The organism is Devosia sp. A449 (assembly GCF_054489375.1).
On sequence record NZ_JBTMWU010000011.1, the window covers coordinates 1 to 57671 of the forward strand.

General features: G+C 62.6%; 50 protein-coding genes, 4 tRNA genes and 1 riboswitch (1 of these 55 running past the window's edge). Of the genes, 29 read left to right on the forward strand and 25 right to left on the reverse strand.

What is annotated here, in order from left to right:
- Positions 1-179: 179 nt before the first annotated feature.
- From iolB to ACX3OW_RS20475, 6 genes are all read right to left on the reverse strand, one after another.
- Entirely contained in the window at positions 180-980 is an 801-nt protein-coding gene (iolB, locus tag ACX3OW_RS20450; protein WP_459097641.1) for a 5-deoxy-glucuronate isomerase, read from the reverse strand.
- Entirely contained in the window at positions 925-1176 is a 252-nt protein-coding gene (locus tag ACX3OW_RS20455; protein WP_459097642.1) for a hypothetical protein, read from the reverse strand. Before ACX3OW_RS20455 ends, iolB begins: the two co-directional genes overlap by 56 nt.
- Before the next feature lie 59 nt (positions 1177-1235).
- Positions 1236-2153, reverse strand: coding sequence for a myo-inosose-2 dehydratase (gene iolE / locus ACX3OW_RS20460; protein WP_459097643.1), 918 nt, complete (start codon positions 2151-2153; stop codon positions 1236-1238).
- Positions 2154-2305: 152 nt separating this feature from the next.
- Positions 2306-4153, reverse strand: a complete 1848-nt coding sequence (iolD, locus tag ACX3OW_RS20465) for a 3D-(3,5/4)-trihydroxycyclohexane-1,2-dione acylhydrolase (decyclizing) (RefSeq protein ID WP_459097644.1) — start codon at positions 4151-4153, stop codon at positions 2306-2308.
- Positions 4154-4548: 395 nt separating this feature from the next.
- On the reverse strand, positions 4549-6477 hold the full coding sequence (locus ACX3OW_RS20470) for a bifunctional 5-dehydro-2-deoxygluconokinase/5-dehydro-2-deoxyphosphogluconate aldolase (protein ID WP_459097645.1): 1929 nt from the start codon (positions 6475-6477) through the stop codon (positions 4549-4551).
- A gap of 197 nt (positions 6478-6674) precedes the next feature.
- A complete protein-coding gene (locus ACX3OW_RS20475; RefSeq protein ID WP_459097646.1) occupies positions 6675-7517 on the reverse strand; it encodes a MurR/RpiR family transcriptional regulator in 843 nt (280 codons plus the stop codon).
- Between the two features lie 120 nt (positions 7518-7637).
- On the opposite strand from ACX3OW_RS20475, the gene ACX3OW_RS20480 reads away from it, so the two are divergent.
- Positions 7638-8753 carry a Gfo/Idh/MocA family protein gene (locus ACX3OW_RS20480; protein WP_459097647.1) on the forward strand — a complete coding sequence of 372 codons (1116 nt, stop codon included), beginning with the start codon at positions 7638-7640 and terminating at the stop codon, positions 8751-8753.
- A 48-nt stretch (positions 8754-8801) separates the two neighbouring features.
- On the opposite strand, the gene ACX3OW_RS20485 is transcribed toward ACX3OW_RS20480, so the two are convergent.
- Entirely contained in the window at positions 8802-9779 is a 978-nt protein-coding gene (locus ACX3OW_RS20485; protein WP_459097648.1) for a DMT family transporter, read from the reverse strand.
- 100 nt (positions 9780-9879) lie between these two features.
- Positions 9880-10022: riboswitch (FMN riboswitch) on the reverse strand.
- A 203-nt stretch (positions 10023-10225) separates the two neighbouring features.
- Here ACX3OW_RS20485 and ACX3OW_RS20490 point away from each other — a divergent pair.
- A complete protein-coding gene (locus ACX3OW_RS20490; protein WP_459097649.1) occupies positions 10226-10900 on the forward strand; it encodes a DNA alkylation repair protein in 675 nt (224 codons plus the stop codon).
- Between the two features lie 165 nt (positions 10901-11065).
- On the opposite strand, the gene ACX3OW_RS20495 is transcribed toward ACX3OW_RS20490, so the two are convergent.
- The 5 genes from ACX3OW_RS20495 to ACX3OW_RS20515 form a co-directional block, all read right to left on the reverse strand.
- Positions 11066-13072: an aldo/keto reductase gene (locus ACX3OW_RS20495; RefSeq protein WP_459097650.1), complete on the reverse strand. Its 2007-nt coding sequence runs from the start codon at positions 13070-13072 to the stop codon at positions 11066-11068.
- 86 nt (positions 13073-13158) lie between these two features.
- Positions 13159-14238, reverse strand: a complete 1080-nt coding sequence (locus tag ACX3OW_RS20500) for an ABC transporter ATP-binding protein (protein WP_459097651.1) — start codon at positions 14236-14238, stop codon at positions 13159-13161.
- Between the two features lie 12 nt (positions 14239-14250).
- Entirely contained in the window at positions 14251-15072 is an 822-nt protein-coding gene (locus ACX3OW_RS20505; protein WP_459097737.1) for a carbohydrate ABC transporter permease, read from the reverse strand.
- A gap of 50 nt (positions 15073-15122) precedes the next feature.
- Positions 15123-16016 carry a carbohydrate ABC transporter permease gene (locus tag ACX3OW_RS20510; protein WP_459097652.1) on the reverse strand — a complete coding sequence of 298 codons (894 nt, stop codon included), beginning with the start codon at positions 16014-16016 and terminating at the stop codon, positions 15123-15125.
- Positions 16017-16098: 82 nt separating this feature from the next.
- Positions 16099-17373, reverse strand: a complete 1275-nt coding sequence (locus ACX3OW_RS20515) for an ABC transporter substrate-binding protein (protein ID WP_459097653.1) — start codon at positions 17371-17373, stop codon at positions 16099-16101.
- Between the two features lie 106 nt (positions 17374-17479).
- Between ACX3OW_RS20515 and ACX3OW_RS20520 the strand changes: the two genes are divergently transcribed.
- The 4 genes from ACX3OW_RS20520 (at position 17480) to ACX3OW_RS20535 (ending at position 21234) form a co-directional block, all read left to right on the forward strand.
- Positions 17480-18397: a helix-turn-helix domain-containing protein gene (locus tag ACX3OW_RS20520; protein ID WP_459097654.1), complete on the forward strand. Its 918-nt coding sequence runs from the start codon at positions 17480-17482 to the stop codon at positions 18395-18397.
- A gap of 181 nt (positions 18398-18578) precedes the next feature.
- Positions 18579-19952, forward strand: coding sequence for an FAD/NAD(P)-binding protein (locus tag ACX3OW_RS20525; protein WP_459097655.1), 1374 nt, complete (start codon positions 18579-18581; stop codon positions 19950-19952).
- A 174-nt stretch (positions 19953-20126) separates the two neighbouring features.
- A tRNA-Pro gene (locus ACX3OW_RS20530) sits at positions 20127-20203 on the forward strand.
- Positions 20204-20268: 65 nt separating this feature from the next.
- Complete coding sequence (locus tag ACX3OW_RS20535) at positions 20269-21234, forward strand: phosphotransferase enzyme family protein (RefSeq protein WP_459097656.1); 966 nt, start codon at positions 20269-20271, stop codon at positions 21232-21234.
- Here the strand turns inward: ACX3OW_RS20535 and ACX3OW_RS20540 are convergent.
- The 4 genes from ACX3OW_RS20540 to ACX3OW_RS20555 all read right to left on the reverse strand — a co-directional run bounded on the left by ACX3OW_RS20540 (position 21231) and on the right by ACX3OW_RS20555 (position 25796).
- Complete coding sequence (locus tag ACX3OW_RS20540) at positions 21231-22517, reverse strand: O-antigen ligase family protein (protein WP_459097657.1); 1287 nt, start codon at positions 22515-22517, stop codon at positions 21231-21233. The genes ACX3OW_RS20535 and ACX3OW_RS20540 overlap by 4 nt on opposite strands.
- A complete protein-coding gene (locus ACX3OW_RS20545) occupies positions 22514-24037 on the reverse strand; it encodes an undecaprenyl-phosphate glucose phosphotransferase (protein WP_459097658.1) in 1524 nt (507 codons plus the stop codon). The genes ACX3OW_RS20540 and ACX3OW_RS20545 overlap by 4 nt, the downstream gene beginning before the upstream one ends.
- Before the next feature lie 72 nt (positions 24038-24109).
- Entirely contained in the window at positions 24110-25240 is a 1131-nt protein-coding gene (locus ACX3OW_RS20550) for a glycosyltransferase family 4 protein (RefSeq protein ID WP_459097659.1), read from the reverse strand.
- Between the two features lie 4 nt (positions 25241-25244).
- On the reverse strand, positions 25245-25796 hold the full coding sequence (locus ACX3OW_RS20555) for a polysaccharide biosynthesis/export family protein (RefSeq protein ID WP_459097660.1): 552 nt from the start codon (positions 25794-25796) through the stop codon (positions 25245-25247).
- A gap of 151 nt (positions 25797-25947) precedes the next feature.
- On the opposite strand from ACX3OW_RS20555, the gene ACX3OW_RS20560 reads away from it, so the two are divergent.
- Together ACX3OW_RS20560 and ACX3OW_RS20565 are read left to right on the forward strand one after the other, a co-directional pair.
- Positions 25948-28278 (forward strand): GumC family protein, encoded by a 2331-nt coding sequence (locus ACX3OW_RS20560; RefSeq protein WP_459097661.1) that lies wholly within the window; start codon positions 25948-25950, stop codon positions 28276-28278.
- An 11-nt stretch (positions 28279-28289) separates the two neighbouring features.
- On the forward strand, positions 28290-29330 hold the full coding sequence (locus ACX3OW_RS20565) for a polysaccharide deacetylase family protein (protein ID WP_459097662.1): 1041 nt from the start codon (positions 28290-28292) through the stop codon (positions 29328-29330).
- Here the strand turns inward: ACX3OW_RS20565 and ACX3OW_RS20570 are convergent.
- Complete coding sequence (locus ACX3OW_RS20570) at positions 29327-29530, reverse strand: DUF2842 domain-containing protein (protein ID WP_459097663.1); 204 nt, start codon at positions 29528-29530, stop codon at positions 29327-29329. The two genes, ACX3OW_RS20565 and ACX3OW_RS20570, sit on opposite strands and share 4 nt — an antisense overlap.
- A gap of 78 nt (positions 29531-29608) precedes the next feature.
- Here ACX3OW_RS20570 and ACX3OW_RS20575 point away from each other — a divergent pair, with 78 nt between their 5' ends.
- From ACX3OW_RS20575 to ACX3OW_RS20595, 5 genes are all read left to right on the forward strand, one after another.
- Positions 29609-30688 (forward strand): COX15/CtaA family protein, encoded by a 1080-nt coding sequence (locus tag ACX3OW_RS20575; RefSeq protein ID WP_459097664.1) that lies wholly within the window; start codon positions 29609-29611, stop codon positions 30686-30688.
- A 144-nt stretch (positions 30689-30832) separates the two neighbouring features.
- Positions 30833-31297 carry a 50S ribosomal protein L13 gene (rplM, locus tag ACX3OW_RS20580; RefSeq protein WP_459097665.1) on the forward strand — a complete coding sequence of 155 codons (465 nt, stop codon included), beginning with the start codon at positions 30833-30835 and terminating at the stop codon, positions 31295-31297.
- Between the two features lies 1 nt (position 31298).
- Entirely contained in the window at positions 31299-31781 is a 483-nt protein-coding gene (gene rpsI / locus ACX3OW_RS20585) for a 30S ribosomal protein S9 (protein WP_459097666.1), read from the forward strand.
- 78 nt (positions 31782-31859) lie between these two features.
- Complete coding sequence (locus tag ACX3OW_RS20590; RefSeq protein WP_459097667.1) at positions 31860-32498, forward strand: SdpI family protein; 639 nt, start codon at positions 31860-31862, stop codon at positions 32496-32498.
- 176 nt (positions 32499-32674) lie between these two features.
- Complete coding sequence (locus ACX3OW_RS20595; RefSeq protein WP_459097668.1) at positions 32675-34039, forward strand: dicarboxylate/amino acid:cation symporter; 1365 nt, start codon at positions 32675-32677, stop codon at positions 34037-34039.
- A gap of 76 nt (positions 34040-34115) precedes the next feature.
- On the opposite strand, the gene ACX3OW_RS20600 is transcribed toward ACX3OW_RS20595, so the two are convergent.
- Entirely contained in the window at positions 34116-35441 is a 1326-nt protein-coding gene (locus ACX3OW_RS20600) for a glycosyltransferase (RefSeq protein WP_459097669.1), read from the reverse strand.
- Positions 35442-35860: 419 nt separating this feature from the next.
- On the opposite strand from ACX3OW_RS20600, the gene ACX3OW_RS20605 reads away from it, so the two are divergent.
- From ACX3OW_RS20605 to ACX3OW_RS20625, 5 genes are all read left to right on the forward strand, one after another.
- Positions 35861-37075 (forward strand): LL-diaminopimelate aminotransferase, encoded by a 1215-nt coding sequence (locus ACX3OW_RS20605; RefSeq protein WP_459097670.1) that lies wholly within the window; start codon positions 35861-35863, stop codon positions 37073-37075.
- Between the two features lie 405 nt (positions 37076-37480).
- Complete coding sequence (locus ACX3OW_RS20610; protein WP_459097738.1) at positions 37481-38821, forward strand: homoserine dehydrogenase; 1341 nt, start codon at positions 37481-37483, stop codon at positions 38819-38821.
- 153 nt (positions 38822-38974) lie between these two features.
- A complete protein-coding gene (gene glpX / locus ACX3OW_RS20615; protein ID WP_459097671.1) occupies positions 38975-39961 on the forward strand; it encodes a class II fructose-bisphosphatase in 987 nt (328 codons plus the stop codon).
- Between the two features lie 142 nt (positions 39962-40103).
- Entirely contained in the window at positions 40104-41894 is a 1791-nt protein-coding gene (gene recJ / locus ACX3OW_RS20620; protein WP_459097672.1) for a single-stranded-DNA-specific exonuclease RecJ, read from the forward strand.
- A gap of 167 nt (positions 41895-42061) precedes the next feature.
- Positions 42062-43297, forward strand: a complete 1236-nt coding sequence (locus tag ACX3OW_RS20625; RefSeq protein ID WP_459097673.1) for a class I SAM-dependent methyltransferase — start codon at positions 42062-42064, stop codon at positions 43295-43297.
- Between the two features lie 348 nt (positions 43298-43645).
- Here ACX3OW_RS20625 and ACX3OW_RS20630 read toward each other — a convergent pair.
- The 4 genes from ACX3OW_RS20630 to ACX3OW_RS20645 form a co-directional block, all read right to left on the reverse strand.
- A tRNA-Glu gene (locus ACX3OW_RS20630) sits at positions 43646-43720 on the reverse strand.
- A gap of 53 nt (positions 43721-43773) precedes the next feature.
- A tRNA-Glu gene (locus ACX3OW_RS20635) sits at positions 43774-43848 on the reverse strand.
- 72 nt (positions 43849-43920) lie between these two features.
- Entirely contained in the window at positions 43921-44397 is a 477-nt protein-coding gene (locus ACX3OW_RS20640) for a YcbK family protein (protein WP_459097674.1), read from the reverse strand.
- A 150-nt stretch (positions 44398-44547) separates the two neighbouring features.
- Positions 44548-44964, reverse strand: a complete 417-nt coding sequence (locus tag ACX3OW_RS20645) for a VOC family protein (protein ID WP_459097675.1) — start codon at positions 44962-44964, stop codon at positions 44548-44550.
- Positions 44965-45203: 239 nt separating this feature from the next.
- Between ACX3OW_RS20645 and ACX3OW_RS20650 the strand changes: the two genes are divergently transcribed.
- Positions 45204-45764 (forward strand): cold-shock protein, encoded by a 561-nt coding sequence (locus tag ACX3OW_RS20650; RefSeq protein ID WP_459097676.1) that lies wholly within the window; start codon positions 45204-45206, stop codon positions 45762-45764.
- A gap of 11 nt (positions 45765-45775) precedes the next feature.
- A complete protein-coding gene (locus tag ACX3OW_RS20655) occupies positions 45776-46258 on the forward strand; it encodes a DUF192 domain-containing protein (protein ID WP_459097677.1) in 483 nt (160 codons plus the stop codon).
- Here the strand turns inward: ACX3OW_RS20655 and trhA are convergent, their stop codons facing one another.
- On the reverse strand, positions 46259-46942 hold the full coding sequence (gene trhA / locus ACX3OW_RS20660) for a PAQR family membrane homeostasis protein TrhA (protein ID WP_459097678.1): 684 nt from the start codon (positions 46940-46942) through the stop codon (positions 46259-46261).
- A gap of 190 nt (positions 46943-47132) precedes the next feature.
- Here trhA and ACX3OW_RS20665 point away from each other — a divergent pair, with 190 nt between their 5' ends.
- Positions 47133-47528 (forward strand): ArsR/SmtB family transcription factor, encoded by a 396-nt coding sequence (locus ACX3OW_RS20665; RefSeq protein ID WP_459097679.1) that lies wholly within the window; start codon positions 47133-47135, stop codon positions 47526-47528.
- Between the two features lie 673 nt (positions 47529-48201).
- On the opposite strand, the gene ACX3OW_RS20670 is transcribed toward ACX3OW_RS20665, so the two are convergent.
- Positions 48202-48278: transfer RNA gene (locus tag ACX3OW_RS20670), tRNA-Arg, on the reverse strand.
- Between the two features lie 61 nt (positions 48279-48339).
- The gene (locus ACX3OW_RS20675) at positions 48340-49434 is read right to left on the reverse strand and encodes a LacI family DNA-binding transcriptional regulator (protein ID WP_459097680.1); all 1095 of its coding nucleotides are present in this window, start codon (positions 49432-49434) and stop codon (positions 48340-48342) included.
- 191 nt (positions 49435-49625) lie between these two features.
- Here ACX3OW_RS20675 and ACX3OW_RS20680 point away from each other — a divergent pair, with 191 nt between their 5' ends.
- The 8 genes from ACX3OW_RS20680 to ACX3OW_RS20715 form a co-directional block, all read left to right on the forward strand.
- Entirely contained in the window at positions 49626-50864 is a 1239-nt protein-coding gene (locus tag ACX3OW_RS20680) for an ABC transporter substrate-binding protein (RefSeq protein ID WP_459097681.1), read from the forward strand.
- Positions 50865-51070: 206 nt separating this feature from the next.
- Positions 51071-51940, forward strand: coding sequence for a carbohydrate ABC transporter permease (locus ACX3OW_RS20685; RefSeq protein WP_459097739.1), 870 nt, complete (start codon positions 51071-51073; stop codon positions 51938-51940).
- A complete protein-coding gene (locus ACX3OW_RS20690; protein WP_459097682.1) occupies positions 51940-52866 on the forward strand; it encodes a carbohydrate ABC transporter permease in 927 nt (308 codons plus the stop codon). Before ACX3OW_RS20685 ends, ACX3OW_RS20690 begins: the two co-directional genes overlap by 1 nt.
- Before the next feature lie 4 nt (positions 52867-52870).
- The gene (locus tag ACX3OW_RS20695; protein WP_459097683.1) at positions 52871-53953 is read left to right on the forward strand and encodes an ABC transporter ATP-binding protein; all 1083 of its coding nucleotides are present in this window, start codon (positions 52871-52873) and stop codon (positions 53951-53953) included.
- Positions 53954-54138: 185 nt separating this feature from the next.
- Positions 54139-54888 carry a sugar phosphate isomerase/epimerase family protein gene (locus ACX3OW_RS20700; RefSeq protein ID WP_459097684.1) on the forward strand — a complete coding sequence of 250 codons (750 nt, stop codon included), beginning with the start codon at positions 54139-54141 and terminating at the stop codon, positions 54886-54888.
- 6 nt (positions 54889-54894) lie between these two features.
- Positions 54895-56034, forward strand: coding sequence for a Gfo/Idh/MocA family protein (locus ACX3OW_RS20705; RefSeq protein ID WP_459097685.1), 1140 nt, complete (start codon positions 54895-54897; stop codon positions 56032-56034).
- A 161-nt stretch (positions 56035-56195) separates the two neighbouring features.
- A complete protein-coding gene (locus tag ACX3OW_RS20710; RefSeq protein ID WP_459097686.1) occupies positions 56196-57251 on the forward strand; it encodes a sugar phosphate isomerase/epimerase family protein in 1056 nt (351 codons plus the stop codon).
- Positions 57252-57418: 167 nt separating this feature from the next.
- On the forward strand, positions 57419-57671 hold the 5' portion of the coding sequence (locus ACX3OW_RS20715) for a Gfo/Idh/MocA family protein (RefSeq protein ID WP_459097687.1). Its footprint extends 899 nt past the window's final position; only the first 253 of its 1152 coding nucleotides appear in the window; it begins with the start codon at positions 57419-57421; the stop codon falls past the right edge of the window.

Sequence of the window (57671 nt, forward strand, 5' to 3'; positions counted from 1 at the left end):
GACTGCCCGGCGGCGAGAAGCTGGGCAATCCGGAAGCGGTCGGCGCTGGATAACTGGCGGTAACTGGACATGGCATCACCTGTGTCAGGTGTTGCACTTCGTTTGTGAACTCAGGGGGATCCATCTTGAGATCTCAGGATGGGCCCCGGCTTTCGCCGGGGTGACATCGAGCTGGGGAGCTACTTCAACAGCCACTCATGCTCCGCCGCATTGTGGAATTTCCACACCCGCTTCGGCCCGGCCATGACGTTGAGATAATACAGATCATACCCCGCCGCCGTCACCACCGGATGATAGCCGCGCGGCACCAGCGTCACGTCGCCATCCTCGATCACCAGCGCTTCATCCAGACTCCGGTCATCGGTATAAACCCGCTGCATGGCAAAACCCTGCGGCGGATTGAGCCGGTGGAAATAGGTCTCCTCCAGCTGGCTTTCATGCGGGAGATTGTCCTGATCATGCTTGTGCGGCGGATAGGACGAGGTGTTGCCCTGCGGCGTGATCACCTCCACCACCAGCAGCGAATGCGCCGCGCCATCATCCTCAGGCATGATATTATAGACATGCCGCACATTGGCGCCCTTGCCCCGGCTGATGCGCGGATGCCGCCCCGGCGGGATCACTTGCGCCTTATGCTCGCCACCGCCCGGCGCCGCACACACCGCCAGTTCCAGCGCCGTGGTCGCATCCGCCGCCCACGAACTGCCCTGCGGCACATAGACGGCATAGGGCGCGCCCTCGAACGGCGTCATCCGCTCGCCCAATTCGCCGAAATCCACCCCGTCCACCGCAATCCGCGCCTTGCCGCTGACCAGCACCAGGCACAGCTCGTTGGCCCCGGCCTCGCCGCCGGCCACGTCGCCTGCCGCTAATTTATGCAGCGCAAAGCCGACATGGCCCCATCCGGCCGAAGCCGGGGTGACGTCATGAACGCGGCCCGTCGTCCCCTTCGGGCGGATTCGGAGGTTGGATTGGCTCATCGGACGGCGTCTCCTTGGGAAAGGCATAAAAGAAATTATACAGCGAATAGGCGAGGGCGGCCCCCACCAGCAGCGACCAGAAGCTGTCCTGGTTCCACAGCACTTCCCAGCCCAGCCAGATGATCAAAAATACCACCACAGCCACCCGCCGCCACAGCGGCCGGAACCAGTTCAAATCATTCTGCTTGAGCGCCATTGTGCTTCCTTGGACATAATTTATTGGCCGCATGCTCTAGCACAGGATTGGGCCAAGCCTCACCCCTTGGGAAAGCCCTCGGTCTCCACCGTGTAGCCCGCCGCCGTCATCACCCGCATCAGCTCCTGATGCCCCACCTGCGCCATGCGCAGCGGCGGATTGGCCACCGGGTCCTGCTCGGCCTCGACCACAAACCAGCCTTCATAGCCATAATCGGCAAACTTCTGCACGATGGCGCCAAAATCCAGCGACCCATCGCCCGGCACCGTGAACGCCCCCAGCGCCACCGCATCGAGAAACGACTGCCGGCTGCGATCCAGCTTGTTGATCACGTCCATCCGCACATCCTTGACATGCACATGGCTGATCCGCGCGTGATGATTATCAATGGCGCGCAACACATCGCCACCAGCAAAGGCCAGATGCCCGGCATCCAGCAGCAGCGGAATCCCCGCGCCCGAATAGCGCATAAACGCATCCAGCTCCGGCTCGGTCTCCACCACCGCCGCCATGTGGTGGTGATAGGCCAGCGGCATGCCCTGATCGGCGCACCATTCGCCAAATTCGGTCAGCTTGCGCGCATAGGCCCGCATTTCGTCGTCACCGAGCTTCGGCTTTTGCGCCAGCGGAATCTCGCGCTTGCCCTGAATCGAGCGGCCCACTTCGCCATAGACGATGCAGGGCGCATCAACCGCCTTGAACAGCTCGATCATCGGCTGGATGCGGTGCTGATTGACCGCCAGCTCCTCATCCACCAGCGTGCCCGAAAACCAGCCGCCACACAGCGTCACATCCGCCGCCTTGAGAATAGGCAGCATTACCGCCGGATCATCAGGAAAGCGGCGGCCCTTCTCCATGCCGGTAAACCCGGCCGAGCGCGACTGCCGCAGGCATTCTTCCAGCGACACGTCATCGCTCAATTCCACCAGATCATCGTTCCACCACGCGATGGGCGACATGCCGAGTTTGGCTTTCAAGATTTTGGCTCCAGGTTCCATTCCGCGACCCCCTCCCTAACCCTCCCCTCAAGGGGGAGGGGACGATGGAGCCGCAATCACCGTTCTTGTCGTCTGCTCTCCCTCCCCCTTGAGGGGAGGGCCGGGGAGGGGGTCGTCGTGAGTTTGTTCGACTACCCCGCCCGCTGCCCCTTCAGCGCCTTCACATAAGCCTCGCGCGCTGCATTCACCTGCGGCCGCTCGCTCACTTCCGGCACCGCCACATCCCACCAGGCCCCACCTTTATCGGTGGTCACCAGCGGATCGGTGTCGATCACAATCACCACCGTCCGGTCGACGCTTTCCGTCTCCTGCAACGCCGTTTCCAGCTCGGCAATCGAGCCAACCTTGCGCGACACCGCCCCCATCGACGCCGCATGGGCGGCAAAATCGATTCCCGGCAGAGTGACATGGTGGCTGTCCTTCAACAGATTGTTGAAGTTGGCCCCGCCGGTGGCCATCTGCAGCCGGTTGATGCAGCCATAGCCGGCATTGTCCAGCAACACGATGGTCAGCTTGGCCCCCAGCATGATGGAGCTGGCGATTTCCGAGTTCAGCATCATGTAGCTGCCGTCGCCCACCATCACCACGACATCGGCCTCGGGCCGCGCCAGCTTGACGCCCAGCCCGCCGGCAATCTCATACCCCATGGTCGAAAAACCATATTCCAGATGATAGCTGCCCGGCTTGTCGGCCTTCCACAATTTGTGCAATTCGCCCGGCAGACCGCCAGCAGCACACACCAGCGTCGCGTGTTCCCGCGCCCGCTGCACCGCGCCGATCACCTGCGCGTCCGACGGCAATTCGGCATTGGTCGAGGCCGTGGCCCGGTCGGCGGCAATCAGCCACTCGTCCTTGCCCGCCTTGGCCAGCTCGGTCCATTCCGGGTCGGCCTGCCAGCCGGTGAGGGCGGCATTGAGCGCCTCGAGGCCCGCACGCGCGTCGGCCACCAGCGGCAGCGCCCGGTGCTTATGCGCATCAAACACCTGCACATTGAGCCCGACGATTTTCAGCTCATCATTCTTGAACAGCGCCCACGATCCGGTGGTAAAATCCTGCAGCCGCGTGCCAACCGCGAGCACCACATCGGCCTCTTCAGCCAGGCTATTGGACGCCGACGTACCGGTAACTCCAACCGAACCCATATTGAGGGGATGGTCATGCGGCAGGCTGGATTTGCCGGCCTGGGTTTCCAGAACTGGCACGCCATGGCGCTCGGCAAACCGGCGCAAAGTGTCCGTCGCCTCGGAATAGAGCACGCCGCCACCGGCAATGATCACCGGCTTTTTTGCCCGGATCAGCGCCGAAGCGGCATTGGCGAATTCATCGGCATCGGGCATCACCCGGCGGATATGCCAGATCTTCTCGGCAAAAAAGCTCTCCGGATAGTCATAGGCTTCCGCCTGCACATCCTGGCACAGGCTCAGCGTCACCGGCCCGCATTCGGCGGGGTCGGTCAGCACCTGCATGGCGCGGCGCAGCGCCGGCATGATCTGTTCGGGGCGCGTGATCCGGTCAAAATAGCGGCTGACCGGCTTGAAACAGTCATTGGCCGAAATCGTGCCATCGCCGAAATCTTCCACCTGCTGCAACACCGGATCGGGCAGGCGGTTGGCAAACACGTCCCCCGGCAGCAGCAGCACCGGCAGCCGGTTCACATGCGCCAGCGCCGCCGCGGTCACCATATTCAGCGCACCCGGCCCGATGGAGCTGGTGCAGGCCATGAAGCGGCGGCGAAAACTGGCCTTGGCAAAAGCAATCGCCGCATTGGCCATGCCCTGCTCATTCTGCGCCCGATAGGTCGGCAGCGAGTCCTTGACGCCATACAGCGCCTCGCCGACGCCGGCGACATTGCCATGCCCGAAAATGGCAAACACCCCGCCAAAGATCGGCACCGTCTCGCCGTCGATCACGGTCTTCTGCATGGTCATGAACCGCGCCACGGCCTGCGCCATCGTCAATCGGATCGTGTTCTGGCTCATTTTTTTGGCCTCTCCTGGTCTACCGGCCCCGGTGCCTTCGCCTCCCTCCCCCTTGAGGGGAGGGAATGAGGGAGGGGGTCGGTTGGCTTTGTCCACTTACGTCGACCCCCACCCGACCCACCCCTAAGGGGGAGGGGGCGCAGGAGCCCTAATTTACAGCGCGCGGAACCGAACCATCGGCTCCATCGTCCCCTCGCCCCTTCGGGGAGAGGGCTAGGGTGAGGGGTGCGATGCTTGAGCATCACGCCCGGTGCCGCGTCGCACCCCTCGTCGTCATCACCCTTCATCCCCAACCACGATGTCATCCCGGCCTTGAGCCGGGACCCATCCTGAGATCGGGGGATGGGCCCCGGCTCAAGGCCGGGGTGACACCGCGCGCGTGGCGGGCATCTTGCCTAAGCCGCCCCCAGCCGTTCCCACACATTCACCAGCGCCCCAAACTTGCCCGCCATCTCCTCGACAGCCTGTTCGTCACTGATGCTACCAGCCAACCAGCTCTTTGCCGATTCAGCAAAAATCGTGCGGCCCACGGCAAAACCCTTGACGCTACGCGAACCACGCGCAGCGGCAAAACCAGCCTCCAGCACCGCCTGCGATGCCTCCAGCCCCAGCAGCACCACACCCTGGCAATACGGGTCGCGCGCTTCGATCACCGCATCAATGCCGGCCCACGCGGCCTTGCTCGACTGCGGCTCCAGCTTCCACCAGTCCGGCTTGATATTCTCGTCATAGATCTGGCCCAGCGCCCGCGCCACGGTGTCGTCACCCAGCACGCCATGTTTGCTGGCAATGATCTCGATCAGCAGATCGCGCCCCACCTTGCGGGCGGCGTCATAGGCAACGCGCAGCTTCTCGATCTGCACCTGCCGCAACTCGGTCGGGTCGTCCGGATGATAGAAGCACAACACCTTGATGCAGTGATCCACCGGCCAATCCACCAGCCGCGAGCCCAGATCCTGCGAGAACTCAAACTGCAGCGGGCGCGAGCCCGGCAGCTCGATCGGCTTCGCGATCCAGAAATTACCCACGGCGCCCGCATCATACAGCGCGTCCCGGCCATATTTGTCATCGAGCAACATGCCAAAGCCGTCGCGGCCATTGGCCACCTTGGCCGCCGCGCGCACCGCCAGCGCCTTGAACGCCGGAATCCGCCCCAGCAGGGCCGCATCGCCATTGGCCAGGTCCTCGAGCTGGCTGCGATGGTCGATGGCCAGCGCCATCAGGCTCGGAATCTCGCGCCGACGATTGGTCGCCCAATGGATATGGTTGAGTTCCGGGTCCTTGCGCAGCGCCCGCTCGCTGCTGCCCTTGTCGAGAAAATGGTTCAGCTCGATCCAGCTCGGATATTCCGGTGCGCAGAGCAGGCGGCTCACCGCGAAGGCGCCGCAGGCATTGGCCCAGGTCGCGCTGGTGGCATGCGGCTCATCCCGCAGCCAACCGCGCAGAAAGCCGCTCATGAAGGCGTCGCCGGCCCCCAGCACGTTATACACCTCGATGGGAAAGCCCTTGCCGACAATGCCGTCTTCGAGATTATCGGGGATGGCGCCGTCATAGACGATGCAGCCCATAGGCCCGCGCTTCAGGACGATCGTGCCGGAGGACAGGCTACGGATCGCCCTGAGCGCGGTTAGCAGGTCGGCAGCGCCGGAAGCGATCAGGATCTCTTCCTCGGTGCCGACGATCAGGTCGCAGTCGGCCAGCACCGACTGATAGGTTTTTGAAACTGTGTCCGACGCCACATAGCGCTCGAACCCGGCATCATGCCCGGCCAGCCCCCACAGATTGGGGCGGTAATCGATATCGAACACCACCCGGCCGCCATGCGCCTTGGCCAGCCGGATGGCCTTCTTCTGCGCTGCTTCGCTATTGGGGCGCGAAAAATGCGTGCCGGTGACGACGATGGCGTGGCTCGACGCGATCAGTGTTTCATCGATATCGTCCTCCGAAAGCGCCATGTCGGCGCAATCGGTGCGATAGAAAATCATCGGCGACACGCCCTCGGCCTCGACCGACAGCAACACCAGCGCCGTCAACCGATCGGGGTCGGTCGCCACGCCCACCGTCTCGACCCCCTCGCGGATCAATTGCTCGCGGATGAACCGCCCCATCTGCTCATGGCCGACGCGGGTGATCAGCGCCGATTTCAGTCCCAGCCGAGCGGTGCCGACGGCGATATTGGTGGGGCAACCGCCAACCGATTTGGCAAAGCTGCCGACATCCTCAAGTCGGGTTCCGATCTGCTGGCCATAGAGATCCACCGAGGCGCGGCCGATGGTGATGACGTCGAGTTTTTTGGTCCCGTCATCGGGGTGCGCGTTGCTCACGGCAATCCTCCCATGTGGCCTATGGCCGGTCTGCAATCATGCAGCAAACTGCAAGAAAACTGTCAGCATGCTGACAGCGAACTGCCGGCATGCTGGCAGATTTCCTCCAGCATGCTGGTGATTGTTATGAAACATGGGTTCCGGCAATTCGTCAATATGGAACATTCATTCCACAGGCGGAATTTCCGGTTTGTGGCTCAGCCGCGTCGGCGCTTTTCGGCGATGGAGACGGTGAGGGCCATGGCAAAGGCCATGCTGGCCGACAATGAGCGGAATCCGGCGTGATCGGCCTCGACCACCTCGAACCATTCCTTGGAGCACTCGGCCAGTGGCGAAAACGCCGAATCGGTGAGCGACACCACAGGGATACCGCGCGAGGCCAGCATCCGCGCCTGCGCCGCGCTTTCCGAGGCATAGGGCGAAAAACTGACGGCAAACGCGGCGTCGGCGGGCGTCGCCATGGCCAGCAGATCGTCGTCAATGCCGGCCGAGGTGCCCACCAACTGGCACTTCACCCGCAGCTTGCCAAAGGCATAGGCCATATAGCTGCTGATCGGGTAGGAGCGGCGCTTGGCGATCAGATAGATGGTTTCGGCATTGGCCAGCAGCGTCACCGCCCGCTCGAAGGCTTCCGGCTCGACCGCCGAGGTCAGCGTATCGATCGAACGATGCGCCGCCGTGGTGAAGCCATTGAAAATAGTAGTGCTTTCGGCCAGCGCCGCGCCATTCTGCTCCAGCGCCCGCAGCCGGTCTTCATAGGATGAGGTGCGCTCGCGCAGCCGGGCGCGGAACAGCAATTGCAGCCCAGAAAAGCCGTCAAAGCCGAAATGCTGGGCGAATCGCACCAGCGTCGAGGGCTGCACATCGGCCGAAATGGCGATGCTGGCCGCGGTGCCGAAGGCGATTTCGTCGGGATGATCCAGCGCATAGGCCGCCACCTGGGTCAGCCGCTTGGGCAGCTCGCTTTTCCGTTCCAGAATAGCGGCGCGCAGGGCGTCGAAATCCTGCGGCGGCGTCTCGTTGGCACTGGCGTCTGGCATGGCTCGATCTCGCTTTTGCCCCATAATCTGCAATCTTGCCCGTCAATCAAGTGTTATTAGAAAGTCCATTCCGAAATTAGAATGAATGGACTATTCATTTCGCAGACAGGAGTGAACGGAATGAAAGCAACAATCGGCGTCGGCCTCATCGGCACCGGCTACATGGGCAAATGCCACGCTTTAGCCTGGACTGGCGTCAAAGCGGTGTTTGGCGAGGGGCCACGCCCAGCCCTTATACACTTGGCCGAGGTGAGCGGGGATATCGCCCGGCAGAAGGCCGATGAGTTCGGCTTTGCCAAGGCCACTGGCGATTGGCGCGAGCTGATCGCCGATCCTGAAGTGGATGTGGTTTCGGTAACGACCCCCAACGCCTTCCACGCCGAAATGGCAATTGCCGCGCTCGAAGCGGGCAAGCATGTCTGGTGCGAAAAGCCCATGGCGGTGGCGCTGGCCGATGCCGAGCGCATGGCGGCGTCGGCCAAGGCCTCGGGCAAAACCGCCGTGCTGGGCTATAATTACATCCAGAACCCGCTGATCCGGCAGATCGGCGCCATTCTGGCCGATGGCACCATCGGCGACGTGAACCATGTCCGCCTGGAAATGGACGAGGATTTCATGGCCGACCCGGCGGCGCTGTTTTACTGGAAGAGCGAAGCCAGCTCCGGCTATGGCGCGCTGGACGATTTCGGCGTGCATCCGCTCAGCCTGTTGCAGGTGCTGTTCGGCCCGGTGACCAAGGTCTTCGCCCATCTGTCCAAGCCCTATGCCGACCGCCCTACCAAGGACGGTGGTCGCCGGGCCGTCGAAACCTTCGATATTGCCAGCGTATTGTTCGAGCTGGGGGCGGGGATAAGTGGCGTCATGGCGCTGGATCGCTCGGCCTGGGGCCGCAAGGGCCGCATCGCGCTGCAGATTTTCGGCAGCAAAGGCACCATCACTTATGATCAGGAGCGCATGAACGAACTGCAGCTCTATGTAACCAGCGACAAGCCGACCGAGCAGGGTTTTCGTTCCATTCTGGCCGCCCCGCAGCACAAACCCTATGATCGTTTCATTCCCGCCCCCGGCCACGGCCTGGGCTTCAACGACCTAAAAATCATCGAATGCCACGAGCTATTGCGGGCGATTGGCGGCGAAAACGCCCGGGTGATCGACTTCACCACCGGTCTAGGAATCGAACGCGCTGTGCATGCGATGGCGCAGAGCCATCGGGAGGGGCGCTGGGTGACGGTGTAGCGACACCCAAAAGGATCATCCCCGCCGTGGCGGGGATGATTGTGGGTGTCAGGCGGCGCGCAGGCTCGGTCGCTTGTTCGACTCGATCCAGAACAGGAAGATCGAGGCGCCAATGATCAGCAGGGTGCCCGGCCAGAACAGCACGCCGGGTACCTGGCCCAGGAAAATCCAGCCTAGCAGCCCGCCCAGCGCCACCTTGAGGTCGCCGAACGGCTGCAGATAGGTCGCGTCGGCCGCCTTGTAGGCGATGCTCAGCAGGTACTGGGCCGCCGCGGTCAGCGCGCCGAGCAGCAACAGCAGCCACAGCGCTGTGCCGCCGGGCACCGCGAAGGGAAAGCCGGTGACCAGGCCTGCCGGCATGATCGTTGGAGCCAGCCAGCCCATGGCATTGACGGCCAGCAGGATGAGCAGGTGGTTCGGCGTCATCAGCACCAGCAGCGAGATGGTCAGGGTTTCCGGCGATTCCTCGCGGGCGAGATATTTGGTCAGCACGTCCGTGGTGGCCCACAGCGCCGCTGCCACTATCGGCACCAGCGTGGTCAGGCTCAGGCCTTCTGCGCCAACACCGGAAATGATGATGGCGCCGACAAAGCCCACCAGCGCGGCGGCGAGCCGGGCGGTGGTGGCGCGCTCACCCAGAAACAGCGTCGAGCCGAAAATGATGAAGAGCGGGCCGGTGGACAGCAGGGTCACCATTTGCCAGATCGGCACGCCGGAGGCGAAGCCATAGACGAAAACATGCACGCCAAGCGCCGAGGCGAAGGCGCGAATTTCATGGGCAAGCGGGCGCTTGGTGCGCAGATTGCCGATGCCGATACGCAGGATCAGCGGCAGGGCCAGCACCGAGGCGATGACATATTGCCAGAAGGCCATGCCGGTCGAGCTCATGCCGAAACCGCCATATTCGGCCGGAGTCGGCAGTACCGATTGCAGCACGTTGGAGCCCGCAAAGGCGATGGCCGCGGTGACCATCAGGATTGCGCCCGTCGTGGCGCCATTGTGGGAAGCAGAGGAAACTTGGCTCATTGATCGTCCTTTCCGTAACCAGTTTCCTCAGGGTTACGGGAAGTCTCGTCGGCAACCGGCCGCACGTGGAATCGTGCGGACGCGGACAAGCCAGCGTTGGTCCCGTTCTCTTTCATCCGGACTATACCGTCGGCTCCGGAATTACACCGGATCTGCTGACCTTCGCTTGTGCGAAGCGCTCGCGGGCTTGGCGTTGTCGCCTTTACCGCCGGTGGGGAATCGCACCCCGCCCTGAGAACATTGCGAAACTCTCGTTTCACGATGCTGAACATAGGGCAGGGCGGCGAGGCCGACAAGTAAGCACAATGGTGTAACTGTGTTTGGGTTTATCGAACGGTCGCCTTGGATTGGGCGTAGCGGCAGGGCTGGTTGCGGCAAAGGCTGCCGGCCCTATAATTGCCGGGCTCTGGGCCGACAGTGGCAGCGAGCAAGACGGAGATATTGCGATGGCCGACGAAACCTTGGGTGCAGTGATGGCCGAACTGGCCGCGCTGGAAAATCCCAAATTTCGCGTCGTCAATGAATTGCGCGGCGACGATCATGGCGTGAACCTCACCCAGTTGCGGGCTGTCGCCAAGCGCCTCAAAATCCAGCACGAGCTAGGATTGCAGCTCTGGGCAACCGGCGATACCGCCGCCCGGCTGCTGGCCACTCTGGTGTGCCGGCCAAAAGCCCTGTCCGCTGATGAACTCGACACCATGATCCGCGACATCCACGCGCCAAAACTGCTCGATTGGCTCATCACCCATCTGGTCAAGCCCGGGCCGCATGCCGAAGCATTGCGGCTGCGCTGGAAGGATGAGGATGAACTGGTCGGCCGCGCCGGCTGGAGCCTCACCACCGACCGGGTGATCAAATCCCCGGAGGGCCTCGATCTGGACGGCCTGCTCGATCAGATCGAGCGGGAGATGGCGCAGGCGCCGGAGCCGAAACAATGGTCGATGAACCACTGCCTCGCCGAAATCGGCATCCGCAACCCGGCCTTGCGCCAGCGCGCGATTGCCATTGGCGAGAAGCTGAAGGTGCTGATCGATTTCCCGGCCTCGCCGGGCTGCACCTCGCCCTATGCGCCGGCCTGGATTGCCGAGATGGTGCGGCGGCGGGAGTTGGCGGGGATGTGAAGGATAGGGCCGAGTGCCGGGCTCCACCCCCTCCTAGCCTCCCCCATCAAGGGGGAGGTATCTCTCCACTCCGTTGCACGATCCAGTCACAACCACGGAACGGCACCTCCCCCTTGATGGGGGAGGTTGGGAGGTGTGGGGCAACGTGCTTCGGCCCCTCATGCCCTAGCCGTGATCCAGCCAAGCCACCTGTTCCGGCGTCAGCTTGATCTCGAACGCCTTGAGGCTGTCGTCCAGCTCGCCCAGGGTACGCGGCCCGATCAGCGGCACGGACGGGAAGGGCTGGGCCAGCACGAAGGCCAGCGCCACGTGGATCGGGCTGTGGCCCAATTGCTTCGCCAGTTCGATGGCGCGGTCACGCCGGGCGAAGTTCTTGTCGTTATACCAGCAACGCACCAGTTCCTCATTGTCGGTCTTGTCGCGACCCGCGCGGTCGGTGAAGAAACCGCGGCCCTGGCTCGACCAGGAGAAGTTGGTGACCTGACGGTCCTTGAACCAGGCCTTCCAGTCATCGGTGGACGCGCTGACGCAGCCATCCCAGATCGGCACCAGCATTTCCGACAGTGCGAAGTTGTTGCTGAGCGCCATTGGCTTGGTCTTGCCGGTGCGCTCGGCATAGGCGGTGGCCTCGTCGAAGCGCTCCTTCGTCCAGTTGGAACCGCCGAACGGCCCGCGAATGCGGCCCGCCTTCACCTCGGCATCCATGGCATCGACGAATTCGCCGACCGGAACATCGAGATTGTCGCGGTGCATGAAATAGACGTCGACATAGTCGGTCTGCAGGCGATCGAGCGACTGGGTCAGCTGCTTGGCGATGACGTCGGGATAGCAGAGCGGGCTATGCGCGCCCTTGCCGATCAGCACCGCGCCCTCGCGGGTGCCGCGATTGCGGTGCCACTCGCCGAACAGGGTTTCGGTGTAGCCGGCGCCATAGACGAAGGCGGTGTCAAAGATATTGCCGCCCTTTTCCCAGAACGCGTCGAGCAGGATGGCGCCCGAGGCAAAGCTGCGGAAATCCTCAAAGCCCAGCGCCACGGCCGAGGCTGGCTTGCCGAGGCCCGGAATCGAGCGCTTGGGAATGATGCCGCTATTGGGGCCGAGCTTGCGGTTATCGAGGGTATTGACCCGGTTGGCGGCTTTTTCGACCGAATATTCGATGCCGGCATCCTTGCGCCAGGCGTCGAGCACGCGGGCATTGCCCAGGCTGTCGGCCCAGCTCATGCCCGGCGCGGCGAATTCCTGGCGCTTGGCAAAAATGGCTTCGGCAGCGGCGTCGACTTCGAAGGAATAGACGTGACGGCTCTCGTTGACGCTGATCGTCTCTGTCTTGCCGCCCTTGATGATGTCGATACGGCCCAGGCCCTGGGTGCGGTCACCGCCGGCGAACCAGAAATCGGGCACTTCGATGCGCCCATCGGCGCCGTGAATGCGCAGCACATTGTCGAGATTGGCCATCACCGCGCAGGAGACCTGCGCCACGATGCCGTTCTCGAAGGTGAGAATGGCGGCGGCCCAGTCATCCGTGCCTTCGGCATTGAGCTTGGCCGTGCCGCGGATTTTCACCGGATCGGCAAACGGCTTGCCCATCGCCTGACCGGCGATGAAACGGGCCATCGACACCGGATAGCCGCCGACATCGAGAATGCCGCCGCCGGCCAGCGCCGAGGCGAACAGGCGATGCTGCGGCTGAAATGTCCCCATCGAAAAGCCAAAGCTCGACTGGATCATGCGGATTTCGCCGATGACGCCCGAGCGGATCAGTTCGGCCAGCTTGGCGGCCTGCGGATGCAGGCGATACATGAAGGCTTCGCCGGCAAAAGTGCCGGCCTTGCGGTGGGCATGCAGCACCGCGTCGATCTCGAAGGCCGAGAGGGCGAAGGGCTTTTCCACCAGCACATGCTTGCCCGCTTCGGCCGCCTTGATCGCCCATTCGGCGTGGCCGGTATGGGGTACGGCGATATAGACTGCGTCGATCTCGGAATCGGTCAGCAGCGCCTCATAGCCATGCACGATTTTCGCGCCGGGGAAGTCGGTCGTCAGATTGGGCTTGCCGGGGTTGCGGGTGGCGACGGCGGCCAGCACGCCATGCTTGGAACCGGCGACGCCCCCCTGAAACGCCTTGGCAATGCTGCCGGGCCCGATAATACCCCAGCGGATTTTTTGATCGGTCATAGTCTTGGTCCTTGCATATCCGCTGTTATGGGCGGGCGATTTTGATCGGGGAGGGCGCGGCGGGCGCCGCAGGCAAACAGTCATGACTAGCGTAGCCGCAGGCCCGCGCTGTCGAACAGGAAGGCGCGTTCGGGGCTGATCGAGACGGTCAGGCGCTCGCTGCCGATTTCGTGGCGCGAGTCTTCGCGCTCGATCACCAGCTGTTCGCCGCCGGAATTGGCATAGACATAGCTGGTCGAGCCCAGATGCTCGGCCACGTCGACATCGAGGGTGATGTCGGCCGCGCCGGCTCCCGCTTCGCCGAAATGCTCGGCGCGCACGCCAAGCGTGACCTTGTCCCCGACACTGCCCGCCGCGATGGGCAGGGTGATCCGAATCGTCTTGTGGTTGAGCAGGGCGATGGTGGTGTTGTCCGCCGTCTTTTCGACGATCTCGGCGGCGAGGAAATTCATCTGAGGCGAGCCGATAAAGCCGGCGACGAACTGGTTGGCCGGATCGTCATAAAGGTCGAGCGGCCGGCCGACCTGCTCGATCAACCCATCGCGCAGCACCACGATGGTGTTGGCCAGCGTCATCGCCTCCACCTGGTCATGCGTCACATAGATGATGGTGGTCTGCAGCTCCTTGTGCAGCCGGGCGATTTCGATGCGCATATGCACGCGCAATTCGGCATCGAGATTGCTCAGCGGCTCATCGAACAGGAACACCTGCGGATTGCGGACAATGGCTCGGCCGATGGCGACGCGCTGCCGCTGGCCGCCCGAGAGTTCCTTGGGCAGGCGATCGAGCAGCGGCTCCAGCGCCAGAATGTGCGCAGCCTCCTGCACCTGCTTGGCGATCTGGTCCTTGGCGACGCCGGCAAAGCGCAGCGCAAACCCCATATTTTCGCGCACCGTCATATGCGGGTAGAGCGCATAGGTCTGGAACACCATGGCGATGCCGCGTTTGGACGGCTCCACCTCGTTCATACGCTCGCCGCCGATCTGCAACTCGCCGGCGGTGATGTGTTCTAACCCGGCGATCATCCGCAGCAGGGTGGACTTCCCGCACCCCGACGGGCCGACAAACACCACGAACTCCTTGGCGGCGATGTCGAGATCGACGCCCTTGATGACTTCGACGCTCCCGTAGGACTTGCGCACGCCTCTCAGCTTCAAGCTGCTCATGCTGAATGCACCTTATTTGACCGCGCCCAGCATGCCTTCGACGAAGCGGCGCTGGAGCAGGAAGAAAATGATGAGGGTGGGCAGGGTGGCCAGCACCGTGGCGAACAGGGTCATGCCGTAATCGGGCACATAGGCCGAGGTCATCGACGAAATGATCAGGGTGATCGTCTTGTTATCGGCGGTCTGCAGCACGATCAGCGGCCAAAGGTAATTGTTCCAGTTGGCCATGAAGACGATGATGGTGGCCGCCGCATAGGTGGGGCGCATCACCGGCAGGTAGATGAACAAAAATATCTGCCATTCCTTGAGCCCATCGACCCGGGCGGCGTCCCGCAATTCGGGCGGGAAGGCTTTGGTGGCCTGGCGGAAATAGAAGATGATGAAGATCGAGGCGACGCTGGGCAGAATGACCGCCGTATAGGTGTTGACCAGCTTGGCCTGCGAAAACATCACGAACAGCGGCACCATCAGCGCGGCAAACGGGATCGAAAGCAGCAGCAACAGCAAGGCGAAGATGCGTTCGCGCATCCGCGAGCGGAACATTTCAAAACCATAGCCAGCCAGCGAGGAAACGATCAGCGTCAGCGCGGTGGCGACAATGGCGATGAAGGCGGAGTTGAAGAAAATGCGCGGGGCATCGACCATGGTGAAAAAGGTCGTGGCGTTGTTGAACAGCTCGGAGCCGAAATCGGATTTTCCCTTGACGATATCGGCGGATTTGTTGGTCGCGCCGACAATCATCCAGAAGAACGGGAACACCGAGATGAAGGCCGCCAGTGACAGCAGCAGATAAAGCAGCCCGCGGCGGAGCAGGGCGAACGGGTTGGCCGGCATTCGCCAGCCCGTCCGGGCGACAGTGGTGGCGGTGGTCATCGGGGTGTCGGTCATGACGATTTCCGATCGCGGGCGATGAGGAACTGCGCAAAGCTGAGGATGGCGACCACAACCACGATCACCCACGAAACCGTTGCCGCATAGCCGAAGCTGGGCATGAATTTGAAGGTGAGATTGTAGATGTAGAGCGACAGGGTCAGCGTTGAATCCGAGGGGCCCCCGGTACCGGCGGTGAAGTTGTAAACCTCGTCGAACAGCTGCAGCGTGCCGATGGTGGAGATGACGGTGGTGAACAGAATCACCGGCTTGAGCATCGGGATGGTGAGATAGCGGAACCGGGCCCAGGCGGGCACGCCATCGATGCGGGCGGCCTCATAGATCGAGCGGTCGATATTCTGCAACGCCGCCAGATAGAAAATCATGTTGTAGCCAGTCCAGCGCCAGGTGATGGCGATGATGACGGTAACCTTGGCCCAGAACGGATCGCCGAACCAGGCAATCGGCGCGCCGACGATATGCAGCGCCATCAGGGTCTGGTTGATCACGCCGTCCGTGGCGAACATCGACTTGAACAGGGTGGAATAGGCAATCAGCGAGGTCACGCAGGGCAGGAAAATCGCGGTGCGGAACAACCCGCGAAACCGCAATGTGCTGTCGTTCAGGGCCACTGCGAACAGCAGCGCCAGCACGATCATGATCGGCACCTGCACGATGAAAAAGGTGAAGGTGTTGCCCAGCGCGCGCAGGAACACCGCATCCTTGGTCAGCCGCAGGATATTGGTGAAGCCACCAAAGCTAAAATTCATGCCCTTGCCGACTTGGAAGCTCATCCAGAGCGACCAGACAATGGGATAGATCATGAACAGGCCGAGCAGCACCAGGGCAGGGGCGATGAACAGCCACCCGTGGACCTCTCCGCGACGGTCGAGACGCGTTTGTGACAAGTGTTGCCCTCCCATGGTGCAGCACGTCGAAATGGACAGTCAGGCTTGGGGCAGCGGGTGAGCCCGCCGCCCCTGTCGCAGACTACTGGATCTGCTGTTCCGACTGTTCGTTGATCGCCTGCAGCGCCACGTCGAGGTCGCCGCCCTTGATGATCTCAGGGAGCTGCGCCTGGATGGCGGAGCGCACTTCGGCCGTGTAAACGCCATAGTCGACGCTCGGGATTTGGCTCAGCCAGGTCGAGAAGTCCTGCCAGACGGGAGCGCCGCCGAAGAAGTCGTCATTGGCCTTGTAGGCGTCACCTTCGCGCGCTGCCAGCAGCGAGCCGACGGCACCCTGATTGACCAGGATCTTCTGGTAGAACTCGACGTCTTCGGCCCAGATGGTCTTGAGGAAGTCGATGGCTTCGGCCTTGTTGTCCGACGACGACAGGACATACCAGCTCGAGCCGCCCAGATTGGAGGCGTTGACCGAGCCTTCGATGTCGAGGCGCGGCGTCGAGGCAACGGCCCACAGCCCCGCCTGATCGGCATTGGCCTTGATGGTGCCGGTGATCCAGACGCCGACGGGAACCGAGGCGACTTCGCCCGAGGTGAAGGCGCCGGTATATTCGGCCCAGCCCGACACGGGCTTCACCAGATCGGCGGCATAGAACTTGGCAAACGTCTCCAGCGCCTTCCGCAGGGGTGCGTTGTCGACGATGTTGAGGCTGCCATCCTCGTTGAAATACCAGGTGCCGGCCGACTGCATCATCATCTGGATGAGGCCGGGATCGCTCAGGTCAAAGTCGAGCAGCTTGTGCCCGGTCTTGGCCATGACGTCGGTGCCGATCTCGATCAGCCGGTCCCAGGTAATGTCCTTGAGATCGTCGGCGCTATAGCCCGCCTGGGTGAAATAGTCGGAGCGGTAGAAATAGCCGGTCACGCCGGAGTCGAAGGGTAGCGAGTAGGACTTGCCGTCATAGGTGGCGGCGGCGACCTTGTAGGGCGCGAAAACCGACATATCGATGCTGTCGGAGAGCGGCTCGAAGGCGCCGGGGAAGGATTGCAGATATTTCTGCGCCACGTCGTCCTGGATCAGCACGATATCGGGCAGGCCATCGGTGCTGCCGGCCAGCAACTGCGTCTGCAGCTTGGCGCGGATATCGTCCTGGCTGGCCGAGTCGTCGATGTTGAAGGTGACGTCGGGGTGGGTAGGGGTATAGCGGCTGGCAGCCTCCCGCATGGCGTTGCCGTTAAAATTGGGGTCCCAGACCCAGACTGAAATTTCCCCGGCCGAGGCGGCAGCGACACTGAGTATGCTGACACCGGCCATAGCCAAGCCCAGCACCAGCCCTCGCCGCGAAGCAATGCGGTTCATTGTGTATCCTCCCTTTTCGTTTGCTCTTGTTGTGAGCCCTTCCTAAGCTACAGGGAAAGCAGACGGCGTCCCTCATAATGGGCATGTGAAATTGGCGGATAGTAAGATGGTTGGAAGGGCCTACTACGAGCCCGGTACTAACGGGGTAGAACGTCTCCCGACGGAACTGCAAATGTTCCACGCAACCCCGCTGCTGATGCGGACCGCACACTGGCACGCGCAGGTTGAAGTCAACTATATCGTGCAGGGCTGGGCCCACTATCACATGAGCGGTCACAAGGTTCGCTTTGATGCCGGTGATCTGGCCCTGTTCTGGGGCGGCCTGCCGCATTTCCTCGACGATGCTTCCGACGATCTGATCTATGCTGGCGGGCATCTGCCGCTGGTACATTTCTTCCGCCTGCGCCTGCCGCAGAACGTGCAGTCCAAACTGATGCAGGGCGCAACCCTGATCACGCGCGCCACCGACGCCTCCGATGCACTGAATTTCGCCCGCTGGAACACTTATGCGCGATCCGGTGATGCGCTGAAGGCCAGCATGGCGGTGGATGAACTGCTGCTGCGCATCGAGCGCGTGCGCTTCGATCCCTATAGCCTGCTGCCGGGGCCGGCCGATGTGGTCAAGGCGGTGGATGGGCTCGACCACCATTCTTCGCCCATCGTCGTCCGCATCTGCGATTTCATCGCCGACAATTTCCGCGAAGAAATCGATTCCGCCGACATCGCTTCAGCCGCCGATATCCATCCCAAATACGCGATGAATGTCTTCAAGAAGTCGACGGGCATGACCCTGAACGACTATGTCAATTTGATGCGGCTCAGCTACGCCCAGGCGCTGCTGATGCAGGACGAGGCCAATGTGCTGCAAGTGGCCATGGATAGCGGCTTTGGTTCACTCAGTGCTTTCAACAAGTCGTTCCGCAAGATCGCTGGCATGTCGCCGAGTGATTTCCGTCGCGACATGCGCTGCCGTCCGAGCGCTCCAGTACAGGTCCGGGGCAATCCTATCACGCCGATGAATTAGCGCAGCGCCGGGTCCAGAGTTCGGGCGCGGCTCACTCGCCGCAGGGCTTCCACGCCATTTTCGGTGGGGATTGCTGCCCGGATGGAGCAATTTTTTGCCTTGTTTGGTGCCTTTCTAGGCATTATTTACAATCCCGACCTGAAGGCGGATTCTGCCCCGCGCCAATTTGTGACGAGGCCCTATGCCCATTCCGCCCCTTGCTGAGCCCGAGGCTGTAGCGCCGCGCCCCACGGTTACCATCATCGGTGGTGGCGCCAGTGGCGTCCTGCTCGCTGCCCATTTGCTGCGCGATCCCGCCACCGATATCGGCGTCACCCTGCTTGAGCGCCGTGGCGAATTCGGCCAGGGCCTAGCCTATTCCGCCAGCCAGCAGGACCACAAGGTCAACGTGCCAGCTCGCGGCATGAGCGCCTTTGCCGACGATCCCGACCATTTCTGGCGCTGGCTGCAGACCCAGGGCTATTCCGCCGAAAGCGGTCCCTGGGTCTTCGTGCCGCGCCGCCTCTATGGCGCCTATCTGGCGCATGTGCTGGCCGAGGCCGGCCGCTCCAGCCCCGGCCGGCTGGTGGTGCTGTCCGAGGAGGCGGTGGCCGTCCACGAAAGCCCCGCCGGCATCGAAACCCTGCTCGCCAATGGCACGCGCCTCCACAGCGATAGCGCCGTTCTGGCGGTGGGGCACGAAACCCAGCCGGCGCGCAGTCGTGGCATTGCCGTGCGCCTCGGCTCCGAGAGCGATACCCCGCTTGATCCGGATGCTGCCGTGGTGATCCTCGGCTCCGGCCTCAGCATGGTGGACGCCTGGATTTCACTGGTCGACGCCAATCATCGCGGCCCGATCATCGTGGTGTCGCGCAATGGCCTGCTGCCCAAGGGCCATCGCGACGTGCCGCCGCTCGAACTCGACGCCGCCGATGTGCCCTTCGGCACCAGCCTTCTCCAGTTTTTCACCTGGTTCCGGGGACTGGCGCGCAGCACCGAAGCCTCCGGTGGCGATTGGCGCAGCGTCGTCGATGGATTGCGCCCCTATAATCAGCTTCTGTGGCAGAGTTGGTCGGAGCAGACGCGCCGTCAGTTTCTGCGCCATCTGCGCCCGTGGTGGAATATTCACCGCCATCGCCTGCCGCCGGAACTGCATGAGCGGCTGGTACAGGCCATCGCCATTGGCCAGGTGCAGCTGATCGCTGCCGAGTTCATCGGCGCCGAACCGCATGACGGCGCGGTGCAGGCCCAGATTCGCCGCCGTGGCTCGTCCACCCGCGAAAAGCTCGACGTGGCCCGGGTCTATGATTGCGGCGGTGTCAGCGTCGACGTGATGTCGAGTTCCAACCCGGTGATCCGCGATCTGGTAGCGCGGGGCAGGGCACGGGCCGATGCCCTCCGTATTGGGCTCGATGTCGATGAGGACTGTGCCGTCATCGACGCCGCCGGCACGGTCAGCGAACAACTACTGGTGGTCGGGCCACTGACGCGCGGCCGCTTCTTCGAGATCGAAGCCATCCCCGATATCCGCGTCCAGGCTGACCGCTTGGCCGACAGGCTCATCGCGCGGAAGTAGCGGGTCTCTGACGTGCTATTGTTCGTCCTCAATCTGGTTCCCGTCCCGTGGGGTTTTGCGTGGGGCTTCCCCCCACCCAACTGGGCTTTTCCACGGGGTATCGCCTATTTGTTCCTTTTCTCCGGAAAATGGGGCTTGCCTCATATGCCCAGTCTGTCTATGTCTCCGCGCAGTCGGGGCGTAGCGCAGCCTGGTAGCGCATTTGTCTGGGGGACAAAGGGTCGTCGGTTCAAATCCGGCCGCTCCGACCAAAATTTCCTCTCCTGGTCAGCCGTAAAGCTGCGCGGCGTCCAGCTGCCAGTCTGGAGCCCTGTTGATGCCCCTGACGGCGCGTGAAATCGAGCCCGCCCTGTCGAACTGGGGCGAAGTCGAAGGCGGCAGCGCCCGACTGATCAACCACTCCGAAAACCACACTTTTCTGATCGAGACGCCCAACCAGGGTCGTTTCACCCTGCGCATCCATCGCCCCGGCTACCAGTCGCGCCCCTCGATCGAGAGCGAACTGGCCTGGCTGCTGGCGCTGCGGCGCGACACCGATCTGGCCATTCCCGAGCCGATTCCGGGGCGTGACGGCCAGCTGTTGCAGGCATTCGTCACGCCCGAGGGTGATCGCCTTGCCGTGCTGTTCCGCCATATTCCCGGTAGCGAACCGACGCCGGACGACAATCTGGAAGGCCTGTTCGGTACGCTGGGCACCTATGCCGCCACCATGCACCAGCATGTGTCCAACTGGCAGCGCCCGCCGGGATTTGAGCGGCAGGTCTGGCAGGCGGCGACGATTCTGGATGCCGACGGGCTGTGGGGCGACTGGCGCATCGCGCCCGGCGTCAATGACCGCATTCGCTCGACGCTCGACCGCCTCGATTCGACCCTCTGGCTGCGGCTGGCGGAATATGGCACCGGGGCCGACCGCTATGGCCTGATCCATGCTGACATGCGGCTGGGCAATCTGTTGGTCGACGGCGACCGCGTGACGCTGATCGACTTCGACGATAGCGGCTTCTGCTGGTTCACCTACGACTTCGCCGCCGCCATCTCGTTCCACGAGACCCATAAGACGGTGCCGGCGCTGAAGGCGGCCTGGTTGCAGGGCTATCAGACCGTGCGCCCGCTGCAGCCCGCCGATATCGCGGCCATCGATTCCATGATCATGCTGCGCCGCATGGCGCTGTTGGCCTGGATCGGTTCGCATGCCGAAACCAAGCTGGCGCAGCAGCATATGGACGGCTTTGCCGAGGGCACGGCGCAATTGGCCGAGCGCTATCTGCGCGGACCCCTCTAGATCAGCATCTGCTCGCGTGGCGCGCGGGCCCGCTCATCATTGTGGACGGCGGTGGCGATGCCCCAGATCAGTCCGGCCACAAGGTAGTAGTGGCGCCAGTGATCGCTGTCGATGATCACCGATTCCCCCACCAGCATGGTGAAAGTCGCCACCAGTGGAATCATCATCAGCCGGTAGGGCGAGGGGCGGGTGAGGGCGGCGATGCCGCGCCACAGGGTCAGGATCACCAGCAGGTAATACATAGCCCCGCCGCCCCAGCCATAGACGTGCAGCACCGACACATAGACATTATGCGGCTCTTCGATGATCCGCAGATTGCGGAATTCGCCGGGGCCGATGCCCAGCGGATGGTCCAGCGCCAGTTCGAACGCATAGCCCTGCCGGCCAAAGCGCCCGGTTTCGCCCGAATCGTAATTCTGCCCGGCCGCGCGCGTCTCAAACAGATCGGCCACCGAGGGAATGCTGAGTAGCCCGGCCAGCGCCACCACCAGCATGGCGGCGCCCAGCAGCGACATGATCATGATGCGGACCTTGTCGCGCGCCGCCGCCTCCAGCCAGAAGCACAGCACCAGCACGATCAGCGAGGACATGGCAAAATGTCCCCAGGCCGCGCGGGAAAAGCTGACGAACACACCCACGAACAGGATCAGATAGACCAGCCCGGCCAGCATGGCCGAGCGGGTGGAGCCCAGCAGTACCCGTTGCAGCGCATACATCGCCGGCAGCACCAGGAAGGGGCCATAGACGTTCGGGTCGTTGAACGCCGCTTTGGCCCGGCCATAGCGCAGGAAAATGTCGGCTCCGGGCAGGATGCCAAGATAGGCCAGCGTGCCGATGATCGCCGAAATCACCGCCACCGCCGTATAGGCGTTCATCACGATGCGCATCCGCCGCTCGGTGGCTTCCGCCACGTAATTGGCGATGAAATAGGCGGTGAGCAGCAGGAAGATGGTGACGATGGAAAAGATCAGCGCATCGGTGAGCGGCGTAAAGCGCACCTGAAAACAGGCGATCAGCGCAAAGGGCGTGAAGCCGACCAGAATGGCCAGCAGGCCAAAGGTCGAGCGATAGAGGCCCATCCCGGCAATGAACGCCAGCGGCAACACTGCCAGGAAGCTCAGCTCATAGGGGGAGGGCTCGAACAGCACCATGCCGCCGGTAAAGATCCAGAAGCCGACCATGATGTCGAGCAGCCGCATGGCGCGGGCGCGCAGCACGGCAAGGCCGAGCCCCCTGGACCCGGCCTCAGTGCCGTTGCCATCCAGGGTGCCAGCGGCGCTCAATAGGCATTCTCATTTTTGGAGACGAGCGACACCGGCGTCATCAGCACGATGTACATGTCGAACAGGATCGACCAGTGCTCGATGTAATAGAGGTCGTGGTTCACCCGCTGCATGATCTTGTCGATGGTGTCGGTTTCCCCGCGCCAGCCATTGATCTGCGCCCAGCCGGTCATGCCGGGCTTGACGCGGTGACGGGCGAAATAGCCTTCAACCGCCTCATAATACAGCTGGTTGGCGGCCTTGGCCTGCAGCGCATGCGGGCGTGGCCCGACGATCGACAGCTCGCCTTTCAGCACATTGAACAGCTGCGGCAGCTCGTCGATAGAGGTCTTGCGGATGAATTTGCCGACCCTGGTGACGCGCGGGTCGCCCTTGGTGACCAGCTGGGCCGCCGTGGCGTCCAGCATGTCGGTCCGCATCGAGCGGAATTTATAGATCTTGATCAGCTCATTGTTGAAGCCGTGCCGGTTCTGCCGGAAGAACACCGGCCCCTTGCTCTCGAGCTTGACCGCAATGGCGGTGATCAGCATCACCGGCGACAGCAGGATCAGCGCCGTCAGCGCCACCAGCTTGTCGAACACCCATTTGAACACCAGGTTCCAGTCCGAAATCGGCCGGTCGGCCATGTCGAATACGGCGATATCGCCGACATAGGAATAGGCGTTGTGGGTGAATTTGAGCTTGCTCATATGCGCCGACAGGCGGATGTCGACCGGCAGCACCCAGAGCTGGGTCAGCATGTCCAGCACCCGCTTTTCCGCTGATAGCGGCATGGAGACCAGCACCAGATCGACCTGGGTGCGGCGGGCGAATTCGATGAGGTCGACGACCCGGCCCAGCTTGGGATGGCCGGCGACCATCTCGGGCGAGCGCTCGTCGATGCGGTCGTCAAACAAACCGAGCAAATGGATATCGCTGCTGGCGCTGGCGCGGATCTGTTCGATCAGGTCTTCGGCGTCGGTGCCGCCGCCGACAATCACGGTGCGGCGGCGCAGGCGTCCCGCCGCCGTCCAGCGCTGCACCAGCCCCCGCAGGGCGACGCGGTAGATAATCAGCGCGATGGCGCCGCTGACATACCAGCTGACCAGCCAGACGCGCGAGAACAGATCGCCGGCCTTGAAGAAGAAAATGCCGACGGTCAACACCGTCATCACCAGCGTCCAGCCGATCAGGACCCGGGCCGTCTGGTCGAACAGGGTGCGATAGGACGCAATGCGGTGCGTGCGGGCGGTATTGGCCAGCACGTTGAACAGCAGGCAGGAGGCCAGGATCACCGGGATGTAAAAGGTCGGTTGACCCAGCTCGACGTAATATTCGTAGATGCCATAGCCCAGCAGCGCCAGCAGCGCGGCTTCGACCGCTTGCGCCACGCCAGATACCACACTACCCGACAGGCTGCGTTCGACGGGCGCGGCGATGATCGCCTCAGCCGCTGCCGACAGCTTTTGCCCCGACGCGCCGGCCGCAGCTTGCTTGGATACGTGCTGACGCACGGCCTGCTTGGGGTCAACTCGATACATGGGGCGCTACCGGTATAGAAATTCTACCGCCATTGTCGCGACAAGGCGTTTATACTCGGTGAAGTTGAAAGCTTAAGCTCGTGCCAATACTGAATAATAGAGTGCTTCAACGCTGCCGGCCATGGTGGCCAGCGAGAAGCGACTTTCGATATGGCCCAAGAGCTGCCGCATGCCCGCTTGTGCCGCTGCTGGATCATCAAGCGCCGCCTGCATCGCCGTGCGCAGCGCCGTGGCATCGTTCGCCGCCACCAGACGATCGGACTCCGGCCCAAAGATTTCGGGAATCCCGCCGACCCGTGTCGCCAGCACCGGCAATTGCGCGGCTGCGGCCTCAAGCACGATATAGGGCAACGACTCGGCCAGTGACGGCACCACGGCCACCCGGCCGCGGGCAAAGGTGGGTCGTGCCGCTTGTGCGCCCAGCAGGGTCACACGGTCGGCCAATCCCAGCCGGGCAATCTGGGTTTCCAGCTTCGCCCGGTCGGGGCCATCCCCGGCCATCACCAGCGTGGCGGGCTTGCCGCCGGGCTGAGTGACGCCAGCCAGCGCCTCGACCAGCACGTGGATGCCCTTGAGGTCGCGCAATTCGCCGACGAACACGAAGTCCGCCGCATCGGGCACGGGCGTTACCGCAATGAATTCATCGGGCGCCAGGCCATTGTGGATGATCTCGGTCGGGCAGCTTGGTGTGCCGATCAGCGCGGCATAGGTCGCCTTGGCATAGGCGCTTTCGAAGATGAGCGCCCCGGTCTGCGCCATCAGCCGGCGTTCAAGCTGGTGAAAGATGCGACCCGATAGCGACGATCTGGAAAAATGCAGCACCCCGCCATGGGGCGTATAGAGCGCTACCGCGCTGCTGCCGGTCAGGCGCGCCAGCCGGGCATAAAAGCCGCCCTTGGCGCCGTGGCCATGCATCACGTCGATGCCGAGCGAGTGCGCTAGCCGGCGCACCGCGAACGGTGTCGTGAGGTCGCCCGCGCCCAGCACGCGCGGCATGGCGAAGCGATGAATGCCCAGACTGGCGTGGGGCAGCAGTGCTGCCAGCTTGCTTTCGGTTTGGGTGTCGTTGACGAGGCTGTCGACCACCAGCCCGACCGCGTGGCCATCGGCGGCCAGCATGCGCGTTAGGTCCGCCACATGTCGAAACAGGCCCCCAACAGGAGCCCGCATCACCTGCAGAATGCGCAGTTTGGAACCGGGCACCGGTTTAGAACCAGCGTTCAAGGATAACCACGGTGTCGCCCGGATAGATCGGGGCGTCGAGCTCGACCGTACCCTTGACCATTTCGTCGCCCTGGCGGCGATAGATTATGGCCCGGCTGCGATCGGCGGTGTCGGAGAAGCCGCCAGACGTACTGATCGCGGCGCGCACGGTCATGCCATAGACATATTGGAACTGCCCGGCATTCTTGATCTCGCCCTGGATGAAGAAGGGACGATACTCCGCCACTTCCACCGCCACGTCCGGATTGCGCATGAAGCCATTGGCCAATGCTGCGGCCAGCCGTCCGGCAGCAGCCGTAGTGGTCACGCCGCGCACCGGCACAGGGCCGACCAACGGGAAGGCGATCGCGCCGCTGTCGTCGATCCGGTAGGTGTCGCTCAGATCCGCATCGCCATAGACGGTGACCCGTACGGCGTCGCCGGTGTCGAGCTGGTAGGGCCCTTTGGTGTCAACGAGATAGGTGGCCGGACGCGTGCTGGCGCAACCTGTCAACGACAGCATCAGCGCAATCATGAGAATGGGCAACCAGCGCATGAGAATCCCGGCGGTTCAGACGGCGCCAATGTCGCGCAAACGTGGTTAACAAATTCCTTCTGCGCGCAGCGTATTCTTGCGATCTGCAATTGGGTTAACGGATTGATTACCACGAGGGGGCGATAAATCGACCGCAATACGAGGGATGACCATGGCGTTTGAGTCGCAGACCGTGCGCGACGCTCGGATCGATGTTGGTGCCGTACTGGGTTCGGTGGTGCAGCGCTTGCCGCGTGTCATCGTGGTGACGGCGTTGCTGCTGGCCGCGACCTTCGTCCTGTTGATGTTCATGCCGCGGCTTTATGAATCCTCGGCTTCGATCCTGATCGAGTCGCGCAGCAATATTTACAGCCGCGCCTCCAACGAATTGGCGCCGTCCCCGAGCAGCGATGCCGGCGTGGTGTCGAGCCAGATCGAACTGCTCAAATCCCGCGACACGCTGCTCAATGTCATCGACAAGCTCGACCTGCGCTCGGTGAGTGAATTCAACGGGGCAGGGGGCGGCGGCTTCTCCCCGATGGCGATTATTTCGCAATTGCTCGGGCGCAAGGCGACGCCGGTCAGCGTCGATGAAACCGTGCTGAACACGCTCTATGAGCGCCTCACCGTCATTCAGGAGCGCGACTCGCGCATCATTTCGGTGCTGGTGCGTTCTACCGATCCGGAACTGGCCGCCAAGATCGCCAATGCCGTGGCCAATGCCCATGTCGCCCGCCGGGCCGAGCTGTCGCTCTCCGATACGGTTGAAGCGTCGGGCTGGCTCGCCGACGAGATCGCCAAGCTGCGCGTCTCGGTGACAGCGGCGGAAACTGCGGTCGCCAATTTCAAGGTGGCCAACGACCTGTTCACCGGCACCAACAATACCAGCCTGCTCAACCAGAATCTTTCCACCATCGCCACCCAGATCAGTGCCGCGCAGGAGCGCAAGAGCACCGCTCTGTCGCGCGCCGCCCTCATACGCGGCATGATCGAACGCGGCCAGCCCATCGATGGCGTGGCCGATGTCCGCGAGTCGGTGGTCATCCAGCAGTTCAGCCAGGAAAAGGCCCGCCTACAGGGCGAGAAGGCCCAGCGCTCGGCGACCCTGCTCAGCAACCACCCCACCATTCAGGCCCTGACCGCCCAGATCGCCGAGCTGAACAACCAGATCAGCCTTGAAGGCCGCCGCGTCGCCGACGCCCTGGAGTCCGAAGGCCAGATCGAAGCCGATCTCGAAGCCTCGCTACAGGCCGACCTGACCCGCGCCAAGTCGTCAGCTTCCACCGCTACCACCGACACGGTGACGCTGGACGGGCTGGAGCGCGAGGCCAAGGCCCAGCGCGACCTGCTCGAAGGCTATCTGCAGCGCTATAGCGAGGCCATGTCGCGGGTCGATGCCAATTCGGCGCTGCCCGACGTACGGGTGGTCAGCCTCGCTGCGCCGTCAGTGTCGCCGGCCTCGCCCAAGACTTCCCTTATCTTGCTGGCGGTTGGCATTGTGGCGCTGGCGACCCAGCTCGGCGTCATCATCTTCGGTGAACTGATCTCCGGCCGCGCCATCATTTCGGGCCGTGAGCCCGAACGCGCCCAGGACGAACTCGACGAAGTGCCCTTCATCGAAGATGAGTTGGAGCCCGAGCAGCGCTGGGAAGAGCCGGTCGCCCCCGCCGAGATGGTTGAGGAGGTCCAGGCGCTGGCCCAGGACGATCTCTTCGACGAACCGGAAGAGATCGACGCTGAAATCGAACCTGAGCCCGAACGGGTCGAGCCTGTCCTACAGGTGCCGGTGGCGCCGCCCGTCGGCGAGCGCTCCGCCGAGGCCGAACGCTTTATTCAGACGCTGCTCAGCGCCAGGCCCGACGACGCGTTCGGGTTCAATGAGCCAGACCCCGAGCTTGAACCCGAGCCGGAACTGGACGCCGTGCCGCTGCGGACGGCTTCTCCTCTGCCGGTTCCGGGCGTGATTGCGCTTGCCGATCTAACTTCCGATCTTGTGCTGGGCCGCACCCATGTGGTGATCCTGGCCGCCCACCGCACCAATCTTGATTGCGCCATGCTGGCCGAGGAACTGGTGGGCGAGGCGCTGGCCCGCGGCTTGAGCGTGGCGCTGATCGATGCCGGCAGCGCCGAGGCCAGTGATGAGCTTGGCCTCACCGATCTCAGCCATGATGCCGCCAGTTTTGGCGACGTGGTCCACAAATCCTCCGACAACAGTTTTGCAGAAGTGCCGTGGGGGCAGGGGGGCGCCATCGACCGCGATTCCACCAAGCCGCTGACGTTGGTTGAGGCCCTGGGCGATATCTATGAAGTTGTGGTGGTGCTGACCGGCCGCGTCGGCGGCTCGTCCAGCCTGCCGGTGTTTGACGGCCTCGATGGTCGACTGGTCCTGGTGGCCAGCGATGATGATGATGCCGATGCCGTGGTCGAAACGCAGGAACGGCTGCTCGCGGCGGGCTTCGGCCGTTGCGAGATCGCTGCCGCCCCCGCCCGCGTCGCTGCCTGAACGGACCGGCCATGTCCGTCAAATACACGGCAATCCGCGCCATGTTCGAAGCGCTGTGGCTCACGCGGCTGCCCGGCCTCATCCGCAGCCTGTGCACCTCGCGCGGGGTGATTTTCACCCTGCATCGCGTGCTGCCCGAAGCGCCCGCCGATTTCTCGCCCAATGCCATCCTGCAGGTGCGGCCCGACTTTCTCGAATATGTCATCGAGCGGGTCCGCGACCTGGACCTCGATATCGTCAGTCTCGATGAAGCGCTGGAGCGCCTCGCTTCCCTGGTCGCCGGCCGCAAATTCGTCGTGCTGACCTTCGACGACGCCTATAAGGACAATCTCCGCCACGCCCTGCCCATCCTACAGCGGCAGGAAGCGCCTTTTACCCTCTATGTGCCCACGGCCCTGGTCGATGGTGTGGGCGAACTCTGGTGGCAGGCCATCGAAGACATCATCGCCCGCCAGGAGGCCATTGCCATGACCTCCAATGGCCAGACCGATTATGTCGACACGCGCAACACCGCCCAGAAACAGGCGGCTTTCGACGCGCTCTACTGGCAAATGCGCAAAATGCCCGAGGCTGAGCGGGTGCAACTCGTGCGCAGCTTTGCCACGGCCTATGGCTATGATCTCGACCAGCAATGCCGCGACCTGATCATGGACTGGCAGGAGCTGCGCCTGTTTGCCGGCGACCCGCTCTGCACCATCGGCGCCCATACCGTGCATCACTACGAACTGGCCAAGCTGCCACTCGAGCAGGCCCGCAGTGAAATCGCCCAATCCGCCGATATCCTGCTGGCCCAATTTGGCCAGCGTCCAGCGCATTTTTCCTATCCATTGGGCGGCCCGCTCTCTGCCGGCCCGCGCGAATTCGAACTGGCCCGCGATCTCGGCTTCCGTTCAGCCGTCACCACGCGACCCGGCGGCCTTTACGCCCACCACGCCCAAACGCCACACGCTCTGCCGCGCATCTCGCTCAACGGTTACTTTCAGTCCCGCCGCTATGTCGATGTTTTCGCGACTGGTGCGATCTTTTCCGTGATGGGGAAACTGACGGGTTAGTCCGGCTTGGACATCCAGCGGATAAGCACCATGGCCGGGTACAGCCATCCCATACCCGCGACGATGAAATAGGGCATCAGGATCCAGATCGGCAGGTCGGGCGGAAACGCCAGATAGATCGAGGTGAAGATCGATAGCCAGGCCACGATCGAACCAAGGATCAGCAGAATTCCGAAGGCCTTGCGGCTACGCTGGGTCATGTGCGGCATCGCGCCTGTTGCAGGAAACTTGCCTCGGGCATACCACTCCAGCACCCCCACCGACACCGGGAATCTGCCGTGACCACCGTCCAAAACGCCGCACTGAGCCAAACCACCTTTGCCACCGACCGGCTGCGCCCGGTGCGTATCTGGCTCTATGTCATGGCTTTCATGGTGCTCTGCATGGTCATGGTTGGCGGCATGACGCGGCTGACCGGCTCGGGCCTGTCGATCACCACCTGGCGGCCGATCTCGGGCATCATCCCGCCCCTGTCGGAAGCCGATTGGCTGGCCGAGTTCGCCGGCTACAAGCTGATCCCCCAATATGACGTCTATAACCACTGGATGACCCTGGAGGACTTCAAGGGCATCTTCTGGTGGGAGTGGATTCACCGCTTCCTCGGCCGCATGCTCGGCTTTGCCTTCGCCATCCCCTTCGTGGTCTTCTTGGCTCAGAAGCGCTTGACCCGCGATATGGTCGTGCCGCTGACCGGGCTGTTCCTGCTGGGTGGCTTTCAGGGTTTTCTCGGCTGGTGGATGGTCACTTCGGGCCTGTCCGAGTTGACCTCGGTGTCGCAATACCGCCTCGCCACCCATCTGACCGCCGCCGCACTGCTGCTGCTGGCGCTGGTCTGGGTCGCCCGGCGCATGCGCCCGCAACCGACCGAGGGCGTTGTCACAAGTTTCAACGTCACCACCATCGCGCTGCTGCTCACCCTGTTGGTGCTGCAGATCGCCGCCGGCGGTTTCGTCGCCGGTATTGATGCGGGCATGGGCTACAACACCTGGCCGCTGATGGAAGGCAAGTTCATCCCCGACGGTCTGGGCGCCCATGAGCCGGTCTGGCGCAGCATCTTCGAGCATGGCCTGACCGTGCAGTTCACCCACCGCATGCTGGCCTATTTCATCACTGCCGTGGTGGCGGTGCTGCTGATCCTGCAGGCACGCGGGGCAGGGCTGGGCGGCGTCCACCGCTGGCTGGTGCTGATTGCCGTACTGGTGCTGGCCCAGGTAGGCCTGGGCATTGCCACGCTGCTGTCGATGATCCAGATCGATCTGGCCGTCGGCCATCAGGGCCTGGCCTTCATCCTCGCCTCGAGCATTTGCGCCTATCTGGCCGACCTGACCAAAAGGCGTTCCCTAGGTGCGGTAATATAATACCGCATCTGTAAGGCATTGAAATAGCACGATCTTTTCAAGACGCTTGACCTGTATCGAATCCTGCCTTAGGGAAGCCTCCGAACAAGCCGCTTTCTTCCTTGGATGAAGGCTGCAAGCCCCAATTATCTAGGGAATTCAAGCATGAGCACTTACTCGGCAAAACCGAGCGAGATCGAAAAGAAGTGGATCCTGATCGACGCCGAAGGCCTCGTCGTGGGTCGCCTCGCCTCGATCATTGCCGCCCGCCTGCGCGGCAAGCACAAGCCCACTTTCACCCCGCATATGGACATGGGCGACAACATCGTTGTCATCAATGCCGACAAGGTGAAGCTCACCGGCCGCAAGCTGGATCAGCACAAGTTCTATTGGCACACCGGTCACCCCGGCGGGATCAAGGACCGCTCCGCGCGTCAGATCCTGGAAGGCCGTTTCCCCGAGCGCGTGCTCGAGAACGCCGTCCGTCGCATGATGCCTGGTGGTCCGCTGACTCGCGTTCAGCTGAAGAACTTCCGCGTCTACCCCGGCGCCGAGCATCCCCATGAAGCGCAAAACCCGGCCAAGCTGGATGTTGCTGCGATGAACTCCAAGAATGCGCGGGTGAAGTAATATGGCCGAAACCATCAACTCCCTCGAAGAACTCGGCGCCTCCACCGTCGCTCCGGTCATCAACACCGCTCCGGTGCATGTCCAGAAGCTCGACGCCCAGGGCCGCGCTTATGCCACTGGCAAGCGCAAGAACGCCGTTGCTCGTGTCTGGATCAAGCCGGGCAAGGGCAAGGTCGTGGTCAATGGCCGTGAGTTCGCTACCTATTTCGCTCGTCCCGTGCTGCAGCTGATCGTGCAGCAGCCGATCGTCGCGACCGAACGCGCCGAGCAGTACGACGTTGTCGTCACTGTTGCTGGTGGTGGTCTGTCCGGCCAGGCCGGTGCCGTGCGTCACGGCATCTCCAAGGCGCTGAACTTCTTTGAGCCGAGCCTGCGTCCGATCCTCAAGAAGGGTGGCTTCCTGACCCGCGACAGCCGCGTCGTCGAACGCAAGAAGTACGGCAAGGCCAAGGCCCGCAAGTCCTTCCAGTTCTCGAAGCGCTAAGCTTCACAAACATATTTGGAGAGGGGCCGGGAAACCGGCCCTTTTCTTTTGCTCAGAGCATCCTACATCTCGGGCGTCATGCAGACCCTTGTTACCCGTTTTCATCTCCTGCTCCTGATGGTGACGCTGGGCATTACCGGCGTCGGATTTTATCGCATCCCCGCCGATTTTGCTTTTGCTGCCCACTGGGCCGGCAATAGCGCCGACTGGCTATGGCCGCGCGATCCCGCCCTGCTGGTGGCGCCCATTGTGCAATTGCTGCTGCTGGCCGCGTTTTTCCTGCTCGGTCGCCTGCTGACCAAAAACCATTTTGCCAAAACCCAGCACATCTTCGATCCGGCCCTGAGCCTGCTGCTGGCGGTGATTGCCGCCACCCAGTTGGGGCTGCTCTTCGCCGGCATCGGCTCGGACCTCGATCTGGTGCGCTTCACCGCGATCCTGCTGGGCGCCGTGCTGCTCGTGCTGGGGATCGTGCTGTTCGAAGCCGAGCGGCACACCTATGCCGGCCTGCGCATGCCCTGGCCGGTGGGCTCAGACCGCGCCTGGGTCGCGGTCCATCGCAGCATAGGCATCGCCTTCGGTCTGGCGGGTATCGGCCTGCTGGCGCTCGCCTGGTTCGATGTGGGCATCGGCATCATGGTGCTAGCCTTCATCGCGGCCCTGCTGCTGCCGGTGCTGCTGGCCGCCCTCGTTACGCTGGCGCTGCGCCGCATCTGAGTGTTGGCAAGCCCTTTGCGGGGAATCGAGTGGTTCTGACAGGAAATTTTCCTGCATCCGCTTGAAATGGAATTCCGTACGCAGCCAATTTCCCGCTGCCGGGGTAGATTATGCTCAACGTCAAGTCGTGCGGCCCGGTCGTTGGGCTATCCGACTTGCTCACAAGCAGGTCAAATATGTCACCCACCACCATATCCCCCGCCCGGGTAACCCGCGCGCCCAAACCTTTCTACTATTCCTTCGGCTTCCAGGTTCTGGCCGCCATGGTGATCGGTCTCATCCTGGGCTACATTGCCCGCCAGATGGGGCCTGATGCCGCCGGCCAGGCCAATTGGCTGGTGCAGACCCTCTCCACCATCGGTTCGTCCTTCGTCTCGCTGCTGCGGACGCTGGTGCCTGTGCTGGTGTTCACCGCCATCGTGGCCTCCATCGCCAATCTGCGGGAGCTCAACAATGCCGCCAAGCTGGTCTGGCAGACCTTGCTGTGGTTCGCTATCACCGCACTGATCGCGGTCGGCATCGGCATTGCGCTGGGCCTGATCATCCAGCCCGGCCTCAATACCGCCGTCGCCGAGACCGCCGCCCGCGCGCCGTCCTCCACTGGCTCGTGGCTCGATTTTCTCAAGGGTCTGATCCCATCCAATCTACTGGGCCTGCAGGCGTCCACTCGCGTCACCGATAGCGGCGCGACCACCAGCCTCAACTTTAACGTGCTGCAGATCCTGATCGTGTCCATTGTGGTCGGCATTGCCGCCCTCAAGGTTGGTCCGGCAGCTGATCCGTTCCTCGCCTTCAACCGCGCCTTCCTCAAAATCATCCACAAAATCCTGTGGTGGGTCATTCGCCTGACCCCAATCGGCACCATCGGCTTGCTCGGCAATGCCGTGGCCGTCTATGGCTGGGACGCATTGGCCCAGCTCGGCTGGTACTCGGCGGCCATTTATATCGGCCTGGCTCTGGTGCTGTTCATCGTTTATCCGGTGCTGCTGCAGGCCCACGGCCTCAACCCCATCCGCTACTTCCAGAGCGCCTGGCCCGCCATCCAGCTCGCCTTCGTCTCGCGGTCGTCCATCGGCACACTGCCGGTCACCGAGCGCATCACGGAGCAGAACCTGGGCGTGCCGCGTGAATACGCCGCCTTCGCCGTACCGCTCGGCGCCACCACCAAGATGGACGGCTGCGCCGCCATCTACCCGGCGATCTCGGCCATCTTCGTGGCCCAGTTCTTCGGCATCTCGCTGGGCCTTGAGCACTATCTGCTGATCGTCTTCGTGTCGGTCATCGGTTCGGCCGCCACGGCGGGCCTCACCGGCGCCACCGTCATGCTGACGCTGACGCTGTCCACCCTCGGCCTGCCGCTTGAAGGCGTCGGCCTGCTGCTCGCGGTCGATCCGATTCTCGACATGGGCCGCACCGCCGTCAACGTCGCCGGCCAGGCTTTGGTGCCGACCATCGTCGCCAAGCGTCAGGGCATCCTCAATCAGGAGGTCTATGATCGCGGCGAGAGCATCGAAGCCCTCGACGAGGCCGTCGCTGCCTGATCGGGCAGGGTACATCACAAGGAAAAGGGGAGGCGCAAGCCTCCCCTTTTTTAATGTCCGTGGCTCCTCGTCAGGTCTAGCCGACCAGCTTCAGCGCCGGCTTGGCCTTCTTCGGCTTCTTGATCTTGGGCGCCTTGGGCGTGCGCGGCACGTAGTTGGTCATCACCCGCTCAATCACCTTGATGGCTTTTTCGACGCCATCTTCGCCCTGCAACTGCTCGGCGACATCCGCAGCGTTGCGGCGATAATCTGCATTGGTGGCGAGGTCCGCCAGTGCGCCGGCAAGAATATCCGAGGTCAGCTTGCGCAGCCGCACCGGCTTGGGCCCACAGCCCAACTCATAGACGCGCCGGCCCCAATAGGGCTGATCCACGGCCTGCGGCACCACGAAGGTCGGCCGGCCCAGGTGGAGGCCTGCCGAGGTCGTCCCGGCGCCACCATGATGCACCACGGCCGACACATATTTGAACAGCTTGTCGTGCGGCGCCTTCTCGATGGCAAAGATACTGTCCGGCAGGTCCTGCGGATTGATGCCGCCCCAGCCTCGCGCCACCACGGCGCGGCCGCCCCACATGGCGACGGCTTCCTTCAGAATCTTGGTATTGCGCTCGGCGCCGAACGGCATCGAGCCAAAGCCGATATAGACCGGCGCTTCGCCCTCGGAGAGAAATTGCTGGAACGCCTCGGATGGCTGCCAGTCGGTGCGGTCCTTGAGCTGCCAATAGCCGGTCACGATGGCGCTCTTGGGCCAGTCGCGCGGACGCGGCGATACCACCGGCGAATAGGGATACAGCGTCGTCATCGCCGTGCCGTCGGTATTGCGGAAAAAACCACCCTTCTTGCGGGCGTCGAGCCCCATCAGCTCGCGGCGCAGCTTGTTGCGCGGCAGATTGTAGTAGATCTGCTGCACGGTCATTGCCGTATAGGTGAGCTTGTTGAAGGCCGGACCGAAATCGGCGCCGTAATAGATGCAGAGCGGGAATTCGCTGGTCGAATTCAGCGGCTGCAGCCCCACCATGATGGCGGGAATATGCAGCGCCTCGGCAATGTCGATGCCAAAGCTGGTGTTCATATTGAGGATCAGCATGTCGGCGCCCTGGCACATGTTCCAGGCGTGCCGCGCGGCGGTGTCGACGATTTGCTGGCCCTGCCGGAGCAGGGATGGCCCGTTGATGAGCATGGATTGGCTCATGGCGTTTTCAAAACGCTGCTGGGTCAGAAACGACTGGATCGAGGGCCCGAGCGTGTGAAACTCGATGCCGTAACCTTCTACCATGCCCTGGAATTCTTCCGACGCCCCCAGGATGACGGAATAGCCGCGCTCCTTGAGGGCGATGGCTAGCGCCAGGTAGGGTTGAACGTCGCCTTGCGTGCCGATCGTGACAAGGGCAATGCGCTTCAAAGTCAAAACCTCATCATACACCGTTCTGGAGCCGAAGGTTGGCGTCCCTCGGCCCATTTACAATACCCGGAGGAGGATTTATGAACGGCCTTATCGATAGCTGATTTCCTTACAAAAATCGCATCTGAAGGGCAAGGGACATGCAGTCTCTGTACACTGTTGCTGAGGTTGGAGCTTCGCTCGCCGGCTGTGCAGTGGCCCATTTTGCCTTCATGGCGGCGGCAAACGCCCGCTAGCTCTTCCCGCAAGGCCCGATTGGGGCCGGGAGGAGCCGAACACGACAAAGCGCTCCACCAGGAGCCGTTTAACCCGTTCACAACCATAATTCCGCGATAATCACCGCCTCCAAGATGAGGTGTGGCGCCCGTCAGGCGCGTCGCGGTCCAGTTTCAGGTCCCAGCAGGGCCGCCGAGGAAATCATGAACGACGACTTCCACAAAATCCGCCGTCTTCCCCCTTACGTGTTTGCGCATATCGATCCGCTCAAGGCCAAGGCTCGCGCCGAAGGCGTCGACGTCATCGATCTGGGCATGGGCAATCCGGACATGCCGACGCCGCAGCACATCGTGGAAAAGCTGCAGGAGACCGTCAAGGACGGCCGCACCCACCGCTATTCCACCTCGCGCGGCATTCCCGGCCTGCGCAAGGCCCAGGCCAGCTATTATGGCCGCCGCTTCGGCGTGAAGCTTAATCCTGACACCCAGGTGGTCGCCACCCTTGGCTCCAAGGAAGGCTTCGCCAATATGGCTTCGGCTATCACCGCCCCAGGCGACGTGGTGCTGGTGCCCAACCCGACCTATCCGATCCATTCCTTCGGCTTCATCATGAGCGGCGGCGTCGTCCGCTCCATGCCCGCCGATCCGAATGAGGATTTCATGCGCTCGCTGGATCGCGCCGTGCGGCACTCGATCCCCAAGCCCATCGCGCTGGTGCTGAACTACCCGGCCAACCCGACCGCCTACACCGCCGATCTCGATTTTTACACCGAGGTGGTCAAATATTGTAAGGCGCACGACATCTTCATCCTCTCCGATCTCGCCTATTCCGAGATCTATTTCGATGCGGATGCGCCGCCGCCGTCGGTGCTGCAGGTGCCGGGCGCCATCGACATCACGGTGGAATTCACCTCGATGTCCAAGACCTATTCCATGCCCGGCTGGCGCGTCGGCTTCGCCGTCGGCAATGAGCGCCTGATCGCCGCACTGGCCCGCGTGAAGTCCTATCTCGATTACGGCGCCTTCACCCCGATCCAGGTCGCCGCCACTGCCGCGCTCAATGGCTCGGACGACGTGATCGAGGATGTGCGCAAGATCTACAAGCTGCGCCGCGATGTGCTGGTCGACAGTTTTGGCCGCTCCGGCTGGGAGATTCCGGTGCCCAAGGCCACCATGTTCGCCTGGGCCCCGATTCCGGCGCAGTTCGCCCATCTCGGCTCGCTCGAATTCGCCAAGTTGCTGATCAAGGAAACCGGCGTCGGCGTCGCGCCCGGCGTTGGCTTCGGCGAATATGGCGACCAGTATGTTCGCCTCGCCTTCGTCGAAAACGAACAGCGCATCCGCCAGGCCGCCCGCAACATCAAAAAGCTGTTGGGCACCAAGGCCGGGTCAGGAAACGTCGTGCCGCTGGTCGGCTAATACGCCTTTCTACCCTCTCCCCTTGCGGGAGAGGGATAGCATTGCTGCGTTCAGCAGAAATGCTGGGTGGGGGGCCTGCGTATGCCCATGCATCCGCGCCCGCGGATATATCCCCTCATTCGCCCTTCAGGCACCTTCTCCACAAGGGGAGAAGCCAAGGGGATTGCGCCAACATCAACGCGCCAACACCAAACTCCTATTGACGACTAGGCACATTCCTATGCAGATGGCGCCACCATGAATGACATTGCCTCTTTCCGCCAAGCCGTCGAAACTTTCATCTCCGCCCGTGGTTGGACGCCGACCCGGTTCGGCCGCACCGTTGCGGGCGATCCGCTCTTCGTCTTTGACCTGCGCGAGGGCCGCGAGCCGCGTTCCGAGACGCGCACCCGCATCTTGCGGGCGATGCAGGATTATGGCGATGGCGAAAGCCTGCCGCCGCTGCGCATCGGCGTGGCCGGGCTGGGCAATGTCGGCGCGACGCTGGTCGGAATCCTGCAAAAGGATGGCCTGGAGCTGAAACGCAAGCTGGGCCGCCAGCTGGTGGTGACGGCCGTTGCCGCGCGCTCGCGTTCCCGCGACCGCGGCATTGATATTTCCGGGCTCGAATGGTTCGACGATCCGGTGGCCCTGGCCAAATCCGATGGCATCGACCTGTTTGTCGAACTGATCGGTGGCGAAGACGGTCCGGCCTTTGCCGCGGTGAAAGCGGCGCTCGAAATCGGCCGCCCGGTGGTCACGGCCAACAAGGCCCTGCTGGCCAAGCACGGCGTGTTGCTGGCGCGCATGGCCGAAGATTCGGGCGCCCAGCTCGGCTTTGAAGCGGCGGTTGCCGGTGGAATTCCGGTGATCAAGACCCTGCGCGAGGGGCTGGGCTCGGCCCGCATCGCCAAGGTGTTCGGCATCATGAACGGCACCTGCAACTATATTCTCACCCGCATGGGCAATGAGGACATCAGCTTTGCCGCCTGCCTCAAGGACGCGCAGGCGCTCGGCTATGCCGAGGCCGATCCGACCTTTGACGTCGAAGGCTTCGACACGGCGCACAAGCTCTCCATCCTGACCACGCTGTGCTTTGGCTACGAGATTGCCCCTGACAAGATCAGCGTCGAAGGCATCTCCAAGATTTCCCAGCACGACATCAAGGTCGCCGCTGAACTCGGCTACAAGATCAAGCTGCTGGGTATCGCCCAGCGCACCGATGAAGGCATCGAGCAGCGCGTTCATCCCACTTTCGTGCCCAAGAGCAGCGCCATTGCCGGCGTCGACGGGGTGATGAATGCCGTGGCGCTGGAAACCGACCACGTGCATGAATTACTACTGGCCGGCCCTGGTGCTGGCGGCCCGCCCACGGCGGCGTCGGTGCTGTCCGATATTCTCGATATTGCCCGGGGCACCCGCGTGCCGCCGCTCGGCATTCCGAGCCCCGAATTGCTGCCCTACAAGGAAGCCCCGATGCGGGCCCATGAGGGCGGCTATTATATCCGCATCAATGCCAAGGATATGCCCGGCGCGCTCGCCTCGATCACCAGCCGCATGGCCGAACACGCGATCTCCATCGATTCTGTCATCCAGCGGTCGGATTTGAGCGCTAAGGCTGTGGCGCCCGATGGCTCGCCGACCCGCACGGTGGTGATCATCACCCAGCAGACGTTGGAATCGTCGGTGCGCGAAGCACTGGCGCAGATCGCCGCCGATGGCTTTATTGTGGGCGATCCGCAGTTGATCCGCATCGAAGCGCTGTAGTACCCCGAAAGAGGGTATTGCGATCGCGCCAGGAGGAGCCGAGAAGGCAGGATCGCAAGAACCGGCGCGCGACGTATGTTGAATACGTGAGCGCGGACGCGCAGAGAGCCTGGCTTCACAGGCCACCATCGCGATGTGCCTTGGGGAGGAACTATGAGACTGAGCAAGGTAGAGGGCGATAGAAGCCCCGCCAATCTACACCGCAGCCTGACCCTGGAACTGGTGCGCGTCACCGAGCGCGCCGCCGTTGCAGCCGCCGAATGGCGCGGCAAGGGCAACGAGCAAGCCGCCGACCAGGCCGCCGTTCTGGCGATGAAAGATGAACTCGACCGCGTCGCCATCTCCGGCCGCATCGTCATCGGCGAGGGCGAAGAGCACGAATGCGAAGAGCTGTTCATCGGCCAGTCGGTCGGGGCCGGGCAGGGGCCTGAGGTCGATATCGCCGTCGATCCGCTCGAAGGCGTTACTCTTTGCGCCAAGAATCAGCCCGATTCCATCGTTGTGCTGGCCATGGCCGAGCGCGGCGGGCTGCTGAACGTGGCCCGCAACGTCTATATGCACAAGATCGCCATCGGCGGCGAATACGCCCCCGACACCGTCCATATCGACTGGACGGCCACTGAAAACGTCAAGGCGCTGGCCCAGGTCAAGGGCGTGCCGCTGTCGGAAATCACCGCCATCGTACTCGACCGGCCGCGTCACGCGGGTCTGATCGAGGAGCTGCGCACCGCGGGCGTTGCCGTCAAACTACTCAGCGATGGCGATATCGCCGGGGTCATCCATGCCGTGAACACCTGGGATTCGGGCGTCGATATCTATCTCGGCTCCGGCGGCGCTCCTGAAGGCGTGCTGGCGGCCGCGGCCCTGCGCTGCATTGGCGGGCACATGCAGGGCAAGCTGATCCTCGATACCCCGGCCAAGCGCGACCGCGCCGTCGCCATGGGAATCAAGGACCCCAACCGTATCTACGACGTTACCGAACTGGCGTCCGGCGACGTGCTGGTGGCCGCCACCGGCGTCACCGATGGCAGCCTGCTCGACGGCATCCGCCTCAGCCGCAATGCGGTGCAAACCAGCACCATCGTCATGCGCTCCTGGAGCCAGACCGTCCGCTGGATCAAAGCCCAACACGCCAGGTAAGGCGGTCTTCACCTCTCCCTTCGGGGGAGAGGTCGGTGTGCAGCGCCGGTGAGGGGGCTTTACCGGGTGGTGCGTTGGAGAGGAAAGGGAGAGGTGAAGACAACCACTTCCCAGCACCGCCCAAATCGCCTACCTCTCCCCCATGCTCGACGCGCCGCGCCCTTTCCTCGACGTTTCCCGCTCGGTCACCGACCGCGCCTGGACCGACCGGCTGGATGCCAGCACCACCCGGACCGCCACCGCCATTGCCCAGCGCAGCGGGATTTCCGAAATTCTCGCCCGCATCATCGCGGCGCGCGGCGTCGGCATTGATGAAGCCGAAGCCTATCTCGAGCCCACCATTCGAGGGCTGATGCCCAATCCCTCGACGCTTACCGCCATGGACGCGCTGGCCGATCGGTTGGCCCAGGCCATCGCCGACAACGAAGCCATCGCCCTGTTCGGCGATTATGACGTCGACGGCGCCTGCTCCTGCGCCCTGATGGCGCGCTATCTCCGCCATTTCGGCATCGAGCCGCAGGTCCACATCCCCGACCGCATCTTTGAAGGTTATGGCCCCAATATCGCGGCGATGGACAAATTGATCGATGCCGGCGCCAATCTGATCATCACCCTCGATTGCGGCACCACCAGCACCGCCCCAATCGCCCATGCCCGGGGCCGGGGCGTCGATGTGCTGGTCATCGACCACCATCTGGCCGATCACGCGCTGCCCGATGCCAATGCGCTGGTCAATCCCAACCGGGCCGACGATATTTCCGGCCTCGGCTATCTCTGCGCCGCCGGGGTCACCTTCATGGTGCTGGTGGCGGTCAACCGCACCCTGCGCCAGCGCGGCGATACCGGCCTGCCGGACCTGCTCAAGCTGCTCGATCTGGTGGCGCTGGCCACCATTTGCGACGTGGTGCCGCTCACCGGGCTCAACCGCGCCTTCGTCGTGCGCGGTCTCGAAGTCGCCCGTCGCGGCGACAACAAGGGCATCGCCGCTCTTGCCCTGGCCGCCAGGCTGAGCGGCCCGCTGAACCCCTATCATCTGGGCTTTCTCATCGGCCCGCGCATCAATGCCGGCGGTCGTATCGGCAATGCCGCGCTCGGCACCGAATTGCTGACCGTCGATGACGAGCACCACGCGCTCGCCATCGCCGCCCGCCTCGACGAACTCAACACCGAGCGCCAGCGCATCGAAGTGGAGGCCGTCGAAGAAGCTGCCGCCGTGGCCGAGGTGGAAATCGGTAGCGGCGAGGGCCCGCCGGTGCTGGTGCTGGCTTCCGCCAATTGGCACCCCGGCGTCGCCGGCCTCATCGCCTCACGCCTGCGCGAGCGCTTCGGTCGCCCCACCTTCGCCATTGCTCTGCATCCCGATGGCACCGGCACCGGCTCAGGCCGCTCCATGCCTGGCGTCGATCTCGGCCGCGTCGTCATCCAGGCCGTCGAGCAGGGGCTGATCGCTAAAGGCGGCGGCCACGCCATGGCGGCCGGCATCACCATCAAGCCGGGCCAGCTCGGCGGCTTCCGCGCCTTCCTCACCGAAGCGTTGGCGGGCGATGTCGCCATCGCCCGCGCCGCCACCGCTTTGCCCGTCGACGCGGCGCTGACCGCGCGCGGCGCCAGCCTCGATCTGGTGCGCGATCTGGAGCGCGCCGGGCCGTTCGGCTCCGGCAATCCCGGCCCAGTCTTTGCCTTTCCCGCCCATCGGGCCAAATTCGCCCAGGTGGTCGGCAAGGGCGGCCATGTCAGCTTCACCCTGACCTCCGAAGATGGCGCGCGGCTCAAGGCCATCGCCTTCCGCGCCGCCAATACCGCCATCGGCGATGCCCTGTTGCGCGGCGGCGACAGCGCCTTCCATTTCGCCGGCGCACTCTCTATCGACCACTATCAGGGCCGCGAACAGGTACAGTTCCGCCTCACCGATCTGGCCAAGCCCAAGGGCTGAAGCCCCAAAACTGCTGCTTGCATATCCCTTTATCACCGTTAAACTGCTGGTCGGCATAGCCCGAGAAGCACCGTTTTCGTGCCTCGGAATATGTCGCCGACGCTCAGATTGAGGCGGCGCCCGGCCGCCGCCTTGCCAAGTTTTTCGATATTTGGATCAGCGGCAAGATGACGAAAACCGTAGCAGAAAATAGCAATACCGGCGTAACGCCGTGGACGCATTTCGCCTCCTGGGCCGTCGAACAGATCGGCCTGAAACTGGTCGGTAAGCCCCGCCACGGGGCGCTCACCGTCATCCTGCCCAATGGCCGCACCCGCACCGTAGGCAATCCGGCGACCGGCGAGCGCGCGGTACTCCGACTACGCAATTTCCGCGTCATCACCGAGGCGATGCAGCGCGGCACGGTGGGCTTTGCCTCCGCCTATATGAATGGCGATATCGAGGTCGATGATCTCACCGCGCTGTTCCGCTTCTTCCTGCAGAATCGCGACATGTTCGAGCAGGCCAATCCCGGCTTTTTCCGCAAGGCGGCCGGCGACCTGCATTATCATCTGTCCCGACGCAACACGCTGGAAGGCTCCAAGAAAAACATCGCCGAGCATTACGACCTCGGCAATGATTTCTACGGCCAGTGGCTCGACCCCTCGATGACCTATTCCTCAGCGGTCTTCACCTCGGGCGATCAAAGCCTCGAAGAGGCGCAGCTCATCAAATATCGCCGCGTCGCCGATATGGCCGGTGTCACCGCCGGCTCCAGCGTGCTGGAAATCGGCTGCGGCTGGGGCGGCTTCGCCGAAACCATCGCCCGGGACTATAAGGCCAATCTGCGCGGCATCACCCTGTCGGCCGAACAGCTCAAATTCGGCCTCGAACGCCTGGCGGGGCAGAGACTCGATGAATTCGCTACCCTGGTTTTCGAGGATTATCGCAATACCGAAGGCCAGTTCGACCATATCGGCTCCATCGAAATGATCGAGGCTGTGGGCGAGGACAATTGGCCCAGCTATTTCCAGACCATCCATGATCGCCTCAAGCCCGGCGGCACCGCCGCCATTCAGGCCATCACCATCAATGAGGCTGATTTCGACGGCTATCGCAGCGGCCCCGATTTCATCCAGCGCTACATCTTCCCCGGCGGCATGCTGCTGACCAAGACGGTGATGCAGGAATTCGGCGACAAATATAATCTGGTGCTGGAAAACGTCGAAACCTTCCGCCTTAGCTACGCCAAGACGCTCAAGCTGTGGCGCGAGCGCTTTCTCGAACGCTGGCCGATGATTGCTCCGCTCGGCTACGACGAAGAGTTCAAGCGCAAATGGGTGTATTATCTCAGCTATTGCGAGGCCGGCTTCACCGAAGGCTCGATCGATGTGGGGATCTATCAGTATCGCCGCCCCCTCTGAGCGCCAGCGGACAGCGCTGGAGCGAGGAAGCTGCTGCTTGGATGCTCCGGTCGTCGGGCGTCTGCCCCCTCCTGCCCAGCCCTCTAATAATAGGGGAGGGGCTGCATCATGTGTAGGCCGCTCTGGATTTGACCAGAAGGAAGCCAAATCCCCTTGCCCTTCGGTGGTGAGGGTTGGAGTGAGGGTGGTACGGCTCCCCCCTCGCAGGACAACTTCGAGCTGCCACTGGCCCGATTCGGCGAAGCAACGAATCAAACACACCGAGCCGCCGCCCAAACGGGCGATTCTCAATGCAACATCAGTGAAAATGAAACTGGCGAGCCCCAGAGGGGCGAATTGCCAAGACCTTGGTACGCCCAAGGGGAATCGAACCCCTGTTCCCGCCGTGAGAGGGCGGTGTCCTGACCGCTAGACGATGGGCGCGGAGCAAGGAACTCGAATGCTAGCTTTTCAGCAACCCCGCTAGCAAGGGGAAATGGTACGCCCTAGGGGAATCGAACCCCTCTCTGCACCGTGAAAGGGTGCCGTCCTAACCGATAGACGAAGGGCGCCTAAGCGCTGGGTGTCGTATAGTTTGGGGATTTCAGTTGTGCAACCCATAAGCGCCAAAAAACGCAAATTTATCAACAGCCCGAGAAGGTGACAGGCCGATTGTAGCCGCGCGGCCGGTCGCGCACGTCGACATGGATGAACTGGCGGCCCGGATAACACCCCAATCCGCCGACGCTGTCGGTGCGCATGGCGAAATCTATCAGCTGCTGCTTGTCGACGCCGGGAATGTAGAAATCGGCGGCCATGCAGCGGGTATGGTAGGAATTGTCGGCGCCGCCGGCTGCATTATTGTGCTGGCCGTCGCGATAGCCCGAACTCATCACCACCTTGCGGCCGAAATGGCCTTCGAATTCCCACACCAGGAATCGCAGTTTGGGCGACAGGCAGAAGGCGTTGACCTCATTGCTGGCGACAAACGTGCCCCAGTCATTCTTTTTGCCGGAATAGCCAGCGCCGCTGGAGCTGGCGAACATCGCCATGGGCACGCACGCTGTCAGCATCAGCGTCGTGGTCGCGATGGCAAAGAGAGTGCGGAGAGGAGCGGGCATGGCGACTTCCAGGCGACCTCTGCTGCATTTTTGCAACAGATAACGGTCCATTCGGTGAAGTCGCTAAAATACGATCGGTTTCGCTAACCGCCGCCTAACGGTGACGGTTAACGAATTGCTTGTGGTAGTCACGTCAACGTCAGCAGCGTGTTACCACTTTCCGGTGTTCGGCATCGACAGCCACGGCTCCTGCGGGGGCAGGGAACCCTCCTGGATCAGCTCCACCGAGATCCCGTCCGGCGAGCGCACAAAGGCCATATGCCCATCACGCGGCGGCCGGTTGATGGTCACGCCCATATCCATAAGATGCTGGCACAGCTGGTAAATATCTTTCACCCGATAGGCCAGATGGCCGAAATTGCGACCGCCGGTATATTCCTCGGGGTCCCAGTTATAGGTCAGTTCCACCTGGGCGCTTTCATCCCCCGGCGCCGCCAGGAAAATCAGCGTAAACCGGCCTTTTTCATTCTCTGTCCGCCGCGTTTCCTGCAGCCCCAGACCTTCGCAATAGAATCGCAGGCTGTCCTCGACATTGGTCACCCGGACCATGGTGTGCAGATATTTCATGGCGCATCTCCTTGCGAAATCGGTTGGCCAAGGGCCTAGCAAGCGCCAAGCGGCTCGGCAACCGAACCAATTCCAAACAGAGTCTTAACAAGCAGGGCTGAATCGGACAGAGTGCAGATCGGTAAAGTGATTTGTACCTCGCGTCAGCGAGGCGAGTGCGAAGGGTTTTGGGGCGTATGGGGGGGAAATTCACCGACGAAGGCAACGATGCCGCGAGGCTGTCGGGTACGACAGCCTCCGTGGGCCATTCCGACACGCCATCCCCAGCCGGCGAATCCGGCCTCGATACCATTGAAATCTCCGGCGCCATCAAGTGGTTCGATGCCGGCAAGGGCTTCGGCTTCATCATCCCCGATGATGGCCAGCCCGATGTGCTGCTGCATGTGACCTGCCTGCGCCGCGACGGCTACCAGACCGCTTATGAAGGTGCCCGCATCGTCGTCGAGGCGCTCAATCGTCCCGGTGGCCTCCAGGCCTTCCGCATCGTTTTTATGGACGAATCGACCGCCCGCCACCCCGCCCAGATGTCGGCGCCCCGCACCCATGTGGTGGTGGAGCCAACCTCGGGTATGGTCCGGCTCGAAGTGAAGTGGTTCAATCGCATTCGCGGTTTCGGCTTCCTCTCGGCTGGCGAGGGCACGCCCGACATTTTCGTCCATATGGAAACGCTTCGCCGCTTCGGCATCACCGAACTGCGGCCAGGCCAATATGTGCTGGTGCGCTACGGCAATGGTCCCAAGGGCCTTATGGTCGCCGAAATCCGGCCCGATGGTTGGGGCGACGCGCCGTCTTCCCACTAGGAATTGCCCCTATGATGCTGTCTGCTCTGGATTTCGCCCCGGTCCTGCGCCGCGCCGGAGCGGTTATTGCCATTGCCGCCTTGGCCCTGCCGCTGCCCGCTTTTGCGGACGATTCCAGGCTCGTGCTGCATAGCGCGACTGGCGACTACAGCTTCAATGTCGATGTCGTCGATACGCCCGAAAGCCGGGCGCAGGGGCTGATGTTCGTCACCGAACTGGCCGACGACGCCGGCATGCTGTTCGATTTCAAGGAAGTGCGTCCGGTCTCGTTCTGGATGCGCAATACCTTCATTCCGCTCGACATGATCTTTGTCGACGCCGACGGGGTGATCAAATCCATCCACGTCAATGCGCGCCCCCACGACGTCACCTCGATTCCCTCAGGGGCGCCGGTGCAGTTCGTGCTGGAAATTCCGGGTGGGCGTTCGGTCGAAATCGGGCTCAAGCCCGGCGACACCATGGAGCATGACCGCGTCGGGACGCTGGCGGACTGACTACAGCCGGTGAATGACCATGCAGTCGATCACCGCCCACAGATGCAGGCTGGCCCCCGCGACCACGAACACATGCCACAATGCGTTCTGGAACTTCAGTCTTTCCCACAAATGGAAGACGATGCCGCAGGAATAGGTCACGCCCCCGGCCAGCAGCAGCCACATGGTCGTGGCGGGCAGGGTCTGTGCCAGCGACTGGAACACCAAGATCCCGCTCCAGCCAATCGCCAGATAGAGCACAATGGCCAGCCGTCCGAAGCGCTCCGGCACGATAAGCTTGAGCGCCACCCCGATCAGCGAGGCGCCCCAGACAAAACTGGTCATCAGCATGCCGGTCGTCGTGCCGCCCATGACGGCGAGAAACGGCGTGTAGGAGCCTGCGATGAACAGGAAGATGGCCGCCTGGTCGAAGCGTGCCAGCACCATCTTGATCGGCGAAACCGGCCATAGATTATAGGCCAGCGATACGCCAAGCACCGTCACCAGCGAGCCGACATAGACCACCAGCGCCGGCACCGCTTCCGGCGCCGTCTGCAAAATGGCGAAAGCCAGCAGCACCGAACCAGCGGCGATGGCGACGATCAGACCGAAGATATGGACGATACCATCGACCACTTTTTCGGCACGGGTGAACGGCCGTTGTTCGCGGCTCCACCATGAATATGTCGCTGACAGCTTCTGCACGGTCGTCCCTCCGGTAACCGCGACCTTGGCGCAGGGAAGTGACCAGATTATTGCCGCAACGCGGCCATCGCGCGGCATCGTAAAGCCCGGCTCAACACATCTGGTGAACAACCCCTTGTCTGGCAAGGGCAAAGCTTGACGCGTAACGCTGTCGTTACTACTGCATCGGCCAAAGCAGTTCGGAAACCGCATGCCGCCCATCGCCACCCTTGTCGCCCTGGCCGACCCGACCCGTTGCCGCATTCTCGAAATCCTGCGCAACGGACCGCAACCGGTTCACGTCCTTGCCGGCTCCTTCGATATCAGCCGTCCGGCGATCTCGCGACATTTGCGCGTGCTCAAGCAAGCACGATTGATCAGTGAGAAAAAGTCCGGTCGCGAAAACCGCTATGGCCTGCATCCGTCCCGGCTCAGGCCGGTCGAAACTTGGCTGGCCGGCTTCACTGCGCCGGTGGCAAAGACTGCGGCGATTGTGCCAGCGGCAAAAACCACGGCTATCGTGGCAGAGCCGGCTCCTGCGCCCCCCGAACCCTCACCCAAGCCACGCGCGGCCAAGCCGGTATCGCAGATGGGCTTCGATTTTTAGCAAATTTGGAAAAATGCGGCGCTAGAGCCGGTGGCGGCGAGCGGAGCAGGGGATTCGTCGCTCACCAGATTTCGGCATCAGCGGCAGCAGGCTGAGTCGTCGCTGTTCGCCTCACGCGGGCAGGACCAGCCTACCTGGCTGTCGAATCAGGCTCATTGTCAGGCTCTTTATTGGCCCGCTCGGTGCTGGATGGTCGGTAATGTGAGTTGAACTTGTCTTCCCAGGGATCGAAAGGCTCTGCTGCCGGGCGTTCTGCTGCATCGTCGTCCGGTATTGGTTGGTCGGTCAAGACATCACAAACCAATAGGCCGCAATGATGCAAGCGCCCGCCACCAAAATATACTCCATTTTCCGTATAGTACTCATCGGTCTGCCCCAGCTGATTGGGCGCTTCTAGCCCTTGAATTCATCGCGCGCAAGTAACGATTCTGCGTCTATTTACAACAACAGAAAATTATGCAGTCGGCCAAGCCTGGACCGCGCATGAATGTGACAATTTGCTGTCGTCCACTTGGACAAGGCGCCAAATCTGCGACCCAGCATCAAGAACCACCGCTTCACTGGAGCCCCAGAGGTGCGTAGCACCCTTATGGTTCGCGCATCCACGAACGATCCATACTCGCCCAGCGAAAGGGCAACTCCATCATAGTCATTGATATTTATGGAGTTTTTATGGCGATCCCGGGAGGACTCGAACCTCCGACCAACAGCTTAGAAGGCTGCTGCTCTATCCGGCTGAGCTACGGGACCGGCGCATGTGGCTTCATTTAGCGTATTTCGGCACAAAGGAAACGCCCTTGTTGCCGCAAGTTCATTCTGATGTGGCGGATTGGTCGAGGGCAGGGGCCCGCGCTGTGCTGCCCCGTATAATTATCTCCGAACTCAGCACCATATGCATCGGCACCCGGCTCTGCTGCTGGCCTTCGATGATATCGATCAGTGCGCCGGCCGCGATCCGGCCCAGCGCGGCGCGCGGCTGCCGCATGGTGGTCAGCGGCGGCCAGATATTGGACGCCACCTCCAGATCGTCAAAGCCGATCACCGAGATATCGCGCGGGCATTCCAGCCCGTTCCGGCGCAGCCCGGCAATGAAGCCGATGGCGCTCTCGTCATTCGCCGCGAAAACGGCCGTGGGCCGGTCATCCAGCGCCAGATAGTGCCGGGCGGCGGCCTGGCCCGACGCCATGTCGAAACCGCCCGCCAACAGCCACTCCGGGCGAATGGCGAGGTCGGCGGCTCTCATTGCCTGGGTGAAGCCGGTTTGCCGTTCGCCGGTCAGCACATTGTCGGCCGGCCCCCTGATATGGCCGATCTTGCGGTGCCCCAATTCGATCAGATGCCGCGTCGCTTGCGCCGCAGCGAAGACATTGTCGGTCTTGACGGTGTGGAACGGGGCGTGCGGAATTTCCTCGCAGGCCACGATCAACGGCACCGGCATCGGATCGCCGGCGAGCATCATCAGCTGCTCGAGGTCCACCGAGCCATCGAACAGCAGTAGGCCGTCGACCCGGTTGGATTGAAAATAGTCGCGCATCCGCCGCCCTGACTCGGCGCTCGAAAACCGGTTGGCCACCAGCACGCCATAACCGCGCGAAGCGGCCTCGCGTTCGATGGCATCGAGGATGGTTGAAAAGAACGGATTGCGGATATCGGGCAGCGCCACGAGGATAGTTCGGGCGGTTCGCTGGCGCAACGAGCGGGCCGATTGGTTGGGTGTGTAGCCGGTGACGCGCACCGCCTCGGAAATACGGTCGCGAGTGCTCTCGCTGACCCTTTCGGGGCTCGAAAGGGCGCGGCTCACGGTGGCGGTTGAAACCTCTGCAAAACGTGCAACGTCTTGAATCGTCGGTGTTTTGTTCACCAAATTCATGCCTGACAGCGCCCCCTTTCGCTGTCGGAAAGTCATTCTGTCTAAATCGGTATTGACAGGCGCGCAAGACGTGTATGAAACTAATGAAATCGATTGCAGAGATTTCGGGGACGGAGCATGCAATCGATTACACGCTCGCCAGCAGGGGAGGCCTCACAAGAAGGCAACCCTGTGGCTGGCAGGCTCGCAGGGGCGTTTCGCTCCAAGTGATCGTTGGGAGGACAACTATGAAGAAATTTGCAGTGGTTGCCGCTATGGCAACTGCTCTCCTCGGCTCCACGGCAGTCAATGCTGCGGATGTCGAAGTTATTCACTGGTGGACGTCGGGTGGCGAGCAAGCCGCCGTGTCCGTCTTCGCTCGCGAGTTCGACGCCCTGGGCGAAGACAAGTGGGTCGATACGGCCATTGCCGGTGGCGAAAACGCCCGCTCGGCCACGCTGCAGCGCACTCTTGGTGGCGATCCTCCGGGCGCCGCCCAGTTCAACATCAGCCGTCAGTTCGAAGAGCTGGCCCAGGCTGGTCTGCTGCTCGACCTGACCCCGCTTGCCACTGAAGAGGGCTGGAAGGACTTCATCCGTCCCGCCGCGATCCTCAATGTCTGCGAGTTCGAAGGCAAGATCTACTGCGTCCCTGTGAATATTCACTCGTGGCAGTGGGGCTGGGCTTCGGTTCCGGCGTTCGAAAAGGCCGGCCTGAGCCTGCCCAAGAACCTCGACGAATTCATCGCCGACGCGCCCAAGCTGCAGGAAGCCGGCATCATCCCCTTCGCCATCGGTGGCGAAGCCTGGCAGATCGGTGGCGCCATGGGCGTCGTCATGCTGAGCCAGCTCGGCAAGACCGGCCATGAAGCCATCTACAAGGATCGCAATCTCGACGTCGCCGGCGGGCCCGAAGTCAAGCACGCCATCGAAATCTTCAAGTCGCTCAAGCAGTATACCGACGAAGGTTCGGCCAACCGCACCTGGAACGACACCACCAACCTCGTGATCAATGATCAGGCAGCAATGCAGATCATGGGTGACTGGGCTCGTGGCGAGTTCGCCGTTGCCGGCGAGAAACCCGGCGTCGATTACGCCTGTATCGCAGGCCCGTCCGAGCAGCCTTATCTCGATACCGGCGGCGACATCTTCCTGTTCCCGAAACAGGATGACGCTGCGGTTGAAGCCGCTCAGCTGAAGATGGCCTCCATGATGGTCAATCCGCAGGTCCAGGCCCTGTTCAACAACGCCAAGGGTTCGCTCCCGGTGCGTGACGACGTTGACATGTCCCTGGCCGACGATTGCATGAAGGTCGGCCTCGAGATCCTCAAGGACCCCGATCACGTGATCCAGGGCGCCGGCATCTATCTGACCCAGGACTCGGTCGGCCAGATGGACGACCTTTGGGCCGAAGCCTGGGCCAACCCCGACCTGAGCGTCGAGGAAATCCAGCAGCGCTTCGTCGACATCATCGCGTCGGCTGAATAACCATCGCTGACAAGCCGGGTGGCTCCGCATAGGGCCGCCCGGCTTGGCATTTCGGGGCAAACCTGGTCGCGCCTGAGTCGGACCGCCCTTCACTACGACCCATAAGGGAAATCGTCATGGCTCAGCTTGCTACGGCCAAAGAGGACGGGACTGCCGTTAGGGTAGTGTCTTCCTCTGGGCGGAAGCCGTTCCGCCTGTCGACGCTCATGTCCATCTTCGGCACCATCCCGATGATTGTCACGGCGGTCGGCGTTTTCGTCCTCTGCATCATCTACGCCTTCGTGCTGTCCTTCACCAATTCGCGCATTTTCCCGGCTTTCGCGCCGGAGAATTTCGTCGGGCTCGATCAGTATAAGCGCCTGTGGTCCACCGGCCGCTGGCTGGTCTCGGTCAACAATATCTGGTTCTTCGGCCTGCTCTCGATCGGCGCCAACATGACGGCAGGCTATCTGCTGGCTGTGTTCATGGATCAGCGCATCAAGGCAGAGGACTGGTTCCGCTCGATTTTCCTCTATCCCTTCGCCATGTCGCTGGTCATTACCGGCCTGGTCTGGCGCTGGATTCTCGATCCGAATTACGGCATCCAGGCCACCGTCCGCGGCCTTGGCTTCACCGAATTTGCCTTCGCGCCGCTGGTCAATTCTGGCACCGCCATTTACGGCCTCGTCGTCGCCGGCATCTGGAACGGCGTTGGCGTCACCATGGCGATCATGCTGGCCGGCCTGCGCGGCATCGACAGCGAAATCTGGAAGGCTGCCCGTATCGACGGCATCCCGACCTGGAAAACCTATCTCTTCATCGTGCTGCCGATGATGCGCGGCGCCATTCTCACCGCCTTCATCCTGCAATGCGTCGGCGTGGTCCGCGTCTATGACCTGATCGTCGCCATGACCCAGGGCGGCCCCGGCATCTCCACCCAGATGCCCGCCGTCTTCGTCATCCAGCACATTACCGACCGCTCCAATGTGGGGCTCGGCATGGCCGCCGCCACCATGATGCTGCTGCCGGTGATCGTGTTGCTCGGCATTCAGGCCTTTGCCCAGTGGCGTGCCAACCAGGTCAAGGAGAGCGCATAATGACCACCGAAATTCTCGCCGCCTCCGCCGCCACCCGTACCCGTATCGAAGCCGGCCCGCGCGGCGCCAAGCCCAAGACGCTGACCATCGGTCGCGTCGGCGTCTATGTATTCCTCGTCCTGGCCGCTCTGTTCTTCCTCATGCCCCTCTGGGTCATGGTGGTGACCTCGCTCAAGGCCATGCCGGAAATTCAGATGCGCCACATTTTCCAGTGGCCGCAGCAGATCACCTTCGAACCCTGGCTCAAGGCCTGGGACACCGCCTGTACCGGCCGTGACTGCAACGGCCTCAAGCCCGGCTTCCTCAATTCGGTGAAGATCACCCTGGTCGGCACCACCATTTCCATCGTCATCGCCGCCCTCAATGGCTACGCGCTGTCGTTCTGGAAATATAAGGGCGCCAATATCCTGTTCGGCCTGCTCGTGTTCGGCGCCTTCGTGCCCTACCAGGTGGTGATCTATCCGTTGATCATCGCCCTGCGCGAACTGGGGCTGTTCGGCACCTTCCCCGGCATCATCATCATCCACACCATCTTCGGCATGCCGATCCTGACGCTGCTGTTCCGCAATTTCTTCGCCTCGCTGCCGCCCGAACTGTTCAAGGCAGCGCGCGTCGACGGGGCAGGGTTTTGGCAGATTTTCTTCCAGATCATGGTGCCGATGGCGGTGCCGATCACCATCGTGGCCGTCATCCTGCAGGTCACCGGCATCTGGAACGACTTCCTGTTCGGCACCGTGTTTGCCGGTCGCGAGAACATGCCGATGACCGTGCAGCTCAACAACATCGTCAATACGACAACCGGCGTTCGCGAATACAACGTGCACATGGCGGCGACCATTCTGACCGCTGCCGTGCCGCTGGCTGTCTATTTCATCTCAGGCAAATGGTTCGTCCGCGGCATCGCCGCCGGTGCGGTGAAGGGTTAAGCAGATGCAACACAGTGTTTCCATCCGGGATCTATCGCTCAGTTTCGGCAGCGTGAAGGTTCTCGAACATCTCGACCTCGACATCGCGCAAGGTGAGTTCATCGTGCTGCTCGGGCCTTCGGGCTGCGGCAAGTCCACCTTGCTCAATTGCATCGCCGGTCTGCTCGACGTGTCCGACGGCCAGATTTTCATCGGCGGCAAGAACGTCACCTGGGAAGAGCCCAAGGATCGTGGCATCGGCATGGTGTTCCAGTCCTATGCGCTCTATCCGCAGATGACGGTGGAGCGGAACCTCAGTTTCGGCCTGCGCGTCGCCGGCATGAAGAAGGACGAGATCGACAAGCGCGTGCAGCGTGCTGCCGAAATTCTGCAGATTCAGCCACTCTTGCAGCGCAAGCCGGTGGAACTGTCCGGCGGCCAGCGCCAGCGCGTCGCCATCGGCCGGGCCCTGGTGCGCGACGTCGACGTGTTCCTGTTCGACGAGCCGCTATCCAACCTCGACGCCAAGCTGCGCAGCGATTTGCGCGTCGAGATCAAGCGCCTGCATCATCGCCTGAAGAATACCATGATCTACGTCACCCACGACCAGATCGAGGCGCTGACCCTGGCCGACCGCATCGCCGTGATGAAAAACGGCGTCATCCAGCAGCTGGCCGATCCGCACACCATCTACAACAAGCCAGTCAATCTCTATGTCGCCGGCTTCATCGGCTCGCCGCAGATGAACATGCTGCATGGCACGCTGGACGGCACGACCTTCACCGCCGATGACGGCACGGTAATTCCGGTGGGCACCTATCACTTCACCGATCCGGTCAGCGCCAGCACCAAGGCGGTGCTGGGCGTGCGCCCCGAACACATCGTGCTGGGTGAGGACGTCAAGAAGATGCCGTTCTCGCTCGAAATCGAGATCGAAATCGTCGAGCCGATGGGCTCCGACACCTTGGCCTGGACCAAGATCGCCGGCCATCCGGTGACCTTCCGCGTCGATAGCGATGTCCATCTCAGCGTTGGTCAGAAGCTGGTTGTCGGCTTCGATCCGGCGCGCGGCTCGATCTTCAGCGCCGAGTCCACCAACCGTCTCTAACCGATTTCCCGCATTGCGACAGCGCCTTCGGGCGCTCCGCTCCTGTCTCGCCTCAATGCGTCAGGCCAATGTTACTTTTGCGGTGATTGGTCTGCCGGGCAGGCGCGACGGCTTCCCGAAACCACGCTATCCCAAGCATCTCCAGCGGATGCGATTGCCCATTCTAACGTTACAGCGAGGCCCTAATGACCGTTTTGTCATTCCAGCTCTACAGCGCCCGGAATACCCCGTCGCTTGAAGATTTTCTCAGCAAGCTCGGCGCGCTGGGCTACACCCAGGTCGAGGGCTATGGCGGGCTTTATGACGACGCTGCCGGCCTGGCCGCCAGTCTCAAGAAGAATGGCCTCGCCATGCCGACCGGCCATTTCGGCCCGGCCCAGGTGGCCGATGTCTCGACCACTCTCAAGACCGCCGAAACCCTCGGCATGAAGAAGATCTTCTGCCCCCATATCGGCCCTGAAGGCCGCAGCGCCGACGAGTCCAAATGGCTCGAACTGGCCGAAATGCTGGCCAAGGCCGGCGAGACCTATGCCAAGGAAGGCTATGGCTTCGGCTGGCACAACCATGATTTCGAATTCGTGCCCACCAGCTCGGGCCGCACGCCGATGGAAATCATCCTCGAAACCGCGCCCAATATTGAATGGGAATGCGACGTGGCCTGGGTGGTGCGCGGCAAGGCCGATCCACTCGCCTGGTTCGACCGCTATGGCAGCCGCATCACTGCCGTCCACGTCAAGGATATCGCCCCCGCTGGCGAATGCCTTGATGAAGATGGCTGGGCCGATGTCGGCCATGGCGTGCTCGACTGGGACAATCTGATCGGCAAGGTGCAGGCCAAGACCAAGGCCGAATATTTCGTCGCCGAGCACGACAAGCCCTCTGATGAGCTGCGTTTCGCCACGCGCTCGATCGCTACCGCCAAGAAGTGGAAATAAGCTAAAATGGCCAAGACCTTTGGCGTCGGCATCATGGGTGCCGGCAATATCTCCAGTGCCTATCTGCGTCTCGCGCCCCTGTTCAAGGGGCTCGAGGTGCGCGCTATCGCCGATATTCTGCCCGCTGCAGCCCAGACCCGCGCCGAGGAATTCGGCGTGCGGGCGCAGACGCCTGACGAGCTGCTCAACAACAGCGAAATCGACGTCATCGTCAACCTGACCATCCCCGCCACCCATTATTCGGTGTCGATGGATATCGTCTCGGCCGGCAAGCACGCCTATTCCGAAAAGCCCTTCGTGCTGTCGCTCGAAGAGGGCATGGCGCTGAAAAAGGCCGCCGATGATCGCGGCCTCAATGTCGGCTCGGCCCCGGACACCTTCCTCGGCGGCGCGCATCAGCAGGCCCGCGAAATCATCGATAGCGGCAAGCTCGGCAAGATCATGAGCGGCACCACCCACGTCATGAGCCGTGGCATGGAGCATTGGCATCCCAATCCGGACTTCTTCTTCCAGCCCGGCGCCGGCCCGATCCTCGATCTCGGCCCCTATTATGTTACCGATCTGGTCCACCTGCTCGGCCCGGTGAAGCGCCTGTCGGCCTTCACCAACATGGCCCGCACCGAGCGTGAAGTGACCGCCGAAGGCCCCTATAAGGGGACTTTCGTCAAGGTCGGCACGCCCACCACCATCCATGGCATTCTCGAATTCGCCTCCGGGGCCATCGTCACTATCGGCGCCAGCTGGGACGTGGCGGCGCATGGCCACCACAATATCGAGCTTTACGGCACCGATGGCTCGATCTTCGTGCCCGATCCGAACTTCTTCGGCGGCGATCTGGTCACCGCCAATATCGCCGGCGAGCGCAGCAACGTCACGCCGTGGGATCATCCCTTCGGCAAAGCCAATCAGGAACTCGACAAGCCAATCCCGCGCGCCAATTACCGCGCGGCCGGCCTCGCCGACATGATGGCCTCCATCGAGGGCGGCTATCGCGCCCGTTGCGGGCTCGACGTGGCGCTGCATGTCGTCGACGTGATGACCAGCCTGCTCAAGGCCGGCGAGAGCGGTCAGGTGCTCACCCTGTCGACCACCTGCGAGCGCCCGCTGGCCCTCAGCCCGACTGACGCATTGGCGCTGCTGAAGTAATTGAGGTGCGTACCTCATTGACAGGCCCATGGGCCTGTCGAACAATGCAAATAACAACAGACCTCATCCTGGGCCAGTCAAAGGGGCAGGGTGGGGTCTAGTGCTGAATCGGTAACGACAAGGCGCCGCCATCGGGCAGGGGCCACACGAGGAGAATCGACATGCGCACCATCAAGGGGCCCGCAATCTTTCTGGCGCAATTCGCGGGCGACGCGGCGCCGTTCAATTCCTTCGACGCCATTTGCGGCTGGGCCGCCGGCCTCGGCTATAAGGGCGTGCAGATCCCGACCTGGGTCGGCAGCCTGATCGATCTCGAAAAAGCCGCCACCTCCAAGACCTATGCCGATGAACTGGCCGGCACCGCCGCCAAGCATGGCCTCGCCATCACCGAGCTTTCCACTCACCTGCAGGGGCAACTGGTTGCCGCGCATCCGGTTTACGACACCATGCTGGATGGCTTTGCCCCGGCTGCCGTCCACGGCAATCCCAAGGCCCGTCAGGAATGGGCGGTGCAGCAGCTGAACTGGGCGGCCAAGGCCTCGCAGAATCTCGGCCTCACCGAACACGCGACCTTTTCCGGCGCACTGGCTTGGCCGTTCCTCTATCCATTCCCGCAGCGCCCGGCAGGCCTGATCGAAGAAGCCTTTGACGAACTGGCCCGCCGCTGGATGCCGATCCTCAATACGTTCGACGAAAACGGCGTCGACGTCTGCTACGAAATTCACCCCGGTGAAGACCTGCATGACGGCGTGACTTACGAGATGTTCCTTGAGCGCGTGAACAACCACCCGCGCGCCAATCTGCTCTACGATCCCAGCCACTTCGTGCTGCAGCAGCTCGACTATCTCGACTACATCGACATCTATCACGAGCGGATCAAGATGTTCCACGTCAAGGACGCCGAGTTCAATCCGACCGGTCGTCAGGGCGTTTATGGCGGCTATCAGAGCTGGATCAACCGGGCCGGGCGTTTCCGTTCGCTCGGCGACGGCCAGGTCGATTTCGCCTCGATCTTCTCCAAGATGGCACAATATGACTTTGCCGGGTGGGCCGTGCTCGAATGGGAATGCGCCATCAAGCACCCCGAGGACGGTGCGCGCGAAGGCGCCGAGTTCATCAAGAACCACATCATCCGCGTCACCGAACACGCCTTCGACGATTTTGCGTCGGCGGGTACCGACCTCGCGGCCAACCGCAAGATTTTGGGGCTGAGCTAAGACGGTCCAGTCGGGCCTCCCTCCCCCTTGAGGGGAGGGATCGAGGGAGGGGGTCGTTTGAGCTCTTGTGCTGAACTACGCCGACCCCCACCCTAGCCCTCCCCTCAAGGGGGAGGGGACGCCCACTTGGATAACCTTGAACAAACAACGACAATAGGGAGGCTTCAATGGCTGAAAACGGCGCAAAGCGCATTCGCTTGGGCATGGTTGGCGGCGGCACGGGAGCCTTTATCGGCTACGTCCACCGCGTCGCGGCCCGCATCGATGGTGATTATGATCTGGTGGCCGGCGCCCTGTCGTCGCGCCCTGAGGTAGCCCTCGAATCCGGCCGCAATCTCGGGCTGGCCGAAGACCGCATCTACACCTCCTACGAGGAAATGGCCCGCGCCGAGGCCGCCCGCCCGGACGGTATCCAGGCCG

Bases quoted from the DNA above. Each gene is read 5' to 3' on its own strand.
- recJ (WP_459097672.1), top strand. From the start codon at position 40,104: ATGCTCGACGCGCCGCGCCCTTTCCTCGACGTTTCCCGCTCGGTCACC.
- ACX3OW_RS20605 (WP_459097670.1), top strand. From the start codon at position 35,861: ATGAACGACGACTTCCACAAAATCCGCCGTCTTCCCCCTTACGTGTTT.
- ACX3OW_RS20700 (WP_459097684.1), top strand. From the start codon at position 54,139: ATGACCGTTTTGTCATTCCAGCTCTACAGCGCCCGGAATACCCCGTCG.
- glpX (WP_459097671.1), top strand. From the start codon at position 38,975: ATGAGACTGAGCAAGGTAGAGGGCGATAGAAGCCCCGCCAATCTACAC.
- ACX3OW_RS20695 (WP_459097683.1), top strand. From the start codon at position 52,871: ATGCAACACAGTGTTTCCATCCGGGATCTATCGCTCAGTTTCGGCAGC.
- ACX3OW_RS20505 (WP_459097737.1), bottom strand. From the start codon at position 15,072: ATGCCGGCCAACCCGTTCGCCCTGCTCCGCCGCGGGCTGCTTTATCTG.
- iolB (WP_459097641.1), bottom strand. From the start codon at position 980: ATGAGCCAATCCAACCTCCGAATCCGCCCGAAGGGGACGACGGGCCGC.
- ACX3OW_RS20565 (WP_459097662.1), top strand. From the start codon at position 28,290: ATGTCCGTCAAATACACGGCAATCCGCGCCATGTTCGAAGCGCTGTGG.
- ACX3OW_RS20645 (WP_459097675.1), bottom strand. From the start codon at position 44,964: ATGAAATATCTGCACACCATGGTCCGGGTGACCAATGTCGAGGACAGC.
- ACX3OW_RS20570 (WP_459097663.1), bottom strand. From the start codon at position 29,530: ATGACCCAGCGTAGCCGCAAGGCCTTCGGAATTCTGCTGATCCTTGGT.
- ACX3OW_RS20665 (WP_459097679.1), top strand. From the start codon at position 47,133: ATGCCGCCCATCGCCACCCTTGTCGCCCTGGCCGACCCGACCCGTTGC.
- ACX3OW_RS20485 (WP_459097648.1), bottom strand. From the start codon at position 9,779: ATGAGCCAAGTTTCCTCTGCTTCCCACAATGGCGCCACGACGGGCGCA.
- iolD (WP_459097644.1), bottom strand. From the start codon at position 4,153: ATGAGCCAGAACACGATCCGATTGACGATGGCGCAGGCCGTGGCGCGG.
- ACX3OW_RS20640 (WP_459097674.1), bottom strand. From the start codon at position 44,397: ATGCCCGCTCCTCTCCGCACTCTCTTTGCCATCGCGACCACGACGCTG.
- ACX3OW_RS20655 (WP_459097677.1), top strand. From the start codon at position 45,776: ATGATGCTGTCTGCTCTGGATTTCGCCCCGGTCCTGCGCCGCGCCGGA.
- ACX3OW_RS20480 (WP_459097647.1), top strand. From the start codon at position 7,638: ATGAAAGCAACAATCGGCGTCGGCCTCATCGGCACCGGCTACATGGGC.
- ACX3OW_RS20710 (WP_459097686.1), top strand. From the start codon at position 56,196: ATGCGCACCATCAAGGGGCCCGCAATCTTTCTGGCGCAATTCGCGGGC.
- ACX3OW_RS20625 (WP_459097673.1), top strand. From the start codon at position 42,062: ATGACGAAAACCGTAGCAGAAAATAGCAATACCGGCGTAACGCCGTGG.
- ACX3OW_RS20495 (WP_459097650.1), bottom strand. From the start codon at position 13,072: ATGACCGATCAAAAAATCCGCTGGGGTATTATCGGGCCCGGCAGCATT.
- ACX3OW_RS20500 (WP_459097651.1), bottom strand. From the start codon at position 14,238: ATGAGCAGCTTGAAGCTGAGAGGCGTGCGCAAGTCCTACGGGAGCGTC.
- ACX3OW_RS20590 (WP_459097667.1), top strand. From the start codon at position 31,860: ATGCAGACCCTTGTTACCCGTTTTCATCTCCTGCTCCTGATGGTGACG.
- ACX3OW_RS20685 (WP_459097739.1), top strand. From the start codon at position 51,071: ATGTCCATCTTCGGCACCATCCCGATGATTGTCACGGCGGTCGGCGTT.
- rplM (WP_459097665.1), top strand. From the start codon at position 30,833: ATGAGCACTTACTCGGCAAAACCGAGCGAGATCGAAAAGAAGTGGATC.
- ACX3OW_RS20455 (WP_459097642.1), bottom strand. From the start codon at position 1,176: ATGGCGCTCAAGCAGAATGATTTGAACTGGTTCCGGCCGCTGTGGCGG.
- ACX3OW_RS20560 (WP_459097661.1), top strand. From the start codon at position 25,948: ATGGCGTTTGAGTCGCAGACCGTGCGCGACGCTCGGATCGATGTTGGT.
- ACX3OW_RS20535 (WP_459097656.1), top strand. From the start codon at position 20,269: ATGCCCCTGACGGCGCGTGAAATCGAGCCCGCCCTGTCGAACTGGGGC.
- ACX3OW_RS20690 (WP_459097682.1), top strand. From the start codon at position 51,940: ATGACCACCGAAATTCTCGCCGCCTCCGCCGCCACCCGTACCCGTATC.
- ACX3OW_RS20680 (WP_459097681.1), top strand. From the start codon at position 49,626: ATGAAGAAATTTGCAGTGGTTGCCGCTATGGCAACTGCTCTCCTCGGC.
- ACX3OW_RS20545 (WP_459097658.1), bottom strand. From the start codon at position 24,037: ATGTATCGAGTTGACCCCAAGCAGGCCGTGCGTCAGCACGTATCCAAG.
- ACX3OW_RS20475 (WP_459097646.1), bottom strand. From the start codon at position 7,517: ATGCCAGACGCCAGTGCCAACGAGACGCCGCCGCAGGATTTCGACGCC.
- ACX3OW_RS20490 (WP_459097649.1), top strand. From the start codon at position 10,226: ATGGCCGACGAAACCTTGGGTGCAGTGATGGCCGAACTGGCCGCGCTG.
- ACX3OW_RS20515 (WP_459097653.1), bottom strand. From the start codon at position 17,373: ATGAACCGCATTGCTTCGCGGCGAGGGCTGGTGCTGGGCTTGGCTATG.
- ACX3OW_RS20610 (WP_459097738.1), top strand. From the start codon at position 37,481: ATGCAGGATTATGGCGATGGCGAAAGCCTGCCGCCGCTGCGCATCGGC.
- ACX3OW_RS20525 (WP_459097655.1), top strand. From the start codon at position 18,579: ATGCCCATTCCGCCCCTTGCTGAGCCCGAGGCTGTAGCGCCGCGCCCC.
- ACX3OW_RS20595 (WP_459097668.1), top strand. From the start codon at position 32,675: ATGTCACCCACCACCATATCCCCCGCCCGGGTAACCCGCGCGCCCAAA.
- ACX3OW_RS20675 (WP_459097680.1), bottom strand. From the start codon at position 49,434: ATGACTTTCCGACAGCGAAAGGGGGCGCTGTCAGGCATGAATTTGGTG.
- ACX3OW_RS20555 (WP_459097660.1), bottom strand. From the start codon at position 25,796: ATGCGCTGGTTGCCCATTCTCATGATTGCGCTGATGCTGTCGTTGACA.
- rpsI (WP_459097666.1), top strand. From the start codon at position 31,299: ATGGCCGAAACCATCAACTCCCTCGAAGAACTCGGCGCCTCCACCGTC.
- ACX3OW_RS20705 (WP_459097685.1), top strand. From the start codon at position 54,895: ATGGCCAAGACCTTTGGCGTCGGCATCATGGGTGCCGGCAATATCTCC.
- ACX3OW_RS20520 (WP_459097654.1), top strand. From the start codon at position 17,480: ATGGTTGGAAGGGCCTACTACGAGCCCGGTACTAACGGGGTAGAACGT.